The 48,700-nt window shown below is 53.4% G+C and carries 46 protein-coding genes and 2 tRNA genes (1 of these 48 running past the window's edge); 23 read left to right on the top strand and 25 right to left on the bottom strand.

Annotated elements, in window-relative coordinates; all coding sequences use genetic code 11:
- Positions 1 to 2: 2 nt before the first annotated feature.
- The 8 genes from OGV80_RS14125 to mltB form a co-directional block, all read right to left on the bottom strand.
- A tRNA-Arg gene (locus OGV80_RS14125) sits at positions 3 to 79 on the bottom strand.
- Positions 80 to 82: 3 nt separating this feature from the next.
- Positions 83 to 175, bottom strand: a tRNA-Ser gene (locus OGV80_RS14120).
- Between the two features lie 336 nt (positions 176 to 511).
- Positions 512 to 697 carry a carbon storage regulator CsrA gene (gene csrA / locus OGV80_RS14115; protein WP_000906486.1) on the bottom strand — a complete coding sequence of 62 codons (186 nt, stop codon included), beginning with the start codon at positions 695 to 697 and terminating at the stop codon, positions 512 to 514.
- A 238-nt stretch (positions 698 to 935) separates the two neighbouring features.
- Positions 936 to 3,563, bottom strand: a complete 2,628-nt coding sequence (alaS, locus tag OGV80_RS14110) for an alanine--tRNA ligase (RefSeq protein ID WP_080626192.1) — start codon at positions 3,561 to 3,563, stop codon at positions 936 to 938.
- Between the two features lie 128 nt (positions 3,564 to 3,691).
- Positions 3,692 to 4,192 carry a recombination regulator RecX gene (gene recX, locus OGV80_RS14105; RefSeq protein WP_047409232.1) on the bottom strand — a complete coding sequence of 167 codons (501 nt, stop codon included), beginning with the start codon at positions 4,190 to 4,192 and terminating at the stop codon, positions 3,692 to 3,694.
- An 86-nt stretch (positions 4,193 to 4,278) separates the two neighbouring features.
- On the bottom strand, positions 4,279 to 5,343 hold the full coding sequence (gene recA / locus OGV80_RS14100; RefSeq protein WP_003037330.1) for a recombinase RecA: 1,065 nt from the start codon (positions 5,341 to 5,343) through the stop codon (positions 4,279 to 4,281).
- A 92-nt stretch (positions 5,344 to 5,435) separates the two neighbouring features.
- Positions 5,436 to 5,933: a nicotinamide-nucleotide amidase gene (gene pncC / locus OGV80_RS14095; RefSeq protein ID WP_043017326.1), complete on the bottom strand. Its 498-nt coding sequence runs from the start codon at positions 5,931 to 5,933 to the stop codon at positions 5,436 to 5,438.
- Positions 5,934 to 6,125: 192 nt separating this feature from the next.
- Positions 6,126 to 7,205, bottom strand: coding sequence for a lytic murein transglycosylase B (gene mltB, locus OGV80_RS14090; protein ID WP_032947148.1), 1,080 nt, complete (start codon positions 7,203 to 7,205; stop codon positions 6,126 to 6,128).
- A 264-nt stretch (positions 7,206 to 7,469) separates the two neighbouring features.
- On the opposite strand from mltB, the gene srlA reads away from it, so the two are divergent.
- The 7 genes from srlA (at position 7,470) to gutQ (ending at position 12,390) form a co-directional block, all read left to right on the top strand.
- Positions 7,470 to 8,033, top strand: coding sequence for a PTS glucitol/sorbitol transporter subunit IIC (gene srlA / locus OGV80_RS14085; RefSeq protein WP_003825953.1), 564 nt, complete (start codon positions 7,470 to 7,472; stop codon positions 8,031 to 8,033).
- Positions 8,030 to 9,001: a PTS glucitol/sorbitol transporter subunit IIB gene (gene srlE, locus OGV80_RS14080; protein ID WP_286515166.1), complete on the top strand. Its 972-nt coding sequence runs from the start codon at positions 8,030 to 8,032 to the stop codon at positions 8,999 to 9,001. Before srlA ends, srlE begins: the two co-directional genes overlap by 4 nt.
- Before the next feature lie 13 nt (positions 9,002 to 9,014).
- Positions 9,015 to 9,377 (top strand): PTS glucitol/sorbitol transporter subunit IIA, encoded by a 363-nt coding sequence (gene srlB, locus OGV80_RS14075; RefSeq protein WP_043017328.1) that lies wholly within the window; start codon positions 9,015 to 9,017, stop codon positions 9,375 to 9,377.
- A 17-nt stretch (positions 9,378 to 9,394) separates the two neighbouring features.
- Entirely contained in the window at positions 9,395 to 10,174 is a 780-nt protein-coding gene (srlD, locus tag OGV80_RS14070) for a sorbitol-6-phosphate dehydrogenase (RefSeq protein ID WP_043017329.1), read from the top strand.
- Between the two features lie 54 nt (positions 10,175 to 10,228).
- Positions 10,229 to 10,588, top strand: coding sequence for a transcriptional regulator GutM (gene gutM / locus OGV80_RS14065; protein ID WP_043017330.1), 360 nt, complete (start codon positions 10,229 to 10,231; stop codon positions 10,586 to 10,588).
- 70 nt (positions 10,589 to 10,658) lie between these two features.
- Positions 10,659 to 11,432 carry a glucitol operon DNA-binding transcriptional repressor SrlR gene (gene srlR / locus OGV80_RS14060; protein ID WP_003037350.1) on the top strand — a complete coding sequence of 258 codons (774 nt, stop codon included), beginning with the start codon at positions 10,659 to 10,661 and terminating at the stop codon, positions 11,430 to 11,432.
- A complete protein-coding gene (gene gutQ, locus OGV80_RS14055) occupies positions 11,425 to 12,390 on the top strand; it encodes an arabinose-5-phosphate isomerase GutQ (RefSeq protein ID WP_038633059.1) in 966 nt (321 codons plus the stop codon). The genes srlR and gutQ overlap by 8 nt, the downstream gene beginning before the upstream one ends.
- Here the strand turns inward: gutQ and norR are convergent.
- Positions 12,387 to 13,907 carry a nitric oxide reductase transcriptional regulator NorR gene (gene norR / locus OGV80_RS14050; protein ID WP_286515165.1) on the bottom strand — a complete coding sequence of 507 codons (1,521 nt, stop codon included), beginning with the start codon at positions 13,905 to 13,907 and terminating at the stop codon, positions 12,387 to 12,389. The genes gutQ and norR overlap by 4 nt on opposite strands.
- 191 nt (positions 13,908 to 14,098) lie before the next feature.
- Between norR and norV the strand changes: the two genes are divergently transcribed.
- Positions 14,099 to 15,547, top strand: coding sequence for an anaerobic nitric oxide reductase flavorubredoxin (gene norV / locus OGV80_RS14045; RefSeq protein ID WP_075145736.1), 1,449 nt, complete (start codon positions 14,099 to 14,101; stop codon positions 15,545 to 15,547).
- Positions 15,544 to 16,677: an NADH:flavorubredoxin reductase NorW gene (gene norW / locus OGV80_RS14040; protein WP_087052080.1), complete on the top strand. Its 1,134-nt coding sequence runs from the start codon at positions 15,544 to 15,546 to the stop codon at positions 16,675 to 16,677. The genes norV and norW overlap by 4 nt, the downstream gene beginning before the upstream one ends.
- Positions 16,678 to 16,816: 139 nt before the next feature.
- On the opposite strand, the gene hypF is transcribed toward norW, so the two are convergent.
- From hypF to OGV80_RS14025, 3 genes are all read right to left on the bottom strand, one after another.
- Positions 16,817 to 19,057, bottom strand: coding sequence for a carbamoyltransferase HypF (gene hypF / locus OGV80_RS14035; protein ID WP_200001187.1), 2,241 nt, complete (start codon positions 19,055 to 19,057; stop codon positions 16,817 to 16,819).
- 95 nt (positions 19,058 to 19,152) lie between these two features.
- Positions 19,153 to 19,698 (bottom strand): electron transport protein HydN, encoded by a 546-nt coding sequence (gene hydN / locus OGV80_RS14030; protein WP_286515162.1) that lies wholly within the window; start codon positions 19,696 to 19,698, stop codon positions 19,153 to 19,155.
- A gap of 145 nt (positions 19,699 to 19,843) precedes the next feature.
- The gene (locus tag OGV80_RS14025) at positions 19,844 to 20,857 is read right to left on the bottom strand and encodes a LacI family DNA-binding transcriptional regulator (RefSeq protein ID WP_043017976.1); all 1,014 of its coding nucleotides are present in this window, start codon (positions 20,855 to 20,857) and stop codon (positions 19,844 to 19,846) included.
- A gap of 264 nt (positions 20,858 to 21,121) precedes the next feature.
- Between OGV80_RS14025 and ascF the strand changes: the two genes are divergently transcribed.
- The 3 genes from ascF (at position 21,122) to OGV80_RS14010 (ending at position 24,435) form a co-directional block, all read left to right on the top strand.
- Complete coding sequence (gene ascF / locus OGV80_RS14020; RefSeq protein ID WP_043017335.1) at positions 21,122 to 22,576, top strand: PTS cellobiose/arbutin/salicin transporter subunit IIBC; 1,455 nt, start codon at positions 21,122 to 21,124, stop codon at positions 22,574 to 22,576.
- A 22-nt stretch (positions 22,577 to 22,598) separates the two neighbouring features.
- On the top strand, positions 22,599 to 24,023 hold the full coding sequence (locus OGV80_RS14015; RefSeq protein ID WP_087051262.1) for a 6-phospho-beta-glucosidase: 1,425 nt from the start codon (positions 22,599 to 22,601) through the stop codon (positions 24,021 to 24,023).
- A gap of 172 nt (positions 24,024 to 24,195) precedes the next feature.
- Positions 24,196 to 24,435 (top strand): SymE family type I addiction module toxin, encoded by a 240-nt coding sequence (locus OGV80_RS14010; protein ID WP_075145731.1) that lies wholly within the window; start codon positions 24,196 to 24,198, stop codon positions 24,433 to 24,435.
- 55 nt (positions 24,436 to 24,490) lie between these two features.
- On the opposite strand, the gene hycI is transcribed toward OGV80_RS14010, so the two are convergent.
- The 9 genes from hycI to hycA all read right to left on the bottom strand — a co-directional run bounded on the left by hycI (position 24,491) and on the right by hycA (position 32,369).
- Positions 24,491 to 24,961: a hydrogenase maturation peptidase HycI gene (hycI, locus tag OGV80_RS14005; RefSeq protein ID WP_043017337.1), complete on the bottom strand. Its 471-nt coding sequence runs from the start codon at positions 24,959 to 24,961 to the stop codon at positions 24,491 to 24,493.
- Positions 24,954 to 25,364: a formate hydrogenlyase maturation HycH family protein gene (locus tag OGV80_RS14000; RefSeq protein WP_003037385.1), complete on the bottom strand. Its 411-nt coding sequence runs from the start codon at positions 25,362 to 25,364 to the stop codon at positions 24,954 to 24,956. Before OGV80_RS14000 ends, hycI begins: the two co-directional genes overlap by 8 nt.
- Entirely contained in the window at positions 25,361 to 26,128 is a 768-nt protein-coding gene (gene hycG, locus OGV80_RS13995) for a formate hydrogenlyase subunit HycG (RefSeq protein WP_003037388.1), read from the bottom strand. The genes OGV80_RS14000 and hycG overlap by 4 nt, the downstream gene beginning before the upstream one ends.
- Complete coding sequence (gene hycF / locus OGV80_RS13990) at positions 26,128 to 26,670, bottom strand: formate hydrogenlyase subunit HycF (protein WP_016154185.1); 543 nt, start codon at positions 26,668 to 26,670, stop codon at positions 26,128 to 26,130. The genes hycG and hycF overlap by 1 nt, the downstream gene beginning before the upstream one ends.
- 9 nt (positions 26,671 to 26,679) lie before the next feature.
- Entirely contained in the window at positions 26,680 to 28,389 is a 1,710-nt protein-coding gene (gene hycE / locus OGV80_RS13985; RefSeq protein WP_003037393.1) for a formate hydrogenlyase subunit HycE, read from the bottom strand.
- Between the two features lie 17 nt (positions 28,390 to 28,406).
- Positions 28,407 to 29,330, bottom strand: coding sequence for a respiratory chain complex I subunit 1 family protein (locus tag OGV80_RS13980; protein WP_003825914.1), 924 nt, complete (start codon positions 29,328 to 29,330; stop codon positions 28,407 to 28,409).
- A gap of 2 nt (positions 29,331 to 29,332) precedes the next feature.
- Positions 29,333 to 31,159, bottom strand: coding sequence for a formate hydrogenlyase subunit 3 (gene hycC / locus OGV80_RS13975; protein ID WP_200001191.1), 1,827 nt, complete (start codon positions 31,157 to 31,159; stop codon positions 29,333 to 29,335).
- Complete coding sequence (gene hycB / locus OGV80_RS13970; protein WP_043017341.1) at positions 31,156 to 31,767, bottom strand: formate hydrogenlyase subunit HycB; 612 nt, start codon at positions 31,765 to 31,767, stop codon at positions 31,156 to 31,158. Before hycB ends, hycC begins: the two co-directional genes overlap by 4 nt.
- Before the next feature lie 143 nt (positions 31,768 to 31,910).
- Complete coding sequence (hycA, locus tag OGV80_RS13965; protein ID WP_043017342.1) at positions 31,911 to 32,369, bottom strand: formate hydrogenlyase regulator HycA; 459 nt, start codon at positions 32,367 to 32,369, stop codon at positions 31,911 to 31,913.
- Positions 32,370 to 32,567: 198 nt separating this feature from the next.
- Between hycA and hypA the strand changes: the two genes are divergently transcribed.
- The 7 genes from hypA to OGV80_RS13930 all read left to right on the top strand — a co-directional run bounded on the left by hypA (position 32,568) and on the right by OGV80_RS13930 (position 39,064).
- Positions 32,568 to 32,939 carry a hydrogenase maturation nickel metallochaperone HypA gene (hypA, locus tag OGV80_RS13960; RefSeq protein ID WP_016154191.1) on the top strand — a complete coding sequence of 124 codons (372 nt, stop codon included), beginning with the start codon at positions 32,568 to 32,570 and terminating at the stop codon, positions 32,937 to 32,939.
- Between the two features lie 103 nt (positions 32,940 to 33,042).
- Entirely contained in the window at positions 33,043 to 33,915 is an 873-nt protein-coding gene (gene hypB, locus OGV80_RS13955) for a hydrogenase nickel incorporation protein HypB (protein ID WP_286515159.1), read from the top strand.
- Complete coding sequence (gene hypC / locus OGV80_RS13950) at positions 33,906 to 34,178, top strand: hydrogenase 3 maturation protein HypC (RefSeq protein WP_003037411.1); 273 nt, start codon at positions 33,906 to 33,908, stop codon at positions 34,176 to 34,178. Before hypB ends, hypC begins: the two co-directional genes overlap by 10 nt.
- Entirely contained in the window at positions 34,178 to 35,299 is a 1,122-nt protein-coding gene (gene hypD, locus OGV80_RS13945; protein WP_043017344.1) for a hydrogenase formation protein HypD, read from the top strand. The genes hypC and hypD overlap by 1 nt, the downstream gene beginning before the upstream one ends.
- Positions 35,296 to 36,306: a hydrogenase maturation carbamoyl dehydratase HypE gene (gene hypE, locus OGV80_RS13940; protein ID WP_043017345.1), complete on the top strand. Its 1,011-nt coding sequence runs from the start codon at positions 35,296 to 35,298 to the stop codon at positions 36,304 to 36,306. Before hypD ends, hypE begins: the two co-directional genes overlap by 4 nt.
- 206 nt (positions 36,307 to 36,512) lie before the next feature.
- Positions 36,513 to 38,591, top strand: a complete 2,079-nt coding sequence (gene flhA, locus OGV80_RS13935) for a formate hydrogenlyase transcriptional activator FlhA (protein WP_043017346.1) — start codon at positions 36,513 to 36,515, stop codon at positions 38,589 to 38,591.
- A gap of 44 nt (positions 38,592 to 38,635) precedes the next feature.
- Positions 38,636 to 39,064 carry a TOBE domain-containing protein gene (locus OGV80_RS13930; RefSeq protein ID WP_003825890.1) on the top strand — a complete coding sequence of 143 codons (429 nt, stop codon included), beginning with the start codon at positions 38,636 to 38,638 and terminating at the stop codon, positions 39,062 to 39,064.
- 117 nt (positions 39,065 to 39,181) lie between these two features.
- Here the strand turns inward: OGV80_RS13930 and OGV80_RS13925 are convergent, their stop codons facing one another.
- The 3 genes from OGV80_RS13925 to dcuC form a co-directional block, all read right to left on the bottom strand.
- Positions 39,182 to 39,526 carry a nitrous oxide-stimulated promoter family protein gene (locus tag OGV80_RS13925; RefSeq protein WP_003825888.1) on the bottom strand — a complete coding sequence of 115 codons (345 nt, stop codon included), beginning with the start codon at positions 39,524 to 39,526 and terminating at the stop codon, positions 39,182 to 39,184.
- 85 nt (positions 39,527 to 39,611) lie between these two features.
- Positions 39,612 to 41,306, bottom strand: coding sequence for an NAD-dependent malic enzyme (locus OGV80_RS13920; RefSeq protein WP_286515158.1), 1,695 nt, complete (start codon positions 41,304 to 41,306; stop codon positions 39,612 to 39,614).
- 52 nt (positions 41,307 to 41,358) lie between these two features.
- The gene (gene dcuC / locus OGV80_RS13915; protein WP_080626187.1) at positions 41,359 to 42,726 is read right to left on the bottom strand and encodes a C4-dicarboxylate transporter DcuC; all 1,368 of its coding nucleotides are present in this window, start codon (positions 42,724 to 42,726) and stop codon (positions 41,359 to 41,361) included.
- Positions 42,727 to 43,079: 353 nt separating this feature from the next.
- Here dcuC and OGV80_RS13910 point away from each other — a divergent pair, with 353 nt between their 5' ends.
- The gene (locus tag OGV80_RS13910; protein ID WP_080626186.1) at positions 43,080 to 43,973 is read left to right on the top strand and encodes a MurR/RpiR family transcriptional regulator; all 894 of its coding nucleotides are present in this window, start codon (positions 43,080 to 43,082) and stop codon (positions 43,971 to 43,973) included.
- Positions 43,974 to 44,019: 46 nt separating this feature from the next.
- Here OGV80_RS13910 and OGV80_RS13905 read toward each other — a convergent pair whose 3' ends face one another.
- Positions 44,020 to 45,390: a class-II fumarase/aspartase family protein gene (locus tag OGV80_RS13905; RefSeq protein ID WP_286515157.1), complete on the bottom strand. Its 1,371-nt coding sequence runs from the start codon at positions 45,388 to 45,390 to the stop codon at positions 44,020 to 44,022.
- A gap of 407 nt (positions 45,391 to 45,797) precedes the next feature.
- On the opposite strand from OGV80_RS13905, the gene OGV80_RS13900 reads away from it, so the two are divergent.
- The 3 genes from OGV80_RS13900 to OGV80_RS13890 all read left to right on the top strand — a co-directional run.
- A complete protein-coding gene (locus tag OGV80_RS13900) occupies positions 45,798 to 46,838 on the top strand; it encodes a porin (RefSeq protein ID WP_047409196.1) in 1,041 nt (346 codons plus the stop codon).
- A gap of 10 nt (positions 46,839 to 46,848) precedes the next feature.
- Entirely contained in the window at positions 46,849 to 47,622 is a 774-nt protein-coding gene (locus OGV80_RS13895; RefSeq protein ID WP_047409193.1) for an SGNH/GDSL hydrolase family protein, read from the top strand.
- 182 nt (positions 47,623 to 47,804) lie between these two features.
- Positions 47,805 to 48,700, top strand: the 5' portion of a protein-coding gene (locus OGV80_RS13890; protein ID WP_047409189.1) for a metal ABC transporter substrate-binding protein. Its footprint extends 22 nt past the window's final position; the window shows 896 of its 918 coding nt (coding positions 1–896); it begins with the start codon at positions 47,805 to 47,807; its stop codon lies off the right edge, out of view.

The following is a 48,700-nucleotide window of genomic DNA, read 5'->3' as shown; positions in this document are numbered from 1 at the left end:
GATGGTGCATCCGGGAGGATTCGAACCTCCGACCGCTCGGTTCGTAGCCGAGTACTCTATCCAGCTGAGCTACGGATGCAAATGGCGGTGAGGCGGGGATTCGAACCCCGGATGCAGCTTTTGACCGCATACTCCCTTAGCAGGGGAGCGCCTTCAGCCTCTCGGCCACCTCACCAACACGCCTCTTGCGAGTGCTTCGAAGAACTTGTTTCTGCTCATCGTCGCTGCGTGGCGCACATATTACTTTCTGGGACTTATAAGTCAAACAATTTTTCCAGAGCTTTTATCGTTTGCACATTTCACGCGCAATTAGTCTGCAAAAACGGCAAAAAGAGTGTTTTATCAACAGATAAATTGGCAATTTCCTGAAGCAGTGAACAAACGGAAACGTCGCAGGAAAAGGCAATACGCGCAGTGGAATCGAAAAAATGGGGAAGACAAAATAGAAAAGAGAAGAAAAAGGACTATTCAATCAGGTTGCGCCTCACCAGAAAGGTGAGACGCGAAAACCTTAGTAACTGGACTGCTGGGATTTTTCAGCCTGGATACGCTGGTAGATCTCTTCACGATGGACAGAAACTTCTTTCGGGGCGTTTACGCCAATGCGCACCTGGTTGCCCTTCACCCCTAAAACTGTCACGGTGACCTCATCGCCTATCATGAGGGTCTCACCAACTCGACGAGTCAGAATCAGCATTCTTTGCTCCTTGAAAGATTAAAAGAGTCGGGTCTCTCTGTATCCCGGCATTATCCATCATATAACGCCAAAAAGTAAGCGATGACAAACACCTAAGTGTAAGCAGTCACGGCATCACATTCTGTTAAACCTAAGTTTAGCCGATATACACAACTTCAACCTGACTTTATCGTTGTCGATAGCGTTGATCCAACCGCTGCGGACTGAAGTCCGCAGCGTCGGCTTACGCTTATAATTATTACAGTTTTGCGCTGACCCAGCCTTTCACACTGGCTAACGCTGCAGGCAGAGCCGCTGCATCCGTACCACCGGCTTGCGCCATGTCCGGACGACCGCCACCCTTACCGCCTACCTGCTGAGCGACCATGCCAACCAGTTCCCCTGCTTTCACGCGATCTGTCACGTCCTTAGACACACCCGCAATCAGAGAAACCTTACCTTCCACTACCGTTGCCAGAACGATAACGGTAGACCCCAGTTGATTTTTCAGATCATCAACCATGGTACGCAACATTTTCGGCTCAACGTCCGCGAGTTCGCTGACCAGCAGCTTCACGCCGTTGATATCAACTGCTTTGCTGGAAAGATTTGCACTCTCCTGCGCCGCAGCCTGTTCCTTCAATTGCTGCAATTCTTTTTCAAGTTGACGCGTACGCTCCAGTACGGAACGAACTTTGTCACCGATATTCTGGCTATCGCCTTTCAGCAGTTGCGCAATATCGCTTAAGCGATCGCTCTCAGCATGCACGGTTTGGATAGCGCCTTCACCGGTTACGGCTTCGATACGACGAACGCCCGCCGCGGTGCCTGACTCGGACACTATGCGGAACAGACCGATATCCCCCGTACGGCTGGCGTGAGTACCGCCACACAGTTCGGTAGAGAAATCCCCCATGCTCAGAACACGCACGTGATCGTCATATTTCTCGCCAAACAGCGCCATTGCGCCTTTGGCTTTCGCCGCTTCGAGATCCATGATGTTCGTTTCAATCGGCAGGTTGCGACGAATTTGCGCATTCACCAGATCTTCAACGGCACGGATTTCATCAGGCTTCATAGCTTCGGTATGAGAGAAGTCGAAGCGCAGCACTTTATCGTTAACCAACGAGCCTTTCTGCGCTACATGCGTACCGAGTACCTGGCGCAGCGCCGCGTGCATCAGGTGCGTTGCGGAGTGGTTCAGGCGAATACGCGCACGACGTGCATCATCAACATCGGCCTGTACTGCATCGCCAATTTTCAGAGAACCCGTAGACAGCTTGCCGATGTGACCAATGGCCTGGCCATATTTCTGCGTGTCGCTGACCGCAAAGCTAAAGCCCGCGCCTTTCAGTTCACCCTTGTCGCCAACCTGACCGCCAGATTCCGCATAGAACGGCGTCTGATCCAGAACGACAACTGCGTCCTGACCTGCGTTAATTGCGTCTACTGCTTTACCATCAACAAACAGCGCGGTCACTTTGCCGTTCAGTTCCAGGTGTTCGTAGCCTTTAAATTCAGAGGCGCCATCAACGCGAATCATCGCATTGTAGTCTGCGCCGAAGCCGCTGGCTTCACGCGCACGACGGCGCTGTTCTTCCATTGCAGCTTCAAAACCGGCTTCATCAACCTTAATGTTGCGCTCACGGCAAACGTCTGCCGTCAGGTCAACCGGGAAACCGTAGGTGTCATACAGACGGAATGCGGTTTCGCCATCCAGCGTATCGCCGGACAGTTTTGCCAGTTCTTCATCCAGCAGCGCCAGACCACGCTCCAGAGTACGTGCAAACTGCTCTTCTTCGGTTTTCAGAACCTGCTCAACCATAGCCTGCTGACGCTTCAGTTCTTCACCTGCTGAGCCCATGACTTCCACCAGCGGACCAACCAGCTTGTAGAAGAAAGTATCCTTCGCGCCCAGCATATTGCCATGACGTACCGCGCGACGAATGATACGGCGCAGCACATAACCACGGTTTTCATTCGACGGAACAACGCCATCGGCAATCAGGAATGCGCAGGAACGGATATGGTCGGCGATAACACGCAGCGACTTGTTGCTCAAATCGGTCGCGCCAGTAACTTTTGCCACGGATTCGATCAGTGAGCGGAACAGGTCGATTTCATAGTTGGAGTTAACGTGTTGCAGCACTGCCGCAATACGCTCCAGACCCATACCGGTATCCACGGACGGTTTCGGCAGCGGTTCCATGGTGCCGTCAGCCTGACGGTTGAACTGCATGAAGACGATGTTCCAGATCTCAATGTAGCGATCGCCATCTTCTTCTGCGCTTCCCGGAGGGCCACCCCAAATATGGTCGCCATGGTCGTAGAAAATTTCGGTGCACGGGCCGCAAGGACCGGTATCACCCATCTGCCAGAAGTTGTCGGAAGCATAAGCCGCGCCTTTGTTATCACCGATGCGGATGATACGTTCGCGTGGAATACCGACTTCTTTCTCCCAGATTTCATAAGCTTCATCGTCAGTTTCATAGACGGTGACCCACAGACGCTCTTTTGGCAGGGCAAACCAGTTTTCACCGGTCAACAGTTCCCACGCGTATTGAATGGCGTCGTGTTTGAAGTAATCGCCGAAGCTGAAGTTGCCCAGCATTTCGAAGAAAGTGTGGTGACGTGCAGTGTAACCGACGTTTTCCAGGTCGTTGTGCTTACCGCCCGCACGTACGCAACGCTGCGAGGTGGTTGCGCGGGAATAATTACGCTTGTCGAGGCCAAGGAAAACATCCTTGAACTGGTTCATCCCGGCGTTGGTAAACAACAAAGTAGGGTCATTGTTCGGTACCAGGGAGCTGCTGGCAACTACCTGATGTCCTTTACTATGGAAAAAATCGAGAAACGCCTGACGGATCTCAGCGGTGCTCTTGCTCATAATTATCCTGAAGAAATCAAGCTAACGAAATGTCATTACCAGCATCGGCACGTAAACTGCGCCTCTGGCAATCGAAAAGTGGGAATAAGATAAGTTTTCTTTACTGGGAAGTAAAATCCCGTATGCGCTCAATCGTCAAAATTTCGCCATATTGCCTGAATATCTTCCATCAGATAGCCACGATAGAGCAAAAAGCGCTGGACCTTTACCTTATCTGAAAAATCTACAGGTAAAGGTTCTCCGTATTTCCGAATGGCCTGATCGCGCGCAAGAACTGCCCAGTCAATTTCGCATTCGCGCATGGCCCGCTCGATAGCCTCACGCGTGATCCCCTTTTGGTTTAGTTCCTGACGTACACGCGCGGGTCCATAGCCCTTACGGCTACGGCTGGCGATAAACTGCTGAACGAAGCGATCATCATCCAGATAACGACTTTCAATACACCAGGCGATGACCTTGTCGTAATCCTCCGGCGTAGCATCAATGTCTTCCGGTCCATTTTTCCCCATCACTGGAGCGGCCAGCTTGCGCCGCAGCTCCTGCTCGCTGTGATCGCGCATTGCCAGAATACGTACGGCGCGATCAAGAAGTCGGGAATAAGCGGAACGGCGGGAGGTTGCTTCTGTCATAGTGAGCCTTCAGAAATGAAAAAGGGCTGCATGATATGCAGCCCTTTACTATATGCGATTCAAAACATGCGATTCAAAACAGATTATCAGAAATCTTCGTTCGTTTCTTTTACGTCTTCGCCGCTGTCATCAACGGAGAAATCAGGCGTTGAATCCTGGTTGTTGAGCAATAACTCGCGTAGTTTCTTCTCAATTTCTTTCGCAGTTGCCGGGTTTTCTTTCAGCCAGTTGGTCGCATTCGCTTTACCCTGACCGATTTTCTCACCGTTGTAGCTGTACCATGCACCTGCTTTTTCAATCAGCTTCTCTTTCACGCCCAGGTCAACCAGTTCGCCGTAGAAGTTAATACCTTCACCGTAAAGAATCTGGAATTCAGCCTGTTTGAACGGCGCTGCAATTTTGTTTTTCACGACCTTAACACGGGTTTCGCTACCAACCACGTTGTCGCCTTCTTTCACCGCGCCAATACGACGGATATCCAGGCGGACAGAAGCATAGAACTTAAGGGCGTTACCACCGGTGGTTGTTTCCGGGTTACCGAACATCACGCCAATCTTCATACGGATCTGGTTGATGAAAATCAGCAGCGTGTTGGACTGCTTCAGGTTACCGGCCAGCTTACGCATTGCCTGGCTCATCATACGTGCCGCAAGGCCCATGTGAGAGTCACCAATCTCGCCTTCGATTTCTGCCTTCGGCGTCAATGCGGCAACAGAGTCGACAACGATAACGTCAACCGCGCCGGAGCGCGCCAGCGCATCACAGATTTCCAGCGCTTGCTCACCGGTATCCGGCTGAGAACACAGCAGGTTGTCGATATCAACGCCAAGTTTGCGCGCATAGACAGGATCCAGCGCATGTTCCGCATCGATGAACGCACAGGTTTTACCTTCGCGCTGTGCGGCGGCAATAACCTGCAGGGTCAGCGTCGTTTTACCGGAGGATTCAGGCCCGTAGATTTCGACGATACGGCCCATTGGCAGACCGCCCGCGCCCAGTGCGATATCCAGAGAAAGCGAACCGGTGGAGATGGTTTCCACATCCATGGAACGGTCTTCACCCAGGCGCATGATGGAGCCTTTACCGAATTGCTTTTCGATCTGACCCAGCGCTGCCGCCAACGCTTTCTGTTTGTTTTCGTCGATAGCCATTAATTACTCCTGTCATGCCGCTTTCGGGTTAAACCGCGAAACGTGATAGATAATGTTCTGTTGAGGCAATTATACTGTATGCTCATACAGTATCAAGTATTTTGTAGAAATTGTTGCCACAGGGTTTGTAACGCGTAGGCGGTCGCCTGTCGACGTACCGCGTCGCGATCACCGCTGAAGCATTCCCGGCGGGTAATCCCCTCGCCGCTCACGCTGGCAAAAGCGAACCATACCGTCCCCACGGGCTTTTCTTCACTGCCACCATCTGGCCCCGCAATACCGCTTATCGAAACAGCGAAATGCGCGCGGGCGGCTTTTAGCGCACCAATCGCCATCTCCACCACGACAGGCTCGCTCACCGCGCCATGCTGGGCCAGCGTCTCTTCGCGCACGCCAATCATCTGCGCTTTAGCTTCATTGCTGTAGGTCACAAACCCACGCTCAAACCAGGCGGAGCTGCCGGCAATATCCGTAATCACTTTGGCTACCCAGCCGCCGGTGCAGGATTCCGCCGTTGTTACGGTTGCACCGCGCGCCTTCAGCGCCAGGCCAACCTTCTCGCTTAACTGCATCAGTTCACTGTCAGTCATTTCAGCCTCTGTCAGTTAAAAAAATATGCCGGACAAGATAGCACTTTCATAACCAATGTGGGGATGGAGAGAACGATTTACGAGGAGGATTCCAAAAATTGCTCCGTGGCATAAATAAGACCTGCCGGATGGCGATACCAGAGCATCTTATCCGGCCTACAAGAGATATCTTCCGGTAGGCCGGTGGAGCGATTACTGCACGCGCGCCAGTGCGACAGCCTGACCCAATTGCCACACGGCCATCGCGTAGTGGGTACTGTGATTGTAGCGGGTGATGGTGTAGAAGTTCGGCAGTCCATACCAGTACTGATAACCAGTACCGATATCCAGGCGCAGCAGGCTGGCCTGCTGATGATTCCCCAACGACTGCTGCGGCGTCAGGCCCGCGGCGGCAAGCTGAGATATGCTGTACTGGGTTTTAAAGCCGTTCGCTAGCCCAGGCGCCTGACCATTGGCCGGAACCGCAACCGTATCGCCTTTCACCCAGCCGTGACCTTTGAAATAGTTTGCCACGCTACCGATAGCATCAACCGGATCCCACAGGTTAATGTGGCCATCGCCATTAAAATCAACGGCATATTGTTTATAGGAAGATGGCATAAACTGGCCATAGCCCATCGCCCCTGCGAAAGAACCTTTCAAATCAAGCGGATCGTCGCTTTCATCTCGCGCCATCAGCAGGAAGGTTTCCAGTTCACCAGAGAAATATTCTGCACGACGAGGATAGTTAAACGACAACGTCGCCAACGCATCCAGAATCCGCGTTTTACCCATCACGCGGCCCCAGCGAGTCTCTACGCCAATAATGCCAACGATAATTTCCGGCGGTACCCCATAGACCTGCCAGGCACGGTTAAGGGCATCTTCATATTGGTTCCAGAAGGCCACGCCGTTTTGCACGTTATCCGGCGTGATGAACTGTTTACGATACCGCAACCATGCGCCGTTAGGCCCGGCTGGCGGTTGAGTCGTCGGTGCCTGGCGGTCCATCAATCGCAATACCGAGTCCAGACGCTTGGCCTGCGACAGGATCTCTTGCAACTGCTGGCGGTCAAAACCGTGCTTGTTCACCATTTTCTCGATGAACTGCTGCGCGTTCGGATTATTGGCAAAATCGCCGCCCGTTTGCATGACATTATGCTGTGGCTCAAGCAGGAAACCGCCGGAAGGCGTACCCGTAGTCGTTTGAGTCTCTGAAGGTTTAGGTTTGCTGCTACAAGCAGCAAGCAATACGAAAAGGGGAAGTAACGCTACATAACGACGCTTGAACATGAGACATCCATTAAACAAATTCAGCCTGGGAGAAGTATGGTAAAGCATCCTCCTCCATACAAGGAAGTAGTTGTCACTCTCCTTCACAGAATTTCCCCCCTCTTGCCCCCCCGACCGACACATTTGCGATCCCTTACGCACAATCTTTCAAATTAAAATATTTATCTTTCATTTTGAGATCAAAATAACACTTTTAAATCTTTCGATCTGATTAAAATTAGTTACCGTTTGGCAAGATAACTAAAAACCCTACAGGAGAGAATAATGATCGACACCATCACACTCGGTGCTGAGTGGTTTATCGGGTTGTTCCAGAAAGGCGGAGAGGTCTTTACCGGCATGGTAACCGGTATTCTGCCCCTGCTGATCAGTCTGCTGGTCATCATGAATGCGCTAATTAACTTTATCGGTCAGCAGCGCATTGAACGTTTTGCCCAGCGCTGCGCCGGAAACCCGCTGTCCCGCTATCTGCTGCTGCCGTGCATCGGCACATTTGTGTTTTGTAACCCAATGACGCTGAGCCTGGGCCGCTTTATGCCAGAAAAGTACAAGCCCAGCTACTACGCCGCCGCCTCATACAGTTGCCATTCCATGAACGGCTTATTCCCACACATCAACCCTGGTGAACTGTTCGTCTATCTGGGGATCGCCAGCGGACTGACCACGCTGGGTCTTCCGCTCGGCCCGCTAGCGGTGAGCTATTTGCTGGTCGGTCTGGTGACCAACTTCTTCCGCGGTTGGGTGACTGATTTCACCACCGCCATCTTTGAGAAAAAAATGGGCATTCAACTTGAGCAGAAAGTACATCTGGCGGGAGCAACATCATGACGCGTATTCGTATTGAAAAAGGCACCGGCGGCTGGGGCGGCCCGCTTGAACTGGATGCCGAACCGGGCAAGAAAATTGTCTATATCACCGCCGGGACTCGCCCTGCAATAGTCGACAAGATAGCAAGTCTGACCGGTTGGCAGGCCGTTGATGGCTTCAAAGAAGGCGAGCCGCCGGAAAACGAAATTGGCGTGGCGATCATCGACTGCGGCGGCACGCTGCGCTGTGGGATCTATCCCAAACGTCGTATACCGACGGTGAATATTCACGCTACAGGTAAATCAGGCCCACTGGCCCAGTACATTATCGAAGACATCTATGTCTCTGGCGTAAAAGAAGAAAATATTACCATTGTCGGTGAAGCATCCGCTGCGACAACGCCTGCAAGCAGCACGATTGGTCGCGAGTACGACGCCAGCAAGAAAATTACGGAACAAAGCGACGGTCTGCTGGCAAAAGTTGGGATGGGAATGGGTTCAGCAGTTGCGGTTCTGTTTCAGGCCGGACGCGACACTATCGATACCGTTCTGAAAACCATTCTGCCATTTATGGCGTTCGTCTCGGCGCTGATCGGCATCATCATGGCTTCTGGTCTGGGGGACTGGATTGCCCATGGACTCGCACCACTGGCCAGCCATCCGCTGGGACTGGTCACTCTGGCGCTGATCTGTTCTTTCCCGCTGCTGTCACCTTTTCTCGGCCCCGGCGCGGTTATCGCCCAGGTTATCGGCGTTCTGATCGGCGTACAGATTGGTTTGGGGAACATCCCTCCATATCTGGCGCTACCTGCCCTGTTCGCCATTAACGCCCAGGCTGCATGCGATTTTATTCCTGTCGGGTTGTCGCTGGCCGAAGCGCGTCAGGACACGGTCCGCGTCGGCGTGCCATCTGTTCTGGTGAGCCGTTTTCTGACCGGCGCGCCTACCGTTCTCATCGCCTGGTTTGTTTCCGGCTTTATTTACCAATAAGAGGCACTCAAAAATGACCGTGATTTATCAAACCACCATCACCCGCATCGGACAGAGTGCCCCGGATGCGCTCTGCGACCAGATGCTGATTACCTTTCGTGAAGGTGCCCCTGCGGATATCGAGGAGTTTTGCTTCATCCATTGCCACGGAGAACTAAGCGGCTCATTGCAAGCAGGGATCCAATTTGTGCTGGGTCAGCATCACTACCCGGTCACGGCCGTTGGCAGCGTGGCGGAACAAAACTTACGTGAACTAGGCCATATCACCCTGCGTTTTGACGGACTGAGTGAAGCGGAATTCCCTGGCACCGTACACGTTGCGGGTCCTGTACCAGACGGTATAGCGCCGGGCTGTATTTTGAAGTTTGTTGCTTAAGATTGAAGGAGATAAAGATGAATCAGGTTGCCGTTGTCATTGGTGGAGGCCAGACCCTGGGGGCATTCCTTTGCCGTGGGCTTGCGACAGAAGGATACCGCGTCGCGGTAGTGGATATTCAAAGCGATAAAGCCGCCAGCGTCGCGCAGGAAATTAACGCCGAGTTTGGCGAAGGCACCGCCTACGGTTTTGGCGCAGATGCCACCAGCGAGCAGAGCGTGCTGGCGTTATCGCGCGGAGTGGATGAAATATTTGGCCGCGTCGATCTGCTGGTTTACAGCGCGGGTATCGCTAAAGCCGCGTTTATCAGCGACTTTCAGCTTGGGGATTTCGACCGCTCGCTGCAAGTGAATCTGGTTGGCTACTTCCTCTGCGCACGTGAATTCTCACGCCTGATGATCCGCGATGGCGTTCAGGGGCGCATTATCCAGATCAACTCCAAATCAGGGAAAGTGGGCAGTAAACACAACTCAGGTTATAGCGCGGCAAAATTTGGCGGCGTGGGCCTAACCCAGTCGCTGGCGCTGGATCTGGCGGAATACGGGATTACCGTGCATTCGTTGATGCTCGGTAATCTGCTGAAATCACCGATGTTTCAGTCGTTATTGCCGCAATATGCGACCAAGCTTGGCCTTAAGCCAGACGAAGTTGAGCAGTATTACATTGATAAGGTTCCGCTCAAGCGCGGCTGCGATTATCAGGACGTGTTGAATATGCTGCTGTTTTACGCCAGCCCGAAAGCCTCTTACTGCACAGGGCAGTCCATCAACGTCACCGGCGGTCAGGTGATGTTTTAATGTTGAATTGCCGGATGGCGACTGCGCTTATCCGGCAAAATCAAAGGAGTACATATGGTTTCCGCACTGATTACCGTCGCCGCTATCGCCTGGTGTTTGCAACTGGCGCTTGGCGGCTGGCAAATATCCCGCTTTAACCGGGCGTTTGATAAACTCTGCCAACGGGGTCGGGTTGGCGTCGGTCGTTCCGGCGGACGGTTTAAACCACGCGTGGTGGTCGCCATCGCGCTGGATGAGCGGCAACGGGTTACCGATACGTTGTTTATGAAAGGTCTTACGGTATTCGCCAGACCCGGCAAAATTGCCACAATAATGGGCAAACATCTTGATGATTTACAGCCTGATGTGATCTTTCCCCATGATCCGTTAGCACAGAATGCACTATCATTGGCGCTTAAACTGAAACATGGGTAATTTCGTTGTGAATGCTAATAGCTTGCGAAATTATCATTTTGCAACCTATTAAGTCAGGGTAATCACGCCTATGAAACCTCGTCAGCGTCAGGCTGCCATACTGGAGCATCTGCAAAAGCAGGGAAAATGCTCGGTTGAAGAACTGGCCCACTACTTTGACACGACCGGCACGACCATTCGCAAAGACCTGGTCATTCTGGAAAATGCCGGAACCGTCATTCGTACCTATGGCGGCGTAGTATTAAATAAAGACGAATCCGACCCGCCAATCGATCATAAAACGCTAATCAATACGCATAAAAAAGAGCAGATTGCCGAAGCCGCCGTCCGTTTTATACACGATGGCGACTCTATTATTCTGGATGCGGGTAGCACCGTATTGCAGATGGTGCCGATGCTCACACGCTTTAGCAACATCACCGTCATGACCAACAGTCTGCACATTGTTAACGCCCTTTCGGAGCTGGACAACGAGCAAACCATCCTGATGCCCGGCGGGACCTTTCGCAAAAAATCTGCGTCATTTCACGGTCAGCTGGCAGAAAACGCCTTTGAGCAGTTCAGCTTTGATAAACTCTTCATGGGAACCGACGGCATTGACCTCAATGCCGGCGTGACCACCTTTAATGAGGTGTTTAGCGTCAGTAAAGCGATGTGTAATGCTGCTCGTGAAGTGATTCTGATGGCTGACTCGTCAAAATTCGGGCGCAAAAGCCCCAATGTTGTGTGCAGTCTGGAAAGCGTCGACAAGCTGATTACCGATGCGGGTATCGACCCTGCGTTTCGTCAGGCGCTGGAAGCAAAAGGGATTGAAGTAATCATAACCGGAGAAACCAATGAGTGATGCACTACTGAACGCGGGCCGCCAGACGTTAATGCTGGAACTACAGGAAGCCAGCCGACTGCCTGAGCGGCTGGGCGATGATTTTGTCCGTGCCGCCAATACTATCATCCACTGCGAAGGCAAAGTGATCGTCTCCGGGATTGGAAAATCTGGCCATATTGGCAAAAAAATCGCAGCGACCCTCGCCAGTACCGGCACGCCCGCCTTTTTTGTGCATCCGGCGGAAGCGCTGCACGGTGACTTAGGGATGATCGAAAGCCGCGATGTCATGCTATTTATCTCTTACTCCGGCGGCGCAAAAGAGCTGGATCTCATCATCCCACGCCTGGAAGACAAATCCGTCGCCCTGCTGGCAATGACCGGAAAACCGACTTCACCGTTGGGTCTGGCCGCCAAAGCCGTGCTGGATATTTCCGTTGAGCGCGAAGCCTGCCCGATGCGTCTGGCACCAACGTCCAGCACCGTGAACACTTTAATGATGGGTGACGCACTGGCAATCGCCGTAATGCAGGCGCGCGGCTTTAACGAGGAAGATTTTGCCCGCTCGCATCCGGCAGGTGCGCTGGGCGCTCGTCTGTTAAATAAAGTGCATCATCTGATGCGCCGTGACGATGCCATTCCGCAGGTGACGCTTACCACCAGCGTCATGGACGCAATGCTGGAACTCAGCCGCACGGGTCTTGGCCTGGTGGCGGTCTGCGACGACGCGTCACTGGTGAAAGGGGTCTTTACCGACGGCGACCTGCGCCGCTGGCTGGTTGGCGGCGGAGCGCTCACCACTCAGGTTAGCGAAGCAATGACCCATAATGGCATTACGTTGCAGGCGCAGAGCCGCGCGATTGATGCCAAAGAGATCCTGATGAAGCGCAAAATCACTGCCGCACCGGTGGTAGATGAAAACGGTAAACTCACCGGTGCTATCAACCTGCAGGATTTCTATCAGGCCGGTATTATCTAATCCTTCAGCCCCAGACGTTTCGCCAGCCGGTGCAGGTTGGCGACGTCTGTTTCCAGCGCTCGCGCACTTGCCGCCCAACTATGGTTATTTTGCGCCAGTGCCCGACGGATCATTTCCCGCTGGAAAGACTCTGTTGCCTCACGCAGGCTGTGATGCTGTGGGATCTCCGCAACAACTTCTGCCGCCTGCGGAGCCGGACCTTCATCCAGCAGGGCAAAATGCTGCGCCTCCAGTACCACTTCATCCCCTGCCCTGGTCGCCCTTGCCAGAACCACCGCCCGGTGAATGGCATGTTCCAGCTCGCGCACGTTTCCAGGCCAGCCATAATTCAGCAGATGGCTACGCGCGCCGGGGCTTAACACTACGCGGGAAAGCCCCAGCCGCAGCCGACATTGCTCGCAAAAATAGCCGGCCAGCAGCACCACATCTTCGCCGCGTTCGCGAAGAGGCGGTACGGAAAGGGGAAAGACGCTCAGACGGTGGAACAGATCCGCACGGAAATTTCCGGCCAGCACCTCTTCGCGTAAATCACGGTTCGTCGCCGCCAGCACCCGCACATCCACGCGCAGACTGCGATCGTCACCCACACGCTGAATATCACCGTACTGCAATACGCGCAGCAGCTTAGCCTGTAGTGCTAACGAGAGTTCGCCAATCTCATCAAGAAACAGCGTCCCATTGTCGGCCATTTCAAACTTACCGCTACGATTGCTGATAGCCCCGGTAAACGCGCCTTTTACGTGCCCAAACAGCTCACTTTCGGCTACGGTTTCCGGCAACGCCGCGCAGTTCAGATACACCAACGGGTTTACCGCGCGCGGCGAACCTTCATGGATAGCTTTAGCCACCAGCTCCTTCCCGGTCCCCGTTTCGCCGCTAATCAGTACGTTGAGATCGGACCCTGCCACAATCTCAATCTCTTTTTTCAACTGCATCATATTGGGCGACAGGCCAATCATCTGCGTTTCAGTCACCTGCTCGAAAGCCGTTGATGAGCCTGGCAACATATTCTGGCTTTCCAGTTGTTCAATCAGCAGCGCATTGCTCAGCGCGCCCGCCGCCAGCGCGGCAATCAGTCTAAGCTCTTCATCGCTGAAAACATCGAACTGATCGGGCTCCATGCCATCCAGGGTTAACGCGCCAATCAGATTTTGACCGGCGAACAGCGGTAAGCCAATGCAGGCGTGTACCTTCAGGCTTTCCTGCCCCGGAATCAGCCCATCGTAAGGGTCTGGCAAATCGCTGTCGGCAGGGAAACGAACCACGTCCCCGGCGCGGGCAATTGCCTCCAGACGCGGATGCCCCTCCAGGGTAAAGCGTCTGCCGAGAACATCCTGCGCCAGCCCATCGATCGCCAGCGGAATAAACTGTCGGGACTCATAGCGCAGCAATGCCGACGCGTCGCACTCCAGCACCTGGCGTAAGGTGGTTATCAGGCGTTGAAAACGGTCCTGATGTCCAATACCGCTTTGTAATTCAATGGCGATGCCCGCCAGCACGTTTACGGAAAAGCTCATGACTACCTCATTGTCATTTTGACAATTCATATTGTCATATTGACAATAAAATGAATAGTCATTTTGACTACCACCTAATAAGCATCAAACAATAAAACCTTTAAAATCAATAAAATAAAAAGTTGGCACGCAACCTGCAATAAGCAAAACATCTTTTTTAGAAAAACGCTGAATTAATTACTGAGGTTGCTATGTCTATTCTGGTTAAAAATAACATTCATTGGGTTGGCCAACGTGACTGGGAAGTTCGTGATTTCCACGGGACTGAATACAAAACGCTGCGCGGTAGCAGCTACAACAGCTATCTCATCCGTGAAGAAAAAAATGTCCTGATCGATACAGTAGACCACAAATTTAGCCGTGAATTCGTGCAGAACCTGCGCAGTGAAATTGACCTCGCGGATATCGACTACATCATCATTAACCACGCGGAAGAAGACCATGCCGGGGCGCTGACCGAGCTAATGTCCTGCATCCCGGATACGCCGATTTACTGCACAGCCAACGCCATTGACTCCATCAACGGGCACCACCATCACCCGGAGTGGAATTTCAACGTGGTGAAAACCGGTGATTCACTGGACATTGGTAACGGCAAACAGCTGATCTTCGTTGAAACGCCGATGCTGCACTGGCCTGACAGCATGATGACCTACATGACCGGCGACGCGGTGCTGTTCAGTAACGACGCCTTCGGTCAGCACTACTGCGACGAACGTCTGTTTAACGACGAAGTTGACCAGACCGAACTGTTCGAACAGTGCCAGCGTTACTACGCCAATATCCTGACGCCGTTCAGCCGTCTGGTTACACCGAAAATCACTGAGATCCTCGGCTTCAACCTGCCGGTCGATATGATTGCCACTTCTCACGGCGTGGTATGGCGCGACAACCCAACGCAAATCGTTGAGATGTACCTGAAATGGGCGGCGGATTACCAGGAAGACCGGATCACCATTTTCTACGACACCATGTCCAACAATACCCGCATGATGGCGGACGCCATTGCCCAGGGCATCAACGAAGTTGACCCGAACGTGGCGGTGAAAATCTTTAACGTCGCCCGTAGCGATAAAAACGAAGTTCTGACTAACGTCTTCCGCTCTAAAGGCGTGCTGGTCGGTACTTCGACGATGAACAATGTGATGATGCCGAAAATCGCGGGTCTCGTGGAAGAGATGACCGGCCTGCGTTTTCGTAACAAACGCGCCAGCGCTTTTGGCTCACACGGCTGGAGCGGCGGAGCGGTAGACCGTTTATCCACGCGCCTGCAGGATGCAGGTTTCGAGATGTCGCTGAGCCTCAAAGCCAAATGGCGTCCGGACCTGGATGCGTTGGAACTGTGCCGCCAGCACGGCCGTGAAATTGCTCGTCAGTGGGCGCTTGCTCCACTGCCGGAAACAACCGTGAAAGCAGCATCCAAAGAAGAAGAGTGCGCCTGCGCAGCAGCCGCAGCAGCCGATCTCGGTCCATGCATGCAATGCAGCGTGTGCCAGTGGATTTACGACCCGGCAAAAGGTGAACCGCTGCAGGATGTTGCGCCGGGAACGCCGTGGAGCGACGTGCCTGACAACTTCCTGTGCCCGGAATGTTCATTAGGTAAAGACGTCTTCGACGTACTGGCAACGGAGGCAAAATGAGCCGCGGAATTGTCATTATTGGTTCGGGCTTCGCTGCCCGCCAGTTAGTCAAAAATATCCGTAAGCAGGATGCAAATGTCCCGCTGACCCTGATTGCTGCGGACAGCATGGATGAGTACAACAAGCCCGATCTCAGCCATGTTATCAGTCAGTCGCAGCGTGCAGACGACCTCACCCGCCAGTCGGCGGGAGAGTTTGCCGAACAGTTTAATTTACGCCTGTTCCCGCACACCTGGGTAACCGACATCGACGCTGATGCTCACGTAGTGAAAAGCCAGGATCATCAGTGGCAGTACGACAAGCTGGTACTGGCGACGGGCGCTTCAGCCTTTGTACCGCCCGTTACCGGACGTGAGTTAATGCTCACGTTGAACAGTCAACAAGAGTACCGCGCCTGTGAAACGCAGCTGCGCGACGCACAGCGGGTACTGATTGTCGGCGGCGGCTTGATTGGCAGCGAACTGGCGATGGATTTCTGTCGTGCCGGTAAAGCGGTGACGCTTATCGACAACGCCGCCAGCATTCTGGCTTCGCTGATGCCGCCGGAAGTCAGCAGTCGCTTACAGCATCGTCTGACCGATATGGGTGTACATCTGCTGCTGAAATCGCAGCTTCAGGGGCTGGAGAAAACGGCGTCGGGTATTCGCGCCACGCTCGATCGTAGCCGCAGCGTAGAGGTCGATGCGGTGATCGCCGCAACCGGTCTGCGCCCGGAAACTGCATTGGCACGCCGCGCCGGATTGAACATCAACCGTGGCGTCTGCGTCGACAGCTACCTGCAAACCAGCCATCCGGATATTTACGCGCTCGGCGACTGTGCGGAAATTAACGGTCAGGTACTTCCGTTCCTGCAACCGATTCAACTGAGCGCCATGTATCTGGCGAAAAACCTGCTCGGCGGCAATACGCCGTTGAAGCTGCCTGCCATGCTGGTAAAAGTCAAAACGCCGGAACTGCCATTGCATTTGGCCGGGGAAACCCAGCGCCGCGATTTGAACTGGCAAATTGCCGCCGAAACGCAGGGGATGGTCGCCAGAGGGATGAACGACGAAGGTCAGCTGTGCGCCTTCGTCGTCAGTGAAGACCGCATGAAAGAGGCCTTTGCGTTGCTGAAAACGTTGCCCGTGTAAATCGTGATGCCGGATGGCGGCTTTGCTTTATCCGGCTACGCTGCTACTGATTTATTAACCTCACGCACATGGATGTGCGTTGCCATTTGTCGGTATGCCCCGACATGTTTTTCTTGCCCCGCCAGTCCCGGGGCTTTTTTTATTTTTGTGCCAACGCTCGCGCCGCGGCAATCACGCCTTGCCCCAACGACAACCCACCGTCGCCCGCCGGTAAACGCTGCGGGAACAGTAAAGTAAAATCATGCAGATAAATAGCCAGACGGGCTGACAATAAACGGTTATGCATCACACCGCCGCTAAATACTAACGTCTTGATTCCACGCGCTTCGGCCTGCTCTCGCATCAGAGTAGCAAACCCACGCGCCAGCGCGTCGTGAAACGCCCACGCTCTTTCCGCTGGTTTGGCCTGCCAGTTCAGCCATTGCTGCCAAAAAACCGCTAAGTCCAGTTCATTGCCATCAAGCGGCACCGTGACAGGGTGATCAACATCATCACACTGCGATGCCAGCGCCTCCAGCGCGCAGGCCGCTTCTCCTTCATAACTCAACGAGTCCGGCGCACATTGCAGCGCAGCGGCAACGGCGTCAAACAACCGTCCGCACGATGACGCCAGCGGAGCGTTGATCCCCCGTTCAATAGCGCGCGCCAGCACATTCCAGCTTTGATGCTGCAGCGCAGATGTTTCCGGATAACGCTGCCAGTCAGGAACAAAACGCAGGCACTGCGCGAGCAGGTTACGCCACGGCTGTTTTGCCGCCAGATCGCCGCCCGCCAGCGCTACCGCAGGTAAGCCGCCAAGGTGTTCGCATTCACGATAGTTGACCCGCAAACACTCTCCCCCCCACAGCGCGCCGTTTTCCCCCATGCCGATACCGTCTAACGTCAGAGCAATCACGTCGCCACCGTCGAGCGGCCAGCCGTGCTCGGCAAGACACGCAGCGGCATGCGCATGGTGATGCAGCGCCGTTTCAACTGGCAGCTCCATTTCGCTGGCCCACTGGCTGGAAACATAGCCAGGGTGTGCATCGTGCACAATACGCTGCGGCGTAAAGTCATAAATGCTCTGGATCAGGCGCAGCGCATCACGCCACTGCTGCTGAATGCCGTCATCGCTGAGATCGCCCAAATGCTGGCTGATAACCGCCTGTTCGCCACGCATCAGACAGAAAGTATTTTTCAGATCCGCGCCTAAACACAGCATCGGCGGCACATCGCGAAATCCTGGCGGCAGTGCTACCGCATCCGGTACGTAACCTCGGGAACGACGCAGCATTTCCCCACTTTCACGCACCACCGAGTCATCCATCCGCTGCACAATTTCGCGGTTATGCAGCAGGAAACCGTCAGCAATGTCGCGTAAATCTTCCAGCGCCTGCGCGTTGGTAATGGCCGGAGGCCTGCCGCTGAGATTGCCGGAGGTCATCACCAGTGGGCAATTCATCTCTTGTAAAAGTAAATGCTGTAACGGATTCGCGGGCAGCATGACGCCAACCTCCGTTAACCCTGGCGCAATTCCTTCGCTCAATGCCGCGACATAGCGCTTCTTTACCAGCACGATCGGCGCGGCAGGGGTAGTCAGCAAACGACGAGCGGGTTCAGGTAGCCCGTCATCACCTGGCAGCATTACCGCCAGAGGTTTTGCCGGACGGCGTTTGCGCAACCTGAGCAACGCTATGGCATCATCATTTCGCGCATCACACACCAGATGAAACCCGCCAATGCCTTTAACGGCCACAATACCGCCTGCTTTCAGCCGCGATACCGCCGCCTGCAACGCCTCTTCTTTCTCCGCCCGCTCATCCGCGCTGAACCACTCAAGATGAGGGCCGCAGGCCGGACAGGCAACGGGCTGGGCATGGAAGCGACGATCATACGGGTCGCGATACTCTTTATCGCATTGCGCACAGAGTGGGAACGACGCCATCACAGTGAACGGCCGGTCATAGGGCATGGCGCGGATAATCGTAAAACGTGGACCACAGTGGGTGCAGTTGATAAAGGGGTATCGGTAGCGACGTTCGCCGGGGGTGTTCATTTCAACAAGGCATTCGGGACAGGTCGCGGCGTCAGGAACGATTTGCGTATTCATCGTACCGCCAGCACTTTGACGAATCGAGAAATCGGCAGGCTGCTGCGTCCAGGCGAATGGTTCGCTCTCAACGCTGTCAATACGCGCCAGCGGTGGGCAGTGTTGATGCAACTGTGCAATAAACTCCGCCGGATCTTCCTGTACACGCACAACCACACCGTCACCGTCGTTACACACATCGCCATGCAGTTGTAACCGCTGCGCCAGTTGCCAGACGTAGGGGCGAAATCCGACACCCTGTACCTTACCGCGAATACGCAGTTGTACGCCGGAGTGGTTGTTTATTGTCATTAAGTAGTCCCGCAGTCATCTATCCCCGTAGGCCGGATAAGGCAAAGCCGCCATCCGGCATAAGTACTGCCGTATTTTACGCGGATTTTCAGATATCAGAACAGCAAAGATGCGGTGGAATCCAGCGCCGCGCGACGGCGTTTTTCCGCGCTCAATTGCTCAAGCTTATTGCGATCCACATAAATCAGCGCGTGAGTCGGGCAGACTTCCATACAGGCAGGGCCGGCCTCACGGTGGTGGCACAGCTCGCACTTATTAGCTTCTGCTTTTTCTGCACGGACGTTCAGACCCGCGCCGCTGTTACGCACAACCGGGCGCACAACCACTTCCATTGCGCCATAAGGGCACGCCACAACGCAGGTTTTACACCCAATGCAGCGTTCCTGCATCACGTGGACAAAGCCTTTATCACGGCTGATAGCACCGTTCGGGCAGACGTTAGCGCACGGCGCGTCTTCGCACTGGCGGCACAGCGTCGCCGTGGAGACATTAACGCCTTTGATGACGTGAATGCGGGGTAAAAAAGTTTCAGGGGTCAGCGATGCGCAGTCCTGGTTATCCTGATGGGATACCACGCAGGCCACTTCACAGGTACGGCAACCAATGCATTTATTGGCGTCTGCAATGATGAAACGGTTCATCAATTTCTCCAGCAATGACAGAATATCTGCCGAAGCATTCACAAATCGTGCCAGGTTTTAATTGACTGTTATTAAAGGTTTTTTATTCTGACGAATGCAGGAAAGGCGTGTCATCGTCACTAGTGACGATGACAAATGACAGCCGTCAGCGCAAGACAAGCGGCGCAACAGAGTCGCGTTGGATGAGTTCGCCGGTGAAGGTTTTTGGCGGCGTAAATGCCCCGTCATCCAGCATAAAGATCAGACGTCCAATCGTTTCCTGAATCATTTCCGTCACCGGTATTTTGACGCTGGAAAGCGCCGGAATAGTGTATGGCGCGAGGGCGATATCATCGAAGCCAATCACCGACACCTGCGCAGGAACGCGCACGCCATGCACGTGCAACTGCTTCATCGCGCCGATCGCCATATCGTCATTACTGGCCACCAGCGCGGTGAATTTGACCTTGCGCGAAAGTAAAGTATCCACACCCGCTGCGCCGCAGGCCGGCGTCCATTTCCCGTTAACAATCAGATCATTGTTTAGCGGGATACCATGATGCGCCAGCGCGTCTTTATAGCCTGAAAGTCGCTCCACGCCGGTAGGGGAATCCATTGAACCGGTAATAAATCCAATCTCTTTATGCCCGGCGGCAATGAGCTGAGTAACGGCGTTGAAGCTGGTTTGCTTTTGATCGCACCACACGCTGTGGCTACTGTTTTTCCGCAAGCGTCGATTAAGCACCATAATCGGCTGGCTGTGGGCGTCGATGATATCGTCTATCTCATCCACGCTGAGAAAACGCGGATAGATCATAATCGCGTCACAGCGCAGGTCGAGCAGGTACTGGATCGCCTGGCGCTCTTCCTCAGCGCTGTGTTTACCGTCAGCCAGTAACAGCTGGCGTCCTTTATCTTCCGCCATCCGCGCGGTATGAAACAGCAGCTCGCTGAAATAGACGCCGTGATAAAGGGTATTTGTTACCACCAGACCCAGCGTCTGTGTGGTTTTCGCTGCGAGACTGCGCGCCAGCAAGTTTGGGCGGTAACCACTCTCTTCAATGGCCTGAAACACGCGGTCTTTGGTCTCCTGGCTGACATAGCCGTTTCCGGAAAGCACCCGGGAAACGGTCGCTTTCGACACCCCGGCACGCTTCGCCACCTCCAGCATCGTGGTCATATTACTCATCCCTATTCTCTCAATGTGACGCAGTGTACTGCACCGTTTCGCCGCTGTCCTTGCTGCTAAATCGCAGACGCTGACATCTGGTGATCGGAGTCACAATTACAAAAAGTGATCAAAATTAAATCTTGCTCATTATTCATAATTTAAACATGATTTTGTGGAACCGGTTTCCTATCTGTGTTTCATTCACTCAGAAAAGCGACCAACGTAAACGGATAAAACATAACGTACTCTACTGATAAAACAGGATTAAATCCGATGTCCAAGAATTATGCAGCGCTGGCGCGCTCCGTTGTGACGGCTCTGGGAGGCGTCGACAACATCACAGCAGTAACCCACTGCATGACCCGTTTGCGTTTCGTTATCAAAGATGACTCGCAGGTCGACAGCGCGACGCTGAAGACGCTCTCTGGCGTGCTCGGCGTGGTGCGTAACGATAATCAGTGCCAGGTGATTATCGGCAACACCGTTTCGCAGGCGTATCGTGAAGTGGTCAGCCTGTTGCCTGCCAACATGCAACCTGCTGAGCCGCAAACCAAACCCCGACTGACGCTGAAGCGGATTGGCGCGGGGATCCTCGACGCGCTGATCGGCACCATGTCTCCGTTGATCCCGGCAATTATCGGCGGATCAATGCTCAAGCTGCTGGCGATGGTTCTGGAAATGACCGGCGTGCTGGTGAAAGGTTCGTCCACACTCACCATTCTGACCGTTATCGGCGACGGCGCATTTTTCTTCCTGCCGCTGATGGTCGCCGCTTCGGCAGCCATCAAATTCAAAACCAACATGTCGCTGGCTATCGCCATCGCAGGGGTACTGGTGCATCCCAGCTTTATCGACCTGATGGCGAAGGCCGCGCAGGGTGAACACGTTGAGTTCGCCCTGATCCCGGTGACGGCGGTGAAGTATACCTATACGGTGATCCCGGCACTGGTCATGACCTGGTGTCTGTCTTACATCGAACGCTGGGTCGATCGCATCACTCCGGCGGTGACCAAAAACTTCCTGAAACCGATGCTGATCGTACTGATCGCCGCCCCACTCGCCATCGTCATCATTGGCCCGGTAGGCATCTGGATCGGGAGTGCGATTTCCGCGCTGGTGTATACCATTCACGGCTATCTCGGCTGGCTGTCGGTAGCCATTATGGGCGCGCTGTGGCCGCTGCTGGTAATGACCGGTATGCACCGCGTCTTTACGCCAACCATCATTCAGACTATTGCCGAGACCGGAAAAGAAGGCATGGTGATGCCGTCTGAAATCGGCGCCAACTTGTCATTAGGCGGTTCATCGCTGGCAGTAGCATGGAAAACTAAAAACCCGGAGTTGCGTCAGACGGCGTTAGCGGCAGCTGCCTCAGCCATTATGGCGGGTATTTCCGAACCTGCGCTGTATGGCGTGGCGATCCGCCTGAAACGTCCGCTGATTGCGAGCCTTATCAGCGGCTTTATCTGCGGCGCCGTTGCCGGAATGGCCGGACTGGCAAGCCACTCCATGGCGGCTCCGGGCCTGTTCACCAGCGTACAGTTTTTCGATCCGGCCAATCCGATGACCATCGTCTGGGTATTTGGCGTGATGGCGCTGGCAGTAGTGCTTTCCTTTGTATTAACACTGATTCTCGGCTTTGAAGATATTCCTGTCGAAGATGCAGCCGCGCAGGCCAGAAAAAATCAGGCCGCACAACCGGGCAATATCAATGGAGCCAGCATTTGACTGGTATCAACTGAGGTTAATTATGTCTGTTTTTCCGCAAGGATTTTTATGGGGCGGCGCACTGGCCGCCAACCAGTCTGAAGGGGCATACCGGGAAGGCGGCAAAGGGCTGACCACCGTCGATATGATCCCTCACGGCGCACACCGGATGCCCGTCAAACTGGGTCAGGAAAAGCGCTTTACGCTTCAGGATGACGAGTTTTATCCCAGCCATCAGGCGATCGACTTTTATCATCGCTATAAAGAAGATATCGCGCTGATGGCGGAAATGGGGTTTACGGTTTTTCGTACTTCCATTGCCTGGAGCCGTCTCTACCCTAACGGCGATGAACTGACGCCGAATGAAGAGGGTATCGCGTTTTACCACAGCGTGTTTGCCGAGTGTAAAAAATACGGAATTGAGCCGTTGGTCACGCTGTGCCATTTCGATGTGCCAATGCATCTGGTCACCGAGTACGGCTCCTGGCGTAACCGCAAAATGGTGGAGTTCTTTACCCGCTACGCCCGTACCTGCTTCGAGGCGTTCGACGGTCTGGTGAAGTACTGGCTGACCTTCAACGAAATCAACATTATGCTGCACAGTCCCTTTTCTGGCGCCGGGCTGGTATTTGAAGAAGGTGAAAATCAGGATCAGGTTAAATACCAGGCCGCGCACCACGAACTAATAGCCAGCGCCCTGGCGACTAAAATTGCCCATGAAATTAATCCGCAAAACCAGGTCGGTTGTATGCTGGCTGGCGGCAATTTTTATCCTTACTCCTGTAAACCGGAAGATGTATGGACCGCGCTGGAAAAAGACCGCGAAAACCTGTTCTTTATTGATGTGCAGGCGCGCGGGGCTTACCCCGCTTACTCTGCCCGTGTGTTTCGCGAAAAAGGCGTGGTGATAGAAAAAGCCCCGGAAGATGACGACATCCTGAAAAACACCGTCGATTTTGTCTCGTTTAGCTACTACGCATCGCGCTGTGCCTCTGCTGAAATGAACACCGGCAATACCAGCGCCGCCAACGTGGTGAAATCGCTGCGTAATCCATATATTGCCACCAGCGAATGGGGCTGGGGCATCGATCCGCTCGGTCTGCGCATTACCATGAACATGATGTATGACCGCTACCAGAAACCGCTGTTTCTGGTGGAAAACGGGCTGGGGGCGAAAGATGAAATCGATGCTAACGGCGAGATCAATGACGACTATCGCATCAGCTATTTACGCGAGCACATTCGCGCCATGGCAGACGCTATTGAGGATGGCGTGCCGCTGATGGGTTACACCACCTGGGGCTGTATTGATCTGGTTTCTGCCTCAACCGGTGAGATGAGCAAACGCTACGGTTTTGTGTATGTGGACCGCGATGACGCGGGTAACGGCACGCTGGCGCGCACCCGCAAGAAATCATTCTGGTGGTACAAAAAAGTGATCGCCAGCAACGGTACCGATCTGGCCTGACGGGCCTGCCGGAGGGGTCTACAGCCCTCCGGCAGAAGTACGTATTTTCATTTCATTTATTGCATTCAAAATGTGGAATCATCCTTCCAGTTTCAGGTTTGCTCGCGCCCTTTTTTACTGGCATTTTATTCAGTAGTTTTTAATCCTGGCCGTTCACCACAAGGAAACGTGTATGACTGATAAAAATGGCAAAATAGCAGTGGCTATCACCAAACCCGTACGTCGTTTGAAAGTCGGCTATGTCAGAAAACGCCATGAAGATCCCAAAACGGGTTTCACGCGACGAATCAGTCGGCACGCTTCACTCACGCTGAACGGTGACTGGCTGGAACAAGCTGGGTTTCCTACCGGTACGGCAGTAAAAGTGTCAGTGATGCAGGGGAAATTAATTATTGAGCAGGCCATTGAGTGACGAGGATACGCAGGGAAACAGGCCGGATGTCGCTCACATCCGGCACTGATACGGTTTACTCTTCCGGCGCTTCCAGCTCGGAGAATCCGCCGTGTCCTTCCCAGCCAGCTAATCGCTGATAGACGGTATCAACCGCATCTTTAATCGGTTGTGTCATCGGGTAGTAAAAACCGACAATATCTGGCTGAATGCCAAGGAAAATTACCTCGCCTACGTCGTCTTTCAGTTGATCGACCAGGTAGTTCAGCGGCATGTTGTGGGTGGTCATCATGAACATCTCAGCAATATCATCAGGATCGATAATACGGATTTCACCGGGGTTTAGCCCCATGTCGGTGGCATCCACGATCAACAGACGCTGCGGGCGCAGTTCACGGATGGCGACGATGTCGTTCTCCGGCGCGCTACCGCCGTCGATGACAACCCATTGACCTTGAGGGTTTGCGGCACACATTTCGGCCAGCAGCGGACCCGCGCCGTCATCGCCCATCATGCTGTTACCTACACATAATAAAACGTCAGTCACGGTGTCTCCTCACCATCAGATAGATAGCGCTTTCCTGGTGGATATCGTGCAGCATGCTGAGCATCAGCTTGCTCCACTCCTGCTGCTGCGGGGTCTGCACGGCACGCGCATCATCGAACGCGCGCGCCAGCATTTGCACATGGTTGAAATCGATGACTATCTCACCATACTTCGGCACGCCTTCCATTTTCCGGCGAGCTTCACTGCCTTCGGCAAGCGTAGCAATCCACGCCAGATATTCATCCCACGGACAGGTTAACGCCGCTTCCAGGCAATCGATGATCCCAAGGTGGTGACCAATCGCCAGGCTGTAATAGACAACCTGCTGCGCCTCAGCGGGCGTTGCATCGTTCTCATCAATAAACTTACGGCTCAGTTGACTGAACACCACCGTTTCACTCATCGGATACGCGCCTCTTCGACAACATGATTAAGATGCGTGACGATCTCGGTCAGACGCGGATCGTTTTCCGCTTCCAGCCAGCGCGCCACCTGATGCTCGCCTTGCCCTAACTGCGTCATATAGTCATCAGCAATCTGGCGGCCATAGCGGTATCCCGCCAGACGGCGTGCTTCGCGGTCCACCTTCACACGCAGCGGCTGAACCATATCCGGATGCAGAATTTCCGCCGGCTGTTCGTCCAGTTCACCCGGCGCTCGCGCGTGAATTTTTTGTTCCAGCAGTCCCAGCGCCATGGCAAAGCCGTACAGCGTTGCCGCAGGCGTCGGCGGGCAACCAGGAATATACACGTCCACCGGTACGATTTTGTCCGTGCCGCCCCATACGCAGTATAAGTCGTGGAAGATACCGCCGCTGTTACCGCAGGCACCGTAAGAGATACAAATTTTCGGATCCGGGGCTGACTGCCAGGCGCGCAGTGCCGGAGAGCGCATGGCACGCGTTACCGCGCCGGTAAACAGCAGAATATCCGCATGGCGCGGCGACGGTACCACTTTGATACCAAAACGTTCGGCATCAAACAGCGGAGAAAGCGTGGCGAAAATTTCGATTTCACAGCCGTTGCAGCCGCCGCAGTCCACACGGTAAACGTACGCTGAACGCTTGATGCTTTTAAGCAGCGACGCTTTCATGCTGGCAATGGATTCATCCACCGTCATCGGCACTGGAATACCGTTGGCGTCACGTGGGCCTAATAAATTGCTCATCAGCTGGCCTCTTTCATATGGCGAGTCAGTTCAATACGGTCAGACGGCACCAGACATTTCTGGCGCTTACAATCCGGGCAGGTCTCAAAGCTTTCACGGTGGTTTTCCGCACGGCTGTCACCGTTGTGCTTCAGCAGCGCAATGGCGTAGTCGATCTCTTTTTGTACCGCAAACGGGCGGTTACAGACGCGGCAATTACACAGCGCAAAGCGGGACTGCTGCAGGAAATCCTCTTTCTTCCACACCGCTAGTTCATACTCCTGCGACAGTTTGATTGCCGCCGTCGGACAGACTTCTTCGCAGCGGGCGCAGAAGATGCAGCGACCGAGGTTGAACTGCCACGCCAGCTCATGGGTAACCAGATCGGTTTCTACCGTTAGCGCGTTCGACGGGCATGCATTCACACAGGCCGCACAGCCGATGCACTGCTGCGGATTATGTTCCGGTTTGCCACGGAAGTTTTTATCGACCGCAATCGGCTCCAGCGGATACGACGACGTCGGCGCCCCGGTTTTGATGACTTTTTTGATAAAGGTAAACATGGCGATTCCTTATTTCAGCGGCGAGTTTTTACGCTCGATGCTGTAGCGCTCAAGTTCTTTGTACGGCACGACTTTGCTCTTCTTCTTACGCACATCAACCACGGTCATACGGTCAGTACAGGAGTAGCAAGGGTCGAGGCTACCGATAATCAGCGGGGCATCGGAAACGGTATTGCCACGCAGCATGTAGCGCAGCGTCGGCCAGTTGGCGTAAGTCGCCGCACGGCAGCGCCAGCGATACAGTTTCTGGTTGTCGCCGGTCATGCTCCAGTGGATGTCATCTCCACGCGGCGCTTCAGCAAAGCCCAGTGCGAAACGGTGAGGAATATAGGTAAAGCCTTCCACCATCAGCGGGCCGCCCGGCAGGTTATCCAGACCAAAGTCGATCATATTCAGCGCGGTGTAGACTTCATTGATACGGACTTTCAGGCGAGAAATAACGTCGCAGCCCTGCTCGCTGTGAACTTCCATCGGCAGCAGACCATAACCGACAAACGGGTGATCGGCGCGGGTGTCACGTGCGTGGCCGCTGGCGCGAACCATCGGGCCGACGTTACTGAAGTCACGGGCAATTTCCGGATCCAGACGACCAATACCAACCGTACGCTGTTCCATGTTCGGCGTGCTGAGCAGCATATCGACCAGTTCCTGCACGTCACGACGCATCTGCTGCGCCAGTTGACGGGTCTGGATCATATCTTCTTTCAGCAGGTCACGACGAATACCGCCGATCAGGTTCAAACCGTAGGTTTTACGTGCCCCAGTGAGGATCTCCGCCATCTTCATCGACGTTTCACGCACGCGGAAGAACTGCATAAAGCCGGAGTCAAAACCGGTGAAGTGACAGGCCAGGCCGAGGTTCAGCAGGTGCGAGTGCAGACGCTCAACTTCCAGCAGAATGGCGCGTATCATCTGCGCACGTTCCGGCACCACGATGCCCATCGCATTCTCAACGGAGGTGGTATAAGCGGTGCTATGCGCAAAACCACAGATACCGCACACGCGATCCGACAGGAACGTGACTTCGTTATAACCCATACGGGTTTCCGCCAGTTTCTCCATGCCGCGGTGAACATAGAACAGACGGTAGTCGGCGTCGATGATGTTCTCGCCGTCAACGAACAGGCGGAAGTGACCGGGTTCATCGGAGGTGACGTGCAGCGGACCAATTGGCACCACGTTGTTTTTCTTGTCGCCCAGTTCGTTGATGAACTCGTAGGTTTCGGCATCGGTGGTTGGGGCCGGGCGCTGACGATAATCCATACTGTCTTTACGCAGTGGGTAGAGTTCGTCCGGCCAGTCATCCGGCAGTACCAGACGACGTTCATCCGGTAAACCTACCGGGATCAAACCGTACATATCGCGCACTTCGCGCTCGCCCCAGACTGCAGCCGGAACGCGCGGCGTGACGGACGGAAACTCCAGCTTATTGGCATCGACCTCAACGCGGACGGTTATCCAGCACTTGGTGCCCTGCTCCATCGACATCACGTAATAAACGGCGTAATGACCGCACAGCTGACGTTCGTCGTTACCAAACAGCACGGATAACCAGCCGCCCTGTTTGTAGTACAGGAACTCCACCACTTCCGGCAGGTAGTTCACCTTGACGGTGATCGTCAGCTGATCTTTGGTCTGCCAGGCTTCATCCAGCACCACGCCCGGAAAGGCCTGGTGCAGCGCAGCGAGATATTGTTGACCTAATTTTTCTTCAGACATGCTCAAACTCTCTTAAATCACGCCACCAGCAAGGAGACGAACGCTAAAAACGCAAACCCAAAACCGGCCCAGGTCACGCGTGAAGTGGCGCAAAAACGCAGACGCGCCATGCTGTTTTCGAACAGGGCGATGACCAGCACGCCGAGGACCAGCTTGACGACGGCAATCACCAGCGCCAGCAGCAGTCCACCGGCGGTGAAGGTTTCCATCTGTCCCCACGGCAGGAACACGCCAACGAACATTTGCAGAACGACCAGCTGTTTGAGGCTAATGCCCCACTTCAGCACGGCAAAACCGCTGCCGCTGTATTCGGTCAATGGACCTTCCTGCAGCTCCTGCTCTGCTTCCGCCAGATCGAACGGCAGTTTGCCCATTTCGATAAAGGTGGCGAAAGCACAGGCGCACAGTGCCAGAATCAGCGGAATGCTGCGCGCAGCAGGCCAGTGATAAATGGTATCGGCGATATTGCTGATATGGGTTGAACCCGCAACCTGTGCCGCTACCCACAGCCCCAGCAGCAGGATAGGTTCAACCAGCACGCCGAGCATCGCTTCACGGCTGGCGCCAATGGCGGTAAACGGGCTACCGGTATCCAGTCCCGCGATAGAGAAGAAGAAACGGGCGATGGCGAACAGGTAAATTAAGGTGATCAGATCGCCCAGTTGTGGCAGCGGCGAGCCAACGGTCACTACCGGCAACGCAGTGGCGATAGTCAGCATCACGCCCACCATCACAAACGGCGTCAGGCGGAAAACCCAGCTGGAATCCGCAGGCGCAATGCTCTGACGGCCCAGCAGTTTGATAATGTCGCGGTATTCCTGCAAAACGCCCGGACCGCGGCGATTGTGCAAACGCGCACGCGCCACGCGGGTAACACCGGACAGCAGCGGCGCAACGGCAAACAGCACCAGCGCCTGAATTAACGGATATAAAACACTCATTCTCAGGCTCCTCGTGAAACCACAATCACCACCAGCACCGCCAGCTCAATCAGCGCCAGGCGACGGAACAGCACCGGTGCAGCCGCATTCTGCCAGCCCGGAACCAGTGATACCGGGTTCAGCCATTTACGCAGTTTGAGTACCGGGGCAAAGGCTTCTTTCACCGGCATGGCAAAACCGTGCGCGGTAATCACCATTGACTGCTCGTGATCGTAACCACACACCCATGCCGCACCGCGTGAACGCGACGGCAGACGGTTGCCTTTGAAAATGGCCATGATGATGAACGGCAGCAGCGGACACGCGATCAGCAGCAGCGTGATCATTGGCTGAGAAACGGTGGTGTTCGCGGTTTCCAACGGCAGCGGAACGGCAGAGGAGATCATCGGCAGCAGCCACGGCGCAGCAACGCCGCCAATCACGCAGCAGATAGCCAGCGCGACGACGCTCACTCCCATCAGGATTGGCGCGCAGCAGGCATTTTCAGCTTCCTTAGTGCGCGGTGCGCCAAGGAACGTAACGCCATAGACTTTCGCCATACACATCACCGCCAGCGCGCCGGTAATTGCCAGCCCTACCGCCAGCAACGGTCCTAACAGGCTACCGACAAACGCGCCGCTGTTGCCAAGCTTAAAGAAGGATTGGTAGATAACCCACTCACCGGCAAAACCGTTCAGCGGCGGCAGTGCGGCCATCGCCATCAGACCAACCAGCATCGCCAGCGAGATAACCGGCATACGTTTACCGATACCGCCCAGTTTTTCGATATCACGATGACCGGTACGGAACCAGATGCTGCCTGCGCCCAGGAACAGAACGCTTTTGAACAGGCTGTGGTTTACCAGGTGGTACAGACCGCCGGTCAAACCCAGCGCAATCAGTGCCGGTTGATTCAGGGAGATTCCGGTCACGCCAGCGCCCAGACCCAGCAGAATAATGCCGATGTTTTCTAGCGTGTGGTACGCCAGCAGGCGCTGGATATTGTGTTCCATCAGCGCATACAGACCGCCAACAAACGCGGTGATCATGCCCAGCACCAGCAGCGTAATCCCCCACCACAGCGGCGCGTTACCGCCCAGCAGCGACAGGGAGAGAATACCCAGCAGACCAACCTTCATGACGACGGTAGAGAACAGCGCAGCAGCCGGTGCGCTGGCATTGGCGTGTGCCTGTGGCACCCAACCGTGGAGCGGAATAATCCCGGCCAGCAGGCCAAAACCTGCCACGCCCAGCAGCCAGATGTCAGATCCGAGCGGCAGTTCCTGGGTGCGCAGGTCTAGCAGACGCAGCTCCAGCGTGCCGTAACGTTGCCACACCAGGTAGCAGGCGACCGCCAGCAGCAGCGTACCAATACGCCCCAACGCAAACCACAGTTTGCCTTCTTTACTGCATCCGGTGAGGAACACGGCACACAGCGCCATGATTTCCGCCATCACCACCAGCGTACCGAGGTTGCTGGCAACCACCGCACATACCGCCGCGGCCATCAGCAAATTCACCAGTAGGCCGTTAGCTTTCACCTGCGGATGACGATGCCAGTCAATGTTGTACAGGCTGACAAACAGGCCGCACAGGCCCAGCGTAATCAGCCAGATAGCGTTCAGCGGCGTGACTTGCAGACTGTGGCCGATAAACGGCATCACGCCGCTAATCGCAACGGCGCGGGTCAGTACGAGAAACCCCGCAGCCGCCGTACACAGGCTGCCCACCGCACCGCCAACCCCGGCAATCCAGCCGCTCAGCGGTTTATGAAACGAAAACAGAAATGCCAGAACCGCAGCCGCTGTAAACCAGGCCACGCCGCTGTTAATTAGTGAAATTGCGCTCATTTTGCATCTCCACTCTGAGCCTGCTGAAACAAGGTGAGATCGCCGAAATCGGTATTGAAAGTCAGCTCACGCTTACGTTTGCTGGCGCGGGCGATATCCATGTTGCTCACCAGATGCAGGGCTTTGGTTGGGCACATGCGTACACAGGCCGGACCAAGCTCATCAAAACTGCACAGATCGCATTTCACCGCGATGGCGCGAACGCCCGGAACCCAATCCAGCAGCGTGCTCACGCGGGCAGGCGCTGGCGGAGCCGGAGGCGCTTTTGGCGTATTGGCGTTTGCCGGGATATGCAGCGGACGGCTACCGGAAAACTCAATTGCGCCAAACGGACAAGCAATCCCGCACAGTTTGCAGCTTACGCACAGGCTTTCATTCAGTTGCACGGCACCATCAACGCGATTAATCGCATTAACCGGACAAACGGTGGCGCAAGGCGCATCTTCACACTGGTGGCAAAGCTGCGGGGCGGATTCTTTTTCATTTAACATCACTTTCAGGCGCGGCATTGACTGCAGGCCATGCTGGCGATGTGTCTCTGAGCAGGCGGCTTCACAGGTGTGGCAGCCGATACAAAGAGTGGAGTCAGCAATTACAAAACGATTCACCAGGCATTCCTCAGGTGATAGTCATTTTTGACGAAAACATGTCTGGTAAATGTCATTTCGACATTTTTCGACATGCCCATTCCCTAAACTGTCGTGACGCAATATGAAAGCGCATCATGACAAAAGTGGGCAGCACCCGAGGCTTAAGCCGGGCTGTGTCCCTCAACCAGTTGGCTTAAATTCACCGGCATATTGTTCTCAACCGCGGTGTAGAGGCTGTCGTAGACGGTGGCGATTTTTTCGAGATAGTGCTCCAGCACCTGCTCGCGATCGCGGTTGCTGATACGCTCATCGACTTTACCGTCGATGGTCAACTCTGCCCGTGCAATCAGTTGTTTATCATCACCATCTTTCGTTTCAACGTAGTATTCGATGGTGTGGCTGTTAAAGCCGTCCGCCAGCGTGACGTAGATAGTGAAGTGTTCAAAAAGGACGAAGCAGAGATCCTTGTCCGGTGCGCAGCTCATTGCATGATGCAAACGCGCTTTTGACAGGGTGATCCCCTGAACCAGCGAGTTACAGTAAATACGCCACTGGTCCTGTAGGCGACGGTGCCGTTCAGCGATGTAATCGGCTTTTTCGCTTATTTCCCAAATAGTCATGTCAGGTTACCCGTTTAGCAGAGATGAACACCCTTAAGCACATTTCATGCCAAAATTAAAATTCTTTATTTTCATATAGATAAAAAACATAAACCCGGTGACGACGTGTCATTTCGTCATCGTCGTCATTGTCACTCGCGGGAAATTTCAACCTGGCATGTTTATTGCTTTTAATATCGCAACTTCACAGGAGGCGGTATGCACGAAATAACCCTCTGCCAACGGGCACTGGAATTGATTGAACAACAGGCCACGCAATACGGTGCTCAGCGAGTAACTGGGGTCTGGCTCAAAATTGGCGCATTTTCTTGCGTAGAAACCAGCGCTCTCGCCTTTTGTTTTGATCTGGTATGCCGCGGGACCCTTGCAGAAGGTTGTAAACTCCACCTCGAAGAACAAGAAGCCGAATGTTGGTGCGAATCTTGTCAGCAATACGTCACCTTACTGACGCAACGCGTGCGCAGATGTCCGCAATGCAACAGCGATATGCTGAGAATTGTGGCCGATGACGGCTTACAGATTCGACGTATTGAAATAGATGAAACTCCAGCGCCGGATGCCGACGCCTAAGCGTCTTGTCCGGCCTACAGGAATGGCCTGAGTTGTTGGCCGGAAAAGACGAAGCCGCCATCCGGCAACAGATATACCGCAAGATAAAGATCAGGAGTGAGCGATGTGTACGACATGTGGTTGCGCTGAAGGCAACCTTTATATAGAGGGTGATGAGCATAATCCCCACTCGGCGTTTCGCAGCGCGCCATTTGCCCCGGCAGCTCGTCCGGCGCTGAACATAACCGGTGTGAAGACCTCCAGTTTCACGCCAAGCCAGACCGAAGAAGGCGATTTGCACTACGGTCACGGAGAAGCAGGCACCCACGCGCCAGGCATGAGCCAGCGTCGGATGCTGGAAGTGGAAATTGACGTGCTGGACAAAAACAACCGTCTGGCCGAGCGCAACCGCGCCCGCTTTGCTGCCCGTCAACATCTGGTGCTGAACCTTGTCTCAAGCCCTGGCTCCGGTAAAACCACGCTACTGACCGAAACGCTGATGAAGCTTAAAGACAGCGTGCCGTGCGCCGTGATTGAAGGCGACCAGCAGACGGTTAATGATGCCGCCCGTATTCGCGCCACAGGCACCCCAGCCATTCAGGTCAACACCGGTAAAGGCTGTCACCTCGACGCACAAATGATTGCTGACGCCGCGCCGCGTTTGCCGCTTGACGATAACGGTATTCTGTTCATTGAAAACGTCGGCAACCTGGTCTGCCCGGCCAGCTTCGACCTCGGCGAGCGCCATAAAGTGGCCGTGCTTTCAGTAACCGAAGGTGAAGACAAACCGCTGAAATACCCGCATATGTTTGCCGCCGCATCGCTGATGCTGCTCAACAAAGTGGATCTACTGCCGTACCTCAATTTTGACGTAGAGAAGTGCATCGCCAGCGCCCGGGAAGTGAACCCGGAAATTGAGATTATCCTGATTTCTGCCACCAGCGGCGAAGGCATGGATCAATGGCTCTCCTGGCTGGAGGCGCAGCGATGTGCATAGGTGTTCCGGGTCAAATCCGCACCATTGATGGCAACCAGGCTAAAGTCGACGTTTGCGGTATTCAGCGTGACGTCGACCTGACGCTGGTCGGAAGCTGCGATGAACATGGTCAACCTCGTCTGGGTCAGTGGGTACTGGTCCACGTCGGTTTTGCCATGAGCATCATTAATGAAGCTGAAGCGCGCGACACGCTCGACGCGCTGCAAAATATGTTTGACGTTGAGCCGGATGTCGGCGCATTGCTGTATGGCGAGGAAAAATAATGCGTTTTGTTGACGAATACCGCGCACCAGAACAGGTGATGCAGTTGATAGAGCACCTGTGTGAACGTGCCGCACTCCTCCCCTACACGGCTGAACGCCCGCTGCGCATCATGGAAGTTTGTGGTGGTCATACCCACGCTATCTTCAAGTTCGGTCTCGACCAGTTATTGCCTGAAAATGTCGAGTTTATTCATGGACCAGGCTGCCCGGTTTGCGTTCTGCCGATGGGCAGAATCGACAGCTGTGTTGAAATCGCCAGCCATCCAGAAGTGATTTTCTGCACCTTTGGCGATGCGATGCGCGTCCCGGGTAAACAAGGTTCTTTGCTACAAGCCAAAGCACGCGGCGCAGATATCCGCATCGTCTATTCACCGATGGATGCGCTGAAGCTGGCGCAGGAAAACCCAACGCGTAAGGTAGTGTTCTTTGGCCTGGGTTTTGAAACCACAATGCCAACCACCGCCATCACCCTGCAGCAGGCAAAACAGCGTAACGTGCAGAACTTTTACTTTTTCTGCCAGCACATCACGCTTATTCCTACGCTGCGCAGTCTGCTGGAGCAGCCGGACAACGGCATCGACGCCTTTTTAGCGCCAGGCCACGTCAGCATGGTGATTGGTACCGATGCCTATAACTTCATTGCGTCAGACTTCCATCGTCCGTTAGTGGTCGCCGGTTTCGAACCGCTCGATTTGCTGCAGGGCGTGGTGATGTTGATTGAACAGAAGATTGCCGAGCATAGTCAGGTCGAAAACCAGTACCGCCGCGTGGTGCCGGACGCCGGTAACGCGTTAGCGCAAAAGGCTATCGCCGACGTGTTCTGCGTCAATGGCGACAGTGAATGGCGCGGCCTGGGCGTAATTGAATCCTCTGGCGTTCACCTGACGCCAGACTATCAGCGTTTTGATGCCGAAGCGCATTTCCAGCCAGCGCCGCAGCAGGTGTATGACGATCCGCGCGCCCGTTGCGGAGAGGTATTGACCGGCCGATGCAAACCGCATCAGTGCCCGCTATTTGGCAAAACCTGTAACCCGGAGACCGCGTTTGGCGCCCTGATGGTCTCCTCAGAAGGCGCATGTGCCGCCTGGTATCAGTATCGTCAGCAGGAGTGTGAAGCATGAACAGCGTACAACTCGCCCACGGTAGCGGCGGTCAGGCTATGCAGCAGTTGATCAACAGTCTGTTTATGGAAGCTTTTGCTAATCCGTGGCTGGCAGAACAAGAGGATCAGGCACGTCTGGAACTGGCGCAGCTGGTGGCAGAAGGCGATCGTCTGGCATTTTCAACCGACAGCTATGTTATCGATCCGTTGTTCTTCCCGGGCGGCAATATCGGCAAGCTGGCTATTTGCGGTACGGCTAACGACGTAGCGGTCAGCGGCGCAATCCCGCGCTACCTCTCCTGTGGTTTTATCCTCGAAGAGGGTCTGCCGATGGAGACGCTGAAAACCGTCGTTAACAGCATGGCAGCAACCGCGCGCGAAGCGGGCATCGCCATCGTAACCGGCGATACCAAAGTCGTGCAGCGCGGCGCAGCAGACAAGCTGTTCATCAACACCGCCGGAATGGGGGCGATCCCCGCCAACATCCACTGGGGGGCACAGACCCTCAGCCCGGGCGATGTGCTGCTGGTCAGCGGTACGCTTGGCGATCACGGCGCAACTATCCTTAACCTGCGCGAACAGTTGGGTCTTGATGGTGAACTGGTCAGCGACTGCGCGGTATTAACGCCGCTTATCCAGACGCTACGTGATATTCCCGGCGTGAAGGCGCTGCGTGACGCGACCCGTGGCGGCGTGAATGCGGTAACGCATGAATTTGCCGCCTCATGCGGATTTGGTATTGAGCTGTCTGAAGCGGCCCTGCCCGTGAAGCCCGCGGTGCGCGGCGTTTGCGAACTGCTGGGTCTGGATGCGCTCAACTTTGCTAACGAGGGCAAGCTGGTGATTGCCGTTGAGCGCCAGGCGGCTGAAACGGCGCTTGCCGCGCTGCGCGCGCATCCGTTAGGGCGCGATGCCGCAATGATTGGTGAAGTGGTGGAACGCAAAGGTGTACGTCTTGCCGGACTCTACGGCGTGAAACGAACCCTCGATTTACCACACGCCGAGCCATTGCCTCGTATATGCTAATAGCCGGTTGGCAGCAAGCTGTAGGCCGGATAAGACACATTTGCGTCGACATCCGGCATTAACGATGCATTTTCGCCTGATGGCGCTTTGCCGATCGGGCCTACGGTTCGTGTAGCCGGACCAATCCGGCAATAAATTACGACTTATACCTATAATTCATTTACCGTTTTCGCACCGTTCTGCGGTGCTTTTCCTGGAAAAGCAATATGTCGTATACACCGATGAGTGACCTTGGACAGCAAGGCCTGTTCGATATTACTCGTACATTATTACAGCAGCCCGATCTCCCGTCTCTCAGCGAGGCGCTTTCGCAGCTGGTCAAGCGTTCAGCGCTGGCCGACTGTGCGGCTATTGTCTTGTGGCAGGCACAAACGCAGCGTGCGCGTTATTTTGCGACGCGTGAAAATGGTAAACCCATCGATTATGAAGACGAAACGGTGCTGGCGCATGGCCCGGTACGCCGTATTTTGTCTCGCCCCGATGCGCTGCACTGCAACTATCATGAGTTTACGGAAACCTGGCCGCAACTGGCCTCAGGCGGGCTGTATTCTGAATTTGGCCACTACTGTCTGTTGCCGCTGGCGGCAGATGGGCGAATCTTTGGCGGCTGCGAATTCATCCGTAATGAAGATCGGCCGTGGAGTGAAAAAGAGTACAACCGGCTGCAGACCTTCACGCAAATAGTCGGCGTTGTTGCTGAACAAATTCAAAGCAGGGTCAGCAACAACGTCGATTACGATTTACTGTGCCGCGAGCGCGACAACTTTCGCATCCTGGTCGCCATCACCAATGCGGTGCTCTCGCGTCTCGACATTGATGAACTGGTTAGCGAAGTCGCCAAGGAGATCCATCACTACTTCGACATTGATGCTATCAGCATCGTGTTACGCAGCGATCGCAAGAATAAACTCAGCATTTATTCCACCCATTATCTGGATGAACATCATCCGGCGCACGAACAAAGTGAGGTGGACGAAGCAGGCACACTCTCTGAACGGGTCTTCAAAAGCAAAGAGATGCTGCTGATTAACCTGAGTGAACGCGATACCCTTGCTCCTTACGAACGGATGCTGTTCGAAACCTGGGGCAACCAGCTACAGACTCTGTGCCTGCTGCCGCTGATGTCCGGCAATACTATGCTCGGCGTACTGAAGCTGGCGCAGTGCGAAGAGAAAGTGTTCACCACCGCCAACCTAAAACTACTGCGTCAAATCGCCGAACGCGTGGCGATCGCCGTAGATAACGCCCTCGCCTACCAGGAGATCCACCGCCTGAAGGAACGTCTGGTCGACGAAAACCTGGCGTTGACGGAACAACTCAACAACGTGGAGAGTGAGTTCGGCGAAATCATTGGCCGCAGCGAAGCGATGTACAGCGTACTCAAGCAGGTCGAAATGGTGGCGCAAAGCGACAGCACCGTCCTGATTCTGGGTGAAACCGGAACGGGTAAGGAGCTGATCGCGCGGGCAATTCACAACCTGAGCGGACGCAACGCCCGCCGAATGGTGAAAATGAACTGCGCGGCAATGCCTGCCGGATTGCTGGAAAGCGATCTGTTTGGCCATGAGCGCGGCGCGTTTACCGGGGCCAGCACGCAGCGGATTGGGCGTTTCGAACTGGCGGACAAAAGTTCGTTGTTCCTCGACGAAGTTGGCGACATGCCGCTGGAACTTCAGCCGAAGCTGCTGCGCGTTCTGCAGGAGCAGGAGTTTGAACGTCTGGGCAGCAATAAGCTGATCCAGACCGACGTTCGCTTGATCGCCGCCACCAACCGCGATCTGAAAAAGATGGTCGCCGATCGCGAGTTTCGTAACGATCTCTACTATCGGCTGAACGTCTTCCCGATCCATCTGCCGCCGCTGCGTGAGCGCCCGGAAGATATTCCGCTACTGGTGAAAGCCTTCACCTTTAAGATTGCCCGCCGGATGGGGCGCAATATCGACAGTATTCCCGCCGAAGCTCTGCGTACGCTGAGCAATATGGAATGGCCGGGTAACGTGCGTGAACTGGAAAACGTGGTAGAGCGCGCGGTTCTGCTCACCCGAGGCAACGTGCTGCAACTGTCCCTGCCGGATGTTGTCGCGTTGACGCCATCCACCCCACCAGTGGCGACCGAAGTCGCGCAGGACGGCGAAGATGAATATCAGCTGATAATGCGCGTGCTAAAAGAGACCAACGGCGTCGTTGCCGGTCCGAAAGGCGCGGCGCAAAGACTGGGGCTGAAACGCACAACGTTACTCTCACGCATGAAACGATTGGGCATTGATAAGGATGCACTGGTTTAGCCAGTGTGGTTATACTGGGTGATATCTCAACGAAAGGAGGCAGTATGGCGGTATCAGCACGTAATCAATTAACCGGTACGGTAAGCGCAGTCGCTACGGGCGCAGTGAATGATGAAGTTGAACTGACGCTGGCTGGCGGCGCAAAACTGGTCGCGATTGTAACCCATAGCAGCCAGCAGGCGTTGGGTCTGGCAAAAGGGAAAGAGGCAATTGCCCTGATTAAAGCGCCGTGGGTAACGCTGGCAACAGAAGACTGCGGCCTGAAGTTCTCCGCCCGTAACCAGTTTGCCGGTAGCGTTTCCCAGGTCACTGAAGGCGCAGTCAACGCCACGGTACATATCAAAACTGACGCAGGCTTTGAGATTGTTGCCGTCGTCACCAACGAAAGTCAGCAAGAGATGAAACTGAGCCAGGGAAGCCGCGTTGTTGCGCTGATCAAAGCCTCAGCCATTCTGATTGCCACCAAAGCGTAATCACCATTCGTCAACGCATGGCCAGTTTGCCCGATAGCGCTGTGCTTATCGGGCCTACGCGGCAGGAGCGCTTGCTCTCGTAGGCCAGATAAAGCATCGCCGCCATCCGGCATAGAATTACTTCTTCCGCTGGTATTTCTCTGGCAATTCCGGTACCGGACGTTTGTCATCAATCAGATGACGCACGGTCAGAATCGGATGACGCCAGAGCATTCTTGGTCCAGCCCAACGCATAATTTGCTTCATCTCTTCGCGTTTAGCAGGTTGATAACAGTGCACAGGGCACTGTTTACAGGCCGGTTTTTCCTCACCAAATACGCACTTATCGAGGCGCTTTTGCGCATAGGCAAACAACGCATCGTAATGCCCCGGCTCGTCTGAAGCCTGCGGACACTGGCTTTCATACAGCGAGATCATTCTCTGGATCGTCATTTTTTCACGTGCAATACGTTTGCCGGACATGATGCCTCCACAATTAAGTTGCATAAATAATACACCTTAACAGTGAAGGCAACCATCACATGAGATCAATTCCCCACGAGAATGACTAAATTGCCCTGCGTTTATAAGGACGGTAGTGCGGTAGCCAAAAGTTATCGTTGATGCTCTGCAACAGCGCGTCGTCGCTCATCTTCTCTGCCACATCTGACTGCTGCGCCGTCTTGCCGACCTCGAAGGCAATGCGGCGCGTCACGTCACAGATTGTCCCAATCTCCGGCAACAGAGCGCCTTCCCCGTTATGCACCAGCGGAGAAGCATCGGCCAGCGCACGGCTTGCCGCCATCAACATGGCTTCTGTTATTCGCGCCGCGCCGCTGGCGATAGCCCCCAGACCGATGGCCGGGAAAACATAAACGTTATTGCACTGCGCAACCGGAATGGAACACCCATTGAATTCAACCGCATCGCAGGGGCTGCCGGTCGCGATGATGGCCCGTCCCTCGGTCCAGCGAACAATATCTTCTGGCCGCGCTTCCATTCTCGAGGTGGGATTCGACAACGGCATAACAATCGGCCGATCGCAGTATTGGTACATCGTGCTAATCACCTCCTGCGAAAATAATCCGGCCTGGCCCGACACACCCAGCATCACCGAAGGTTTGGCATTGTGGATAACCTCCAGTAACGACGGAGTCTGCCCCTCATACAGCCAGTCAGATAAGGCCACAGGAGGCTGCGCCAGCGGTTGCTGGAAATCCGCTAATCCATGATTGGTGGTCATCACCAGACCGTCGCGATCCACCATAAAAATGGTCCGTCGGGCTTCGGCCTGGCTCATTCCTTCAGAGATGCGGCAGGCGATAATATGTCGGGCGATCCCACATCCGGCAGCACCCGCCCCCACAATCACAATCGATTGCTGACGGAAATCGCGGCCGCTGCCACGACAGGCAGCAACCACGGTCGCCAGAGCCACCGACGCCGTGCCCTGAATATCATCATTAAAACAGCACAGCTCATCGCGATAGCGGTCCAGTAACGGTACAGCGGTATGCTGGGCGAAATCTTCAAACTGCAGCAGAACGTTAGGCCAGCGCCGTTTTACGGCAGCAATAAACATACCAATGAATGCGAAGTAGTCTTCGCCAGTTATGCGCGGATGACGCCAGCCGATATAGCGCGGATCGTCCAGCAGTCGCGTATTGTTCGTACCGACATCCAGCAGAATGGGTAGCGTATTCGCCGGATTAACCCCGCCACAGACGGTATAGAGCGACAGTTTCCCGATAGGGATCCCCATACCGCCAACGCCCTGGTCACCTAGTCCCAGAATGCGCTCACCATCAGTGACGACGATGACCTTGATATCGTGTCGTGGAATATCATGCAAAATATCGTCAATACGATCGCGATCGGGCCAGGAAATAAAGACACCACGCGCCCGACGATATATCCAGGAGAATTTTTCGCAGGCAGCCCCGACTACTGGGGTATAAACGATTGGCAACATCTCGGGCAGGTGCTTTTTCAACAGGTAATAAAATAAAGTTTCGTTGGTATCCTGGATATTACGCAGGTAAATATGTCGAGCGCTGTGGGATTCAGCCTCAAGATATTGTTGATACGCCCGCTCAGCTTGTTCATCAATATTCTCAATCGCACAAGGCAGTAGCCCACTCAGGTTAAAGTCATGTCTTTCTTGCTGCGTGAAGCTACTTCCCTTGTTTAATAACGGAGACTCAAGCAGTAACTTCCCCGTAAACGGGACGTATAAAACATCGTTTGTCACGTTGCCATCCATAAATTACAACCAGATAAAAAAATAAGAGCCTGCATTAACAGGCTCTCGGGATTCAAATCAGGACATAGTTGGCAACCAGCATCGCCGCGATACCGGCCAGCGCTGGAAGCAGCGTTCTTCTGACAATCATAAACGGTGAGCATTCCCCTGCCTTGCTTACCGCAATAATGATGCCAGCCACCGGAGACATTGAACGCCCCATTCCCGCCATCAACTGCATTGGCAGGATCATATTGACAGCGTTTTCACCGAATTTTGCCGCAATCGAAGGTGCCAGGCCGGAGAAAGAGAAAAAGGCTGCAACGCCAGAGCCAGTCAGGACGGCGGTGACGCCCACCAGCGCGGTCATTACCAGCGTCATGCTGGTAAAACCCAGCCCTGCGTTTTGCACGGACTGCAACAGGTAGTCCACCGCACCAATTTTCTGCAGCCCCTGGGCATAAATATCCGCACATACCAGCAAGGAAACGATGCTGGTAAACATGCTGCCCATCCCTTTGAAAAAGACCTGTAATCCTTTGCAGCAGCTTTTGAAATCTCGGGTAGCCACCAGTTCGAAGAAAAACGCGACGACCGCGCCAAGGATCATTGCTGTAACCACGTCAATTTTGATGGATTTGATAACCAAAGGGCTAAAGACCAGCACCAGTACCACAGGCAGGACGGGCAACAGCGCATAAATGACGGGCACCTTACGGCCTTCTTCTTCCGCTTGTGCTACGCTTTGCGCTCCAGGAACAAAGCCATCTTTTTTGTCGAAATACTTCGCGCTGAAGTAAATCACCACCGCCACGGCCAGCATTACGACCACCGCCACTGGCATCTGGTAATGAGCAAAGTAGATAGCGCTTTCCATGCCAGCATGCTTGGCTGCCAGATTCGCCGTACCAACCGCGGGCCCTAAATCCATAAACGCGCACAGACCGATCATCGCGGCCGCGGAGGCTTTACTGACTCCCAGGCGTACCAGGACCGGGAAGAATGTTACCAGCAGCAACATTGCCAGACCTGCCGCACTTGAAATTGCCACGTGCAGAAGCTGTGCGCAGATATACCCTAACGCAAGGATCAGGTATGGCGCTTTAATCACCTGCAGCGGTCGAATGCACATATTCACCATCGCGTTCGACGCTTTAATGTGATCCATATAGCTGGCAAATCCACCCGCCGCCATGATGATAAGACCAATACCCGCGATTTGTGTGGTAAGCGATTCTTTTGCAAAACTAAAGATATCCAGCCAGGTTGACCCCGTGGATTTTGCTTTATCATAAAGAATGCTGTTTTCAGGATAAAACAGTACGGTAATGGTCAATAATGCCAGTCCAGCGAGTAATAGAACAGTTTGCGGCTGATAGTTTTTCACAATTAACCATGCAGCAATAACTGTTATCACTATTGCTATAATAAACGCCGTCATAATAACAATTCCTATGCCATACAAATCGGGTAGGGTTTTCTGACATATCATCATAGCTTATGTAGGATAGTAAAAAATCACACCTATATATAAGCAGCTATAATATGCACGTAAATTTAACGTATTACATACTCAAATATTGAGATATAATTGTAATGGGTTGTGTGGTTGTAAAATACGGGAAAGGTGTTTTCCCACCACTTTTTGTGAGTAAGATCGCAACTCATCTGAATGCGGTCGCATCCCTCAGAAAAGGCTGGATGCGGGTTTCCAACATATTCATTCTATGATTGACGTCGAAAGCGTATTACCCTATAACAACGTTGATATACAGCAGCCATCGGGTGTTATCTATGTACAAAAAAAACACATTAAGTCTGGATGAGTATAACTCACTTACTCTTAATATGGGTGATCTGACCGAATCTGAGTGCCGACTTAATGAGTACATTAATAAACACTTCAATGAACTCCCCTATCATGGCATTGTTGATCTCTCGCAAAATGCGATGGTAAGCAAAGCCACCATTGGCCGATTTTTAAATAAAATTGGGTTTACGGGTTATGCTGCTTTTCGCAAAGCATTAGACATTACGCTATCAAAAAATAAAATATCCGCACCCTTTGAGAAAAACATCAAACTACGTAACAACCCCAGCATTACCACTGAAAGTATCGTTACCGATTTCACCCACAAAGTATCAGAATTATTTAATCAATTTAAAAATAATATCGATATTGAAAGTCTTAATGCGTTTATTGATCTGGTATTGAACAATCAACGTCATATTTATGTTGTCGGCCCTTCATCATCTCATGCAATGGCAACGCACTTTTGTACACTGCTTAAGTACTTTCGCAGTGACATCACCCTGTTACCGACGGACATCAGCGAACTCCCCAAATGCCTCCTCAATATTGAGGAGGAGGATGTCTTGATTGTGTTCTCCTACTACCGATTTAACCGGGTAGCGCTCAATATTGCAAAGTGGTTCAGAAAAAAGAATGCCGTCGTGGTCCTGGTTACCAACTCAGAGGCGAATCCTTACGGTAAGTTCTGCGATCTGCAGTTCGTTCTTCCCAGCGACGTACAGTCCATTTTTCAAAGCCGTATTCTTGGCTTCTTTTTTATCGAACTCATATTGCATCTGGCGTATGAGAAAGGAGATAGCGAAGGGAATTTTGCCCAACTGGAGGAGTTGTTCGTCTTTTTCGAAACATTTTCAGCATCAGCCCACAATACTTAGACCCACCAGCAGCCAGGAGCGTTCTCACTCCTGGCAACAGGATGCATCAGGCTTTCTCTGCGGTTTTCACGCGATCGAACTCAGCGATAGTTTCAGCGATTAGCGCGTCGTTCGCTCCGATATATGACAGCGGCTCGCAGGCGTCGGCAATTTCCTCTACAGATAATGATGCGCGGATTTCCGGGCTAGCCTGGACAATCTCCATGAAACATTGCTCACCGTTTGCATGCTTCAGCAGGTCTTTAACTAAGTTATAGGCAGACTCTCTGCCAATTTTGGCGGCAAGCCTCATCGTCAGCGATTCCGACATAATAAAGTGCTTCGAACAGTCAAAATTGGCGCGCATCTTCTCTTCATTAATAATGAGATGCGCAAGCAGATTCTTTGCGCGTGTCAGGCTGGTCGATAAAGCATTAGAGGCCTCCGGGAGGATTGTCCAGTTTAATACCCTCATTGAGGCAGCCCGTACGTCCTGTTGATCCAGCATTGCCGGGGCACCAGACGCATACATCCATCCCATCCTTGCCAGCGTTTGCATCATGTTACTGGCACGCGGATTAACTTTGTGCGGCATCGTGCTCGACCCTCCGCCGCCCTCACCTTCAAGCACTTCAGCAATCGGCGTGCGTCCCATTGTTTCGACATCGTTGGCCAGACGACACAGCGTGCCGTGAATAAGGGCAAAAAATTGCACGACTTCAACAACCGCATCCTGGCTGGCATTATTAATGCCGCAGGGCACGTTCAGACCCAGCGCTCGCATCAGCCGTTCACGCGTTTCCATTCCCTGCTCGCCCACCGAGGCCAGATTACCTACCGCGCCGCCAAAGAGCCCGGTGACCGCGCGCGGGTACAGCTGCTGGAGTCTTATCAGATGGCGGTTAACCTCCGCCAGATAACTGCAAACATGTAGCCCCCATGTTGTCGCAGAGGCATCCACCGAATTGGTGCGCGCAACCATCACCGTCCTGGTATGACGTATTGCCATCGCTTTCATCGCTTCGCCAACATCAAGTAATTGCTCGCGCAGCAGATGCAGCGTTTGTTGTAGTCTCATCGCCATGCCAGAGTCCAGCAGGTCCTGAGTGGTACATCCCCAATGCAGAAACTGGCTGACCAACGGTGTGCCGCAAGCAGAGATCTGATCGATCAACGGTTTTATCGCCATACCAACCGTCTGCGTTTCCTGCGCCAGGGCCGGCCAATCTATCTGTATATCCCTGCACGTTTTTTCAATTTCGACGGCGGCTTGCTCAGAGATAATCCCCAGCTCGCCTTGCACGCGAGCGACAGTCGCCTCAAACCGCAGCCAACACCGCAGCAGATTGTCGTCAGACCATATTTCCCGCATCCGCCCCTGGGTGAACAATGAAGAATAAAGATCAGAATCAAATACCGTTGTTTGCTTACCGAACATACAGCGCCTCTCCGGCCAATGAATGCGTCAAAATCGAAAATGTGATTAATCAAGTTTGCGGGATCTGTTTTCCAAATTATAGGGGAAAATAGTATTCCCACCCCAAAAATGGCCATGAGAATGCAATATTCCCATTTTCATTTTTCTCACCAAGTAGAAGTGCGATGTACTTCACAGTAATTTGTGAATTACATTTTAAACAACTGCAATATTTCCAAAAAAATGCTTATTAAATATAAGAACCATTAATACAATAGTGAAATCGGAGATATTTATGCGTGAATAATCACATTTCATCACGAGAAAAAATGATTCCCATACCCCTGACATTCCATTTCCACAAACAATTACCTCGCTGTGAAATTCATTTTTATGGTCAGGAAATTTATGCTTGTTTGAGGGATGACATGAAGCTAAAAAATTATTCACTAATATTACTTATGGGTATGAGTTCCTCGGCGTTCGCCTTAAACGTCTATAATAAGGATGGCAATACTCTGGATATCTATGGCCGCGTTGAGGGCAAAATAGCAAGTGGCCAGAATTCATTTGCCGGCAGTGAAAGCCGAAGCGATCTGGGTGGCCGTGTAGGTATTTATCTCACCCGAGATCTGGATATTCTGCCTGAGACTAAAATCGTGGGTCGTCTGGAATGGCAGGTGCGTACCGAAAAAAATGATAACAATACCGGTGAAAGCGATATGGAGGCCCGCTATTCCTATGTCGGTCTGTCAAATAAAACATGGGGTGAACTGATCACCGGGAGAACCAAAAACCCGTTGTATCAGGTAATGAAAATGACCGATAAATACAAAAACTTCACTCCCAATATCTATAGCTATGGTATTACAACCATAGATGATTCGTACCAGTTCAACCGCCAGGACGGCACCGTTCAGTGGAACGCCAAATTTGCCGGTAACGAAATTCAACTGGCATGGGTCTCCGGTAATGGCAACAGCGACAACGAAGCCCTGGATTACGGCGCGATGGCCAGCTATCGCAAGTCTTTCAAATTTGGTGATTTTAGAATTACACCAGCACTCGCGGCCAGTCGCTACAAACGACAGGATGGCGTAGTGACCACCGATGGGCGTAATCAAAACGATCAAATTATGGGAGGGTTACAACTCGGTTATAAAGCTTATGAGGTCGCGGTAACCGCATTACGGACTTCTATTTCCCGTGATAACAATAGTGATAATAATTATAAAGGAATGGATTCGCTCATTTCCTACAACTTTGGCACCGTCAAGGTACTCACCGGGTATAGTTTTTTAAATGAAGATGGTAAAGATATTGCTGAAAAAGAAGACTGGCGTGCTGAGGCGCAATTAACATTGGCTGAGGATACGTGGTTATCATTTACTTACGATAAAGAATTCGCCAGTAAGAACAAAAAAACCAATGATGATGCGCTTATCGTTGGGCTCCGTTACGATTTCTAAGAGATAACCGATGAAAAAGATAACTTTGCTTGTCACAGCAACGGCTCTGGCACTGAGTAGTATCTGCGCTCACGCTGATACATTATTAGCGCCTTCCGCACATGCGAAAATGGATGGCGAGAATAAAATCGTCGCGCTGTATGGCAACTCGTTCACGTTCTATAACAACAATATCAATACCCGATTACGGGATTTGACACAGTCTTTATTGCCTGACCATGCAAAAGGGTATAAGTATCGCGGGATCACGATTTCCAGCGGCCATTTAGGCTGGCAAATTGAGAATATGCGCTACCAGAACACGCTACAGAAATGGGATGTAGTGGTATTACAGGGGAACTCCACAGAAACGATTTCAAAGAAAGAAAGTACCCGACAAAACTTCGTTGATTCTGCAACCCAAATGGCCAACATGGCACATCAAGCGGGTGCAAAAGTCGTCTATTTCATGACCTGGCCGAAAAAAGACAAACCCGAAGATAGCCAAAAACTGGCGGACGCTTATATCTCTATTGCGCAGAAAACGGGAGGATATGTCGCTCCGGTTGGCCTGGCTTTTGAGAAAGCGCGCAAAACCCATCCGGAGATAAATCTGTATTATCATGATGGTGTACATCCTTCAATTTCTGGAACGTATCTCGCCGCATGCGTATTCTTTGCCACCCTGTATAACCAGTCTCCGGTCGGTGGCGCGCTTCCCGTTGATACGGACATGACCCCTGCTACCGCCAAAATGTTACAACAGATTGCATGGGACACCGTCACTGAGTTCCAGAAGTCGTAATCATCAGGTAATTCATCACCGACACGCCGGCAATTCTGTCGGCGTGAAACGCATTATCCCCCGCCAATTCCTTAGCTCACTACGCAAATAAGAATTATTTTCATTTATTTATACCTTGTGCTATATAACATAGCAAAGGCTATATTCGTTGATAAATTAACCACTTTGTTGTGAGGGATACTATGCCGCATCTGCCCCATCTGAAATCATTTCTCCTTGCCAGCGCGTTAACGGCGCTGACGCTGTCACCCGCCTGGGCGAAAGAAAAGTTTAAAGTGATAACCACCTTTACGGTGATTGCCGATATGGCCAGCAACGTAGCGGGTGACGCGGCGGACGTCAGCTCCATCACCAAACCCGGAGCAGAAATTCACGAATATCAACCCACGCCGGGAGATATAAAACGGGCGCAAGGCGCGCAGCTTATTCTCTCCAACGGCCTTAACCTCGAACTATGGTTTGCCCGCTTCTACCAAAATTTGTCCGGCGTACCGGAAGTGATGGTCTCAAACGGCGTGCAGCCAATGGGTATCAGCGAAGGGCCGTACAACGGTAAACCAAACCCGCATGCCTGGATGTCAGCGGAGAACGCGCTTATCTACGTGGATAACATTCGCGATGCGCTGATGAAATACGATCCAGACAATGCCGCCACCTACCAGAAAAATGCGCAGAATTATAAAGCAAAAATCCAGCAGACCCTGGCGCCATTGCATGCAGAACTGGCAAAGCTCCCTGCTGATAAACGCTGGCTGGTCACCAGCGAAGGCGCATTCTCTTACCTCGCGCGTGATAACAACCTTCAGGAGCTGTATCTGTGGCCAATCAATGCCGATCAGCAAGGCACGCCCAAACAGGTACGCAAGGTGATCGATGCGATCAGAGCGCATCATATCCCAACGGTATTTAGCGAAAGCACCGTGTCCGACAAACCAGCACGTCAGGTTGCCCGTGAGTCTGGCGCACATTACGGCGGCGTGCTGTATGTCGATTCGCTCAGCGCTGCCGACGGCCCGGTTCCGACCTATCTGGATTTACTGCGCGTAACCACACAAACCATTGTCAACGGCATCAATAA

The organism is Citrobacter sp. Ce119, assembly GCF_030334525.1.
GTDB classification, from domain to species: Bacteria; Pseudomonadota; Gammaproteobacteria; order Enterobacterales; family Enterobacteriaceae; genus Citrobacter; species Citrobacter europaeus.
This window is presented reverse-complemented; position numbering and strand designations above follow the sequence as displayed.

Coding starts and splice junctions, on each gene's coding strand:
- OGV80_RS13900 (WP_047409196.1), top strand. CDS start 45,798: ATGAAGCTAAAAAATTATTCACTAATATTACTTATGGGTATGAGTTCC.
- hycC (WP_200001191.1), bottom strand. CDS start 31,159: ATGAGCGCAATTTCACTAATTAACAGCGGCGTGGCCTGGTTTACAGCG.
- dcuC (WP_080626187.1), bottom strand. CDS start 42,726: ATGACGGCGTTTATTATAGCAATAGTGATAACAGTTATTGCTGCATGG.
- gutM (WP_043017330.1), top strand. CDS start 10,229: ATGGTTTCCGCACTGATTACCGTCGCCGCTATCGCCTGGTGTTTGCAA.
- flhA (WP_043017346.1), top strand. CDS start 36,513: ATGTCGTATACACCGATGAGTGACCTTGGACAGCAAGGCCTGTTCGAT.
- OGV80_RS14000 (WP_003037385.1), bottom strand. CDS start 25,364: ATGAGTGAAACGGTGGTGTTCAGTCAACTGAGCCGTAAGTTTATTGAT.
- mltB (WP_032947148.1), bottom strand. CDS start 7,205: ATGTTCAAGCGTCGTTATGTAGCGTTACTTCCCCTTTTCGTATTGCTT.
- hypC (WP_003037411.1), top strand. CDS start 33,906: ATGTGCATAGGTGTTCCGGGTCAAATCCGCACCATTGATGGCAACCAG.
- srlE (WP_286515166.1), top strand. CDS start 8,030: ATGACGCGTATTCGTATTGAAAAAGGCACCGGCGGCTGGGGCGGCCCG.
- OGV80_RS13980 (WP_003825914.1), bottom strand. CDS start 29,330: ATGAGTGTTTTATATCCGTTAATTCAGGCGCTGGTGCTGTTTGCCGTT.
- srlB (WP_043017328.1), top strand. CDS start 9,015: ATGACCGTGATTTATCAAACCACCATCACCCGCATCGGACAGAGTGCC.
- alaS (WP_080626192.1), bottom strand. CDS start 3,563: ATGAGCAAGAGCACCGCTGAGATCCGTCAGGCGTTTCTCGATTTTTTC.
- srlR (WP_003037350.1), top strand. CDS start 10,659: ATGAAACCTCGTCAGCGTCAGGCTGCCATACTGGAGCATCTGCAAAAG.
- pncC (WP_043017326.1), bottom strand. CDS start 5,933: ATGACTGACAGTGAACTGATGCAGTTAAGCGAGAAGGTTGGCCTGGCG.
- OGV80_RS14015 (WP_087051262.1), top strand. CDS start 22,599: ATGTCTGTTTTTCCGCAAGGATTTTTATGGGGCGGCGCACTGGCCGCC.
- ascF (WP_043017335.1), top strand. CDS start 21,122: ATGTCCAAGAATTATGCAGCGCTGGCGCGCTCCGTTGTGACGGCTCTG.
- hypA (WP_016154191.1), top strand. CDS start 32,568: ATGCACGAAATAACCCTCTGCCAACGGGCACTGGAATTGATTGAACAA.
- hycE (WP_003037393.1), bottom strand. CDS start 28,389: ATGTCTGAAGAAAAATTAGGTCAACAATATCTCGCTGCGCTGCACCAG.
- OGV80_RS13910 (WP_080626186.1), top strand. CDS start 43,080: ATGTACAAAAAAAACACATTAAGTCTGGATGAGTATAACTCACTTACT.
- srlD (WP_043017329.1), top strand. CDS start 9,395: ATGAATCAGGTTGCCGTTGTCATTGGTGGAGGCCAGACCCTGGGGGCA.
- recX (WP_047409232.1), bottom strand. CDS start 4,192: ATGACAGAAGCAACCTCCCGCCGTTCCGCTTATTCCCGACTTCTTGAT.
- norR (WP_286515165.1), bottom strand. CDS start 13,907: ATGAGCTTTTCCGTAAACGTGCTGGCGGGCATCGCCATTGAATTACAA.
- OGV80_RS13905 (WP_286515157.1), bottom strand. CDS start 45,390: ATGTTCGGTAAGCAAACAACGGTATTTGATTCTGATCTTTATTCTTCA.
- OGV80_RS13925 (WP_003825888.1), bottom strand. CDS start 39,526: ATGTCCGGCAAACGTATTGCACGTGAAAAAATGACGATCCAGAGAATG.
- csrA (WP_000906486.1), bottom strand. CDS start 697: ATGCTGATTCTGACTCGTCGAGTTGGTGAGACCCTCATGATAGGCGAT.
- hypB (WP_286515159.1), top strand. CDS start 33,043: ATGTGTACGACATGTGGTTGCGCTGAAGGCAACCTTTATATAGAGGGT.
- hydN (WP_286515162.1), bottom strand. CDS start 19,698: ATGAACCGTTTCATCATTGCAGACGCCAATAAATGCATTGGTTGCCGT.
- gutQ (WP_038633059.1), top strand. CDS start 11,425: ATGAGTGATGCACTACTGAACGCGGGCCGCCAGACGTTAATGCTGGAA.
- hypE (WP_043017345.1), top strand. CDS start 35,296: ATGAACAGCGTACAACTCGCCCACGGTAGCGGCGGTCAGGCTATGCAG.
- hycG (WP_003037388.1), bottom strand. CDS start 26,128: ATGAGCAATTTATTAGGCCCACGTGACGCCAACGGTATTCCAGTGCCG.
- OGV80_RS13895 (WP_047409193.1), top strand. CDS start 46,849: ATGAAAAAGATAACTTTGCTTGTCACAGCAACGGCTCTGGCACTGAGT.
- hycF (WP_016154185.1), bottom strand. CDS start 26,670: ATGTTTACCTTTATCAAAAAAGTCATCAAAACCGGGGCGCCGACGTCG.
- hycA (WP_043017342.1), bottom strand. CDS start 32,369: ATGACTATTTGGGAAATAAGCGAAAAAGCCGATTACATCGCTGAACGG.
- OGV80_RS13930 (WP_003825890.1), top strand. CDS start 38,636: ATGGCGGTATCAGCACGTAATCAATTAACCGGTACGGTAAGCGCAGTC.
- recA (WP_003037330.1), bottom strand. CDS start 5,343: ATGGCTATCGACGAAAACAAACAGAAAGCGTTGGCGGCAGCGCTGGGT.
- OGV80_RS14025 (WP_043017976.1), bottom strand. CDS start 20,857: ATGACCACGATGCTGGAGGTGGCGAAGCGTGCCGGGGTGTCGAAAGCG.
- srlA (WP_003825953.1), top strand. CDS start 7,470: ATGATCGACACCATCACACTCGGTGCTGAGTGGTTTATCGGGTTGTTC.
- norV (WP_075145736.1), top strand. CDS start 14,099: ATGTCTATTCTGGTTAAAAATAACATTCATTGGGTTGGCCAACGTGAC.
- hypF (WP_200001187.1), bottom strand. CDS start 19,057: ATGACAATAAACAACCACTCCGGCGTACAACTGCGTATTCGCGGTAAG.
- OGV80_RS13920 (WP_286515158.1), bottom strand. CDS start 41,306: ATGGATGGCAACGTGACAAACGATGTTTTATACGTCCCGTTTACGGGG.
- norW (WP_087052080.1), top strand. CDS start 15,544: ATGAGCCGCGGAATTGTCATTATTGGTTCGGGCTTCGCTGCCCGCCAG.
- OGV80_RS14010 (WP_075145731.1), top strand. CDS start 24,196: ATGACTGATAAAAATGGCAAAATAGCAGTGGCTATCACCAAACCCGTA.
- hypD (WP_043017344.1), top strand. CDS start 34,178: ATGCGTTTTGTTGACGAATACCGCGCACCAGAACAGGTGATGCAGTTG.